This is a genomic window from Streptomyces sp. NPDC056169 (assembly GCF_042268445.1).
Taxonomy (GTDB): domain Bacteria; phylum Actinomycetota; class Actinomycetes; order Streptomycetales; family Streptomycetaceae; genus Streptomyces.
On record NZ_JBHJUO010000016.1, the window covers coordinates 114363 to 169711 of the forward strand.

52 protein-coding genes (2 of these 52 cut by a window edge) are annotated in these 55349 nt (G+C 73.2%); 17 read left to right on the forward strand and 35 right to left on the reverse strand.

Annotated features, from left to right (window positions below; genetic code table 11):
* From ACFC0G_RS26505 to ACFC0G_RS26515, 3 genes are all read left to right on the forward strand, one after another.
* Positions 1–675, forward strand: the end of a protein-coding gene (locus ACFC0G_RS26505; RefSeq protein WP_376407407.1) for a CitMHS family transporter. It extends 735 nt beyond the left edge of the window; only the last 675 of its 1410 coding nucleotides appear in the window; its start codon lies off the left edge, out of view; the stop codon is at positions 673–675.
* A 173-nt stretch (positions 676–848) separates the two neighbouring features.
* Positions 849–1553, forward strand: a complete 705-nt coding sequence (locus ACFC0G_RS26510) for a hypothetical protein (protein ID WP_376407409.1) — start codon at positions 849–851, stop codon at positions 1551–1553.
* On the forward strand, positions 1540–2307 hold the full coding sequence (locus ACFC0G_RS26515) for a class F sortase (RefSeq protein WP_376407411.1): 768 nt from the start codon (positions 1540–1542) through the stop codon (positions 2305–2307). Before ACFC0G_RS26510 ends, ACFC0G_RS26515 begins: the two co-directional genes overlap by 14 nt.
* A 36-nt stretch (positions 2308–2343) precedes the next feature.
* Here the strand turns inward: ACFC0G_RS26515 and ACFC0G_RS26520 are convergent, their stop codons facing one another.
* From ACFC0G_RS26520 to ACFC0G_RS26530, 3 genes are all read right to left on the reverse strand, one after another.
* Positions 2344–5736, reverse strand: coding sequence for an AAA family ATPase (locus ACFC0G_RS26520; RefSeq protein WP_376407413.1), 3393 nt, complete (start codon positions 5734–5736; stop codon positions 2344–2346).
* A gap of 108 nt (positions 5737–5844) precedes the next feature.
* Positions 5845–8763, reverse strand: a complete 2919-nt coding sequence (locus tag ACFC0G_RS26525) for a VCBS repeat-containing protein (RefSeq protein ID WP_376407415.1) — start codon at positions 8761–8763, stop codon at positions 5845–5847.
* Positions 8763–11357 (reverse strand): S8 family serine peptidase, encoded by a 2595-nt coding sequence (locus tag ACFC0G_RS26530; RefSeq protein WP_376407417.1) that lies wholly within the window; start codon positions 11355–11357, stop codon positions 8763–8765. Before ACFC0G_RS26530 ends, ACFC0G_RS26525 begins: the two co-directional genes overlap by 1 nt.
* A 426-nt stretch (positions 11358–11783) precedes the next feature.
* On the opposite strand from ACFC0G_RS26530, the gene ACFC0G_RS26535 reads away from it, so the two are divergent.
* Together ACFC0G_RS26535 and ACFC0G_RS26540 are read left to right on the forward strand one after the other, a co-directional pair.
* Positions 11784–13175 carry an aldehyde dehydrogenase family protein gene (locus ACFC0G_RS26535; RefSeq protein WP_376407419.1) on the forward strand — a complete coding sequence of 464 codons (1392 nt, stop codon included), beginning with the start codon at positions 11784–11786 and terminating at the stop codon, positions 13173–13175.
* 68 nt (positions 13176–13243) lie between these two features.
* Positions 13244–14326, forward strand: coding sequence for a Zn-dependent alcohol dehydrogenase (locus ACFC0G_RS26540; RefSeq protein ID WP_376407621.1), 1083 nt, complete (start codon positions 13244–13246; stop codon positions 14324–14326).
* 49 nt (positions 14327–14375) lie between these two features.
* Here ACFC0G_RS26540 and ACFC0G_RS26545 read toward each other — a convergent pair whose 3' ends face one another.
* From ACFC0G_RS26545 to ACFC0G_RS26590, 10 genes are all read right to left on the reverse strand, one after another.
* Complete coding sequence (locus tag ACFC0G_RS26545; protein ID WP_376407421.1) at positions 14376–15311, reverse strand: PDR/VanB family oxidoreductase; 936 nt, start codon at positions 15309–15311, stop codon at positions 14376–14378.
* Entirely contained in the window at positions 15308–16807 is a 1500-nt protein-coding gene (locus tag ACFC0G_RS26550; RefSeq protein WP_376407423.1) for a purine-cytosine permease family protein, read from the reverse strand. Before ACFC0G_RS26550 ends, ACFC0G_RS26545 begins: the two co-directional genes overlap by 4 nt.
* Positions 16804–17166, reverse strand: coding sequence for a Rieske (2Fe-2S) protein (locus tag ACFC0G_RS26555; protein WP_376407425.1), 363 nt, complete (start codon positions 17164–17166; stop codon positions 16804–16806). The genes ACFC0G_RS26550 and ACFC0G_RS26555 overlap by 4 nt, the downstream gene beginning before the upstream one ends.
* Positions 17163–18059 (reverse strand): iron-containing redox enzyme family protein, encoded by an 897-nt coding sequence (locus ACFC0G_RS26560; protein WP_376407427.1) that lies wholly within the window; start codon positions 18057–18059, stop codon positions 17163–17165. The genes ACFC0G_RS26555 and ACFC0G_RS26560 overlap by 4 nt, the downstream gene beginning before the upstream one ends.
* Positions 18056–18859 (reverse strand): dihydrodipicolinate synthase family protein, encoded by an 804-nt coding sequence (locus ACFC0G_RS26565; RefSeq protein ID WP_376407429.1) that lies wholly within the window; start codon positions 18857–18859, stop codon positions 18056–18058. Before ACFC0G_RS26565 ends, ACFC0G_RS26560 begins: the two co-directional genes overlap by 4 nt.
* 26 nt (positions 18860–18885) lie before the next feature.
* Entirely contained in the window at positions 18886–19419 is a 534-nt protein-coding gene (locus ACFC0G_RS26570) for a DUF6190 family protein (protein WP_376407431.1), read from the reverse strand.
* Positions 19409–20587 carry a pyridoxal phosphate-dependent aminotransferase gene (locus tag ACFC0G_RS26575; RefSeq protein ID WP_376407433.1) on the reverse strand — a complete coding sequence of 393 codons (1179 nt, stop codon included), beginning with the start codon at positions 20585–20587 and terminating at the stop codon, positions 19409–19411. The genes ACFC0G_RS26570 and ACFC0G_RS26575 overlap by 11 nt, the downstream gene beginning before the upstream one ends.
* 219 nt (positions 20588–20806) lie before the next feature.
* Complete coding sequence (locus ACFC0G_RS26580; protein WP_376407434.1) at positions 20807–21523, reverse strand: DsbA family protein; 717 nt, start codon at positions 21521–21523, stop codon at positions 20807–20809.
* A gap of 35 nt (positions 21524–21558) precedes the next feature.
* A complete protein-coding gene (locus tag ACFC0G_RS26585; RefSeq protein ID WP_376407436.1) occupies positions 21559–22359 on the reverse strand; it encodes an MBL fold metallo-hydrolase in 801 nt (266 codons plus the stop codon).
* 22 nt (positions 22360–22381) lie between these two features.
* Complete coding sequence (locus tag ACFC0G_RS26590; protein WP_376407438.1) at positions 22382–23320, reverse strand: DMT family transporter; 939 nt, start codon at positions 23318–23320, stop codon at positions 22382–22384.
* A 121-nt stretch (positions 23321–23441) separates the two neighbouring features.
* Here ACFC0G_RS26590 and ACFC0G_RS26595 point away from each other — a divergent pair, with 121 nt between their 5' ends.
* On the forward strand, positions 23442–24110 hold the full coding sequence (locus tag ACFC0G_RS26595; protein ID WP_376407440.1) for a TetR/AcrR family transcriptional regulator: 669 nt from the start codon (positions 23442–23444) through the stop codon (positions 24108–24110).
* A gap of 28 nt (positions 24111–24138) precedes the next feature.
* Here the strand turns inward: ACFC0G_RS26595 and ACFC0G_RS26600 are convergent, their stop codons facing one another.
* The 4 genes from ACFC0G_RS26600 to ACFC0G_RS26615 all read right to left on the reverse strand — a co-directional run bounded on the left by ACFC0G_RS26600 (position 24139) and on the right by ACFC0G_RS26615 (position 27870).
* Positions 24139–25125, reverse strand: coding sequence for a TetR family transcriptional regulator (locus ACFC0G_RS26600; protein WP_376407442.1), 987 nt, complete (start codon positions 25123–25125; stop codon positions 24139–24141).
* Between the two features lie 213 nt (positions 25126–25338).
* Positions 25339–26259 carry a DMT family transporter gene (locus ACFC0G_RS26605; protein WP_376407444.1) on the reverse strand — a complete coding sequence of 307 codons (921 nt, stop codon included), beginning with the start codon at positions 26257–26259 and terminating at the stop codon, positions 25339–25341.
* A gap of 216 nt (positions 26260–26475) precedes the next feature.
* Positions 26476–27171 (reverse strand): ArsR/SmtB family transcription factor, encoded by a 696-nt coding sequence (locus tag ACFC0G_RS26610; RefSeq protein WP_376407446.1) that lies wholly within the window; start codon positions 27169–27171, stop codon positions 26476–26478.
* A gap of 18 nt (positions 27172–27189) precedes the next feature.
* On the reverse strand, positions 27190–27870 hold the full coding sequence (locus ACFC0G_RS26615) for a TetR/AcrR family transcriptional regulator (RefSeq protein ID WP_376407448.1): 681 nt from the start codon (positions 27868–27870) through the stop codon (positions 27190–27192).
* 70 nt (positions 27871–27940) lie between these two features.
* On the opposite strand from ACFC0G_RS26615, the gene ACFC0G_RS26620 reads away from it, so the two are divergent.
* From ACFC0G_RS26620 to ACFC0G_RS26630, 3 genes are all read left to right on the forward strand, one after another.
* Positions 27941–29092: an acyl-CoA dehydrogenase family protein gene (locus ACFC0G_RS26620; RefSeq protein WP_376407450.1), complete on the forward strand. Its 1152-nt coding sequence runs from the start codon at positions 27941–27943 to the stop codon at positions 29090–29092.
* A 113-nt stretch (positions 29093–29205) separates the two neighbouring features.
* The gene (locus tag ACFC0G_RS26625) at positions 29206–29493 is read left to right on the forward strand and encodes a YiaA/YiaB family inner membrane protein (RefSeq protein ID WP_376407451.1); all 288 of its coding nucleotides are present in this window, start codon (positions 29206–29208) and stop codon (positions 29491–29493) included.
* 90 nt (positions 29494–29583) lie between these two features.
* Positions 29584–30210: a TetR/AcrR family transcriptional regulator gene (locus ACFC0G_RS26630; protein WP_125749469.1), complete on the forward strand. Its 627-nt coding sequence runs from the start codon at positions 29584–29586 to the stop codon at positions 30208–30210.
* Here ACFC0G_RS26630 and ACFC0G_RS26635 read toward each other — a convergent pair.
* Entirely contained in the window at positions 30201–30662 is a 462-nt protein-coding gene (locus tag ACFC0G_RS26635; protein ID WP_376407454.1) for a MaoC family dehydratase, read from the reverse strand. The two genes, ACFC0G_RS26630 and ACFC0G_RS26635, sit on opposite strands and share 10 nt — an antisense overlap.
* Positions 30663–30776: 114 nt before the next feature.
* On the opposite strand from ACFC0G_RS26635, the gene soxR reads away from it, so the two are divergent.
* Positions 30777–31250 (forward strand): redox-sensitive transcriptional activator SoxR, encoded by a 474-nt coding sequence (gene soxR, locus ACFC0G_RS26640; RefSeq protein WP_376407456.1) that lies wholly within the window; start codon positions 30777–30779, stop codon positions 31248–31250.
* Here soxR and ACFC0G_RS26645 read toward each other — a convergent pair.
* From ACFC0G_RS26645 to ACFC0G_RS26665, 5 genes are all read right to left on the reverse strand, one after another.
* On the reverse strand, positions 31247–31921 hold the full coding sequence (locus tag ACFC0G_RS26645; RefSeq protein WP_376407623.1) for a 3-keto-5-aminohexanoate cleavage protein: 675 nt from the start codon (positions 31919–31921) through the stop codon (positions 31247–31249). The genes soxR and ACFC0G_RS26645 overlap by 4 nt on opposite strands.
* Before the next feature lie 71 nt (positions 31922–31992).
* Positions 31993–32610, reverse strand: coding sequence for a hypothetical protein (locus tag ACFC0G_RS26650; protein WP_376407458.1), 618 nt, complete (start codon positions 32608–32610; stop codon positions 31993–31995).
* 209 nt (positions 32611–32819) lie between these two features.
* A complete protein-coding gene (locus tag ACFC0G_RS26655; protein WP_376407625.1) occupies positions 32820–34112 on the reverse strand; it encodes a serine-threonine protein kinase in 1293 nt (430 codons plus the stop codon).
* A 204-nt stretch (positions 34113–34316) separates the two neighbouring features.
* Entirely contained in the window at positions 34317–35681 is a 1365-nt protein-coding gene (locus ACFC0G_RS26660; protein WP_376407460.1) for an erythromycin esterase family protein, read from the reverse strand.
* A gap of 96 nt (positions 35682–35777) precedes the next feature.
* The gene (locus ACFC0G_RS26665) at positions 35778–37067 is read right to left on the reverse strand and encodes an exo-beta-N-acetylmuramidase NamZ domain-containing protein (protein WP_376407462.1); all 1290 of its coding nucleotides are present in this window, start codon (positions 37065–37067) and stop codon (positions 35778–35780) included.
* 148 nt (positions 37068–37215) lie between these two features.
* Between ACFC0G_RS26665 and ACFC0G_RS26670 the strand changes: the two genes are divergently transcribed.
* Together ACFC0G_RS26670 and ACFC0G_RS26675 are read left to right on the forward strand one after the other, a co-directional pair.
* Positions 37216–37992 (forward strand): SDR family oxidoreductase, encoded by a 777-nt coding sequence (locus tag ACFC0G_RS26670; RefSeq protein ID WP_376407464.1) that lies wholly within the window; start codon positions 37216–37218, stop codon positions 37990–37992.
* Between the two features lie 84 nt (positions 37993–38076).
* On the forward strand, positions 38077–38670 hold the full coding sequence (locus ACFC0G_RS26675; RefSeq protein ID WP_376407466.1) for a TetR/AcrR family transcriptional regulator: 594 nt from the start codon (positions 38077–38079) through the stop codon (positions 38668–38670).
* A 60-nt stretch (positions 38671–38730) separates the two neighbouring features.
* Here ACFC0G_RS26675 and ACFC0G_RS26680 read toward each other — a convergent pair whose 3' ends face one another.
* Together ACFC0G_RS26680 and ACFC0G_RS26685 are read right to left on the reverse strand one after the other, a co-directional pair.
* Complete coding sequence (locus tag ACFC0G_RS26680; protein ID WP_376407467.1) at positions 38731–39945, reverse strand: acyl-CoA dehydrogenase family protein; 1215 nt, start codon at positions 39943–39945, stop codon at positions 38731–38733.
* A 6-nt stretch (positions 39946–39951) separates the two neighbouring features.
* Complete coding sequence (locus tag ACFC0G_RS26685) at positions 39952–40974, reverse strand: phosphotransferase family protein (protein WP_376407469.1); 1023 nt, start codon at positions 40972–40974, stop codon at positions 39952–39954.
* Between the two features lie 131 nt (positions 40975–41105).
* Between ACFC0G_RS26685 and ACFC0G_RS26690 the strand changes: the two genes are divergently transcribed.
* A complete protein-coding gene (locus ACFC0G_RS26690; RefSeq protein ID WP_376407471.1) occupies positions 41106–42443 on the forward strand; it encodes an enolase C-terminal domain-like protein in 1338 nt (445 codons plus the stop codon).
* Between the two features lie 36 nt (positions 42444–42479).
* Here the strand turns inward: ACFC0G_RS26690 and ACFC0G_RS26695 are convergent, their stop codons facing one another.
* The 7 genes from ACFC0G_RS26695 to ACFC0G_RS26725 form a co-directional block, all read right to left on the reverse strand.
* Positions 42480–43391 (reverse strand): MBL fold metallo-hydrolase, encoded by a 912-nt coding sequence (locus tag ACFC0G_RS26695; protein ID WP_376407473.1) that lies wholly within the window; start codon positions 43389–43391, stop codon positions 42480–42482.
* Positions 43392–43502: 111 nt separating this feature from the next.
* Positions 43503–43799 carry a hypothetical protein gene (locus ACFC0G_RS26700; protein WP_376407475.1) on the reverse strand — a complete coding sequence of 99 codons (297 nt, stop codon included), beginning with the start codon at positions 43797–43799 and terminating at the stop codon, positions 43503–43505.
* Between the two features lie 116 nt (positions 43800–43915).
* A complete protein-coding gene (locus tag ACFC0G_RS26705) occupies positions 43916–44227 on the reverse strand; it encodes a DUF202 domain-containing protein (RefSeq protein WP_376407477.1) in 312 nt (103 codons plus the stop codon).
* Between the two features lie 7 nt (positions 44228–44234).
* Entirely contained in the window at positions 44235–44630 is a 396-nt protein-coding gene (locus ACFC0G_RS26710; RefSeq protein ID WP_376407479.1) for a YidH family protein, read from the reverse strand.
* A 53-nt stretch (positions 44631–44683) separates the two neighbouring features.
* Positions 44684–45199, reverse strand: a complete 516-nt coding sequence (locus ACFC0G_RS26715; RefSeq protein WP_376407481.1) for an NUDIX domain-containing protein — start codon at positions 45197–45199, stop codon at positions 44684–44686.
* A gap of 27 nt (positions 45200–45226) precedes the next feature.
* Positions 45227–45991, reverse strand: a complete 765-nt coding sequence (locus ACFC0G_RS26720) for a glucose 1-dehydrogenase (RefSeq protein WP_376407483.1) — start codon at positions 45989–45991, stop codon at positions 45227–45229.
* 60 nt (positions 45992–46051) lie between these two features.
* Positions 46052–46681: a TetR/AcrR family transcriptional regulator gene (locus ACFC0G_RS26725; protein ID WP_376407485.1), complete on the reverse strand. Its 630-nt coding sequence runs from the start codon at positions 46679–46681 to the stop codon at positions 46052–46054.
* A gap of 106 nt (positions 46682–46787) precedes the next feature.
* Here ACFC0G_RS26725 and ACFC0G_RS26730 point away from each other — a divergent pair, with 106 nt between their 5' ends.
* The 3 genes from ACFC0G_RS26730 to ACFC0G_RS26740 are packed head-to-tail and all read left to right on the forward strand — an operon-like array spanning position 46788 to position 52263.
* Positions 46788–48443, forward strand: coding sequence for an FAD-binding dehydrogenase (locus ACFC0G_RS26730; protein WP_376407487.1), 1656 nt, complete (start codon positions 46788–46790; stop codon positions 48441–48443).
* Positions 48444–48475: 32 nt separating this feature from the next.
* Positions 48476–48895, forward strand: a complete 420-nt coding sequence (locus ACFC0G_RS26735) for a hypothetical protein (protein WP_376407489.1) — start codon at positions 48476–48478, stop codon at positions 48893–48895.
* A complete protein-coding gene (locus ACFC0G_RS26740) occupies positions 48892–52263 on the forward strand; it encodes a HEAT repeat domain-containing protein (RefSeq protein WP_376407491.1) in 3372 nt (1123 codons plus the stop codon). Before ACFC0G_RS26735 ends, ACFC0G_RS26740 begins: the two co-directional genes overlap by 4 nt.
* Here ACFC0G_RS26740 and ACFC0G_RS26745 read toward each other — a convergent pair.
* The 3 genes from ACFC0G_RS26745 to ACFC0G_RS26755 all read right to left on the reverse strand — a co-directional run bounded on the left by ACFC0G_RS26745 (position 52251) and on the right by ACFC0G_RS26755 (position 54759).
* Positions 52251–52682 (reverse strand): ASCH domain-containing protein, encoded by a 432-nt coding sequence (locus tag ACFC0G_RS26745; protein WP_376407493.1) that lies wholly within the window; start codon positions 52680–52682, stop codon positions 52251–52253. The genes ACFC0G_RS26740 and ACFC0G_RS26745 overlap by 13 nt on opposite strands.
* A 52-nt stretch (positions 52683–52734) precedes the next feature.
* Entirely contained in the window at positions 52735–54132 is a 1398-nt protein-coding gene (locus ACFC0G_RS26750; protein ID WP_376407495.1) for a GntP family permease, read from the reverse strand.
* Between the two features lie 99 nt (positions 54133–54231).
* Positions 54232–54759 carry a gluconokinase gene (locus ACFC0G_RS26755; RefSeq protein WP_376407497.1) on the reverse strand — a complete coding sequence of 176 codons (528 nt, stop codon included), beginning with the start codon at positions 54757–54759 and terminating at the stop codon, positions 54232–54234.
* 147 nt (positions 54760–54906) lie between these two features.
* Here ACFC0G_RS26755 and ACFC0G_RS26760 point away from each other — a divergent pair, with 147 nt between their 5' ends.
* Positions 54907–55349 carry the 5' portion of a FadR/GntR family transcriptional regulator gene (locus ACFC0G_RS26760; protein WP_376407499.1) on the forward strand. 259 nt of this gene lie beyond the right edge of the window, so only the first 443 of its 702 coding nucleotides appear in the window; it begins with the start codon at positions 54907–54909; the stop codon falls past the right edge of the window.

Genomic DNA, 55349 nt, shown 5'->3' on the forward strand with positions numbered 1-55349 from the left:
GACGCGGGTACGGGCGCGGGCGACGGTGACGGTTTCCAGGGGCTCGACCCGAACCGCGCGACCCTCCGCCCCAAGCTGTACTGGTTCAACGCCGGCCTCACCGTCGTGCTGCTCGCCGCGATGATCCTGGAGTTGCTGCCGATCCCGGTCCTGTTCCTCCTCGGCGCCGCTCTCGCGCTCACCGTGAACTACCCGAACATGGCCGAGCAGAGGGCCCGGATCGCCGCTCACGCGGACAACGTCCTCAACGTCTCGGGCATGGTCTTCGCCGCCGCCGTCTTCACGGGCGTGCTCACCGGCACCGGCATGGTCAAGCACATGGCCGACTGGCTGGTCGGCGCCATTCCCGAGGGCATGGGCCCGCACATGGCCGTGGTCACCGGCGTCCTGAGCCTCCCGCTCACCTACTTCATGTCGAACGACGGCTTCTACTTCGGTGTGCTGCCCGTCCTCGCGGAGGCCGGCGCGGCCCACGGCGTGTCGTCCCTGGAGATCGCCCGGGCGTCGCTGGTCGGCCAGGCCCTGCACATGTCCAGCCCGCTGGTGCCCGCCGTGTACGTCCTCGTCGGCATGGCGAAGGTGGAGTTCGGCGACCACACCCGGTTCACGGTGAAGTGGGCCGCGCTGACCTCGCTGGTCGTGCTGGCGGCGGGGATCCTCTTCGGGATCATCTGAGCCGGGCGGCCCCGGCCCGGCCCCTCCCGTGTGGCGCCGGGGCGTGGGCCGGACGGGTGGAGACGGAGGCCGGTGCGGTCGAGTCGTCACCTTCTGTGTCCATGTCGTGACAGATAGTCGGATTATCGCAATGCGCGTCCGCTCTGCTCACTCACGACTGGAGGACCTCCCTCATGACGACTCCCCCCACCCGCACTCTGCTCCGCGCGGCACTCGCCACCCTGGCGCTCGGCGGCGTGACCCTCGCCGGCGCCCCGGCGGCCTTCGCCGCGCCCGGCGACAACGGTGACGTCAAGGTCCACCGACAGGGCACCCCCGACACCAGCCAGGAGAACGAGCCTCTGGTCGGATGCACCTTCCGCTTCGCGGCCTTCAACTTCGACGGCCTGCAGAGCGTCCAGTGGAACATCTACGAGCAGCCCGGCCAGCCAGGCAACCAGGACCCGTCGCTGAAGAACGGCAGCATCGCCGTCGACAGCAACGGTGACGGACACACGGACGACATCACCGGCCTGTCGTCCGGCATGTACAAGGTCGAATGGACGTGGGTGGGCCAGAACGGCGCGGCGAAGTCGAAGGTCTTCCGGGTCAACTGCGGCGTGGTCACCAACCCGACGCCCACGCCGACCGCCACCAACGGGACCGGCGGCCCCGGCGGAGGCCCGGGCGGAGGTCCCGGCGGTGACGGCCACGGCAAGCCCCCGCACCACAAGCCCCCGCACGGCCCGGTCGGCGCGGGCGGCGGCGGCAGCGCGCCGATCGCCGCCGAGGACTCCTCGACCTTCGGCATCGGGGCGGCCGTCGCGGCGGGCCTCGCCGGCACGGCCGGACTGGTCCTGATCCGTCGCTCGCGCCGCCGCGACAATGGCGCCGCGTAGGTCCGGCCTCACGCGCCGGTCCCGCCTCACGCGGAGGCGGAGGCGACTGCTCCGGCTCACCAGGACGGTCACGGTGACGTGCGTCCTGGTGACCGGGGTCGCCTGGTGGGCCGGGGACGGGGAACCGGCCGACCCGCCGCTCGCCGCGGGACCGGCCGCCGCGGGACCTCCCGCCGCGCGACCGGCCGCGGCGGCCGGCGCCCCGGCCGCCCTCGACCACAAGGCGAAGCCCCGGGCGCTCCCCAGGGCCACGCCCCCGCCCCGGCCGGCACCGGCGCCCCGGCCGCTCGCCCGCTCGCGTCCCACGGTGCTCGCCGTCCCGGCGATCACCATCGAGGCCCCGGTGATCGAACTCGGCCTCGACGGGGCGGGGCGACTCGCCACCCCGCCGGTCGACGACCCCCGGGTCGTCGGCTGGTACGCGAAGGGCGCCACCCCGGGCGAGCGCGGTACCGCCGTCGTCGTCGGCCACCGCGACACCCGCAGCGGGCCCGCCGTCTTCCTCAACCTCGACTCGCTCAGCCCCGGCAACACGATCCGGGTCGCCCGCGCAGACGGAAAGGTCGCCGTCTTCACGGTCGACCGCGTCCGGACGTACCCCAAGGCCGACTTCCCCGACAAGGAGGTGTACGGCGCCACGGGGCGGCCCGAACTGCGGCTGCTCACCTGTGGCGGAGCATTCGACCGCGGTACGGGCTACGAGGCGAACATCGTCGTCTTCGCCCACCTCACCGACATCGACCGCACGATCTGACGCTCCGACCGACGGGCCCCAGCCGCGCCCGTCGCTCTACCCGCGCCGGTCGTTCGACCCGCGTCCGCCACTCTCCGAGGGTCGGTCACTCTCCGAGCGTCCGCCGCTCTCCCCGCTCCGGCGGGCTCCCGCCAGCCGGCGTGCGCCCGCCGGGTACGGCAGTTCCTCCGCCAGGGCCGCCGCACGGCCGAAGCCCTCCGCCGCCTCCCGCTCCCGGCCCAGCGCCGCGAGTGCGGCGGCCCGCGTCGTACGGGCCTCGGTCTCCGCGAGCCGTTCACCGGCCCGCTCCGCCCGCCCGACCTCGGCGCCCGCCACCTCCGCGGCCTCCGCGGCCCGCCCGCACGCCAGCAGCGCCCAGGCCGTCAGATGCGCCGTGCCCGCCTCCCGGTACCCCGCGAGGAGCCGCAGCGCCTCCTCCGGCCGGCCCTCCCGCACCGCCAGCTCGGCCCGCGCCGACCGCACCTCGTACGCGGCCTGATGGTCGCCCTGCGCCACCGCCGTCCGCTCGGCCGGGTCGAGCAGCGCCCCCGCGCCGGGCGCCGCCTCCCGCATGTGGACGCGGGCGAGCGCGACCAGCGCGTACGGAGCGCACCACACCGCGTGCGACTCCGTGTCCCGCACCGCCGTCTCGGCGAGCTCCCGGGCCTCCTCCACCTCCTCCACCAGGAGGTGGAGCTCCGCCAGGTTGGCCCGCTCGAAGACCGTCGCCGTCGGATCGCCCGAGCGCTCCGCGAGCGCGAGCGCCCGGCGGCCCGTCGCGATCGCCTCCCGCAGCCGCCCCGCCCGCCGCGCCGTCTCGCGCAGCACCGAGAGCACCGAGGCCAGCAGCTGCGGATCGCCGAACGCCTCCGCGTGCGGAAGCGCCCGGTCCGCGACCGGTCCCGCCTGGCCGAAGCGGCCCGCGAGGCCCAGCGAGGTTGCCCGCGCGGCCAGCGCCCTGGCGAGCAGCCCGCGTCGCTCCGGCCCCGTCACCGCCTGCGCCGCGTCCTCCGCGGCGCGCGCGGCGGCCACCCCCTCGTCGTACCGGCCCGCGACGAAACACAGCACCGCGCGCGCCAGATGGTGGGCGCTCGCCGCGGCGGCCGGCGTCCCGGGCCCGGGCGGGCAGGAGTCGAGCAGCCGGAAACCGTCCTCCGTCCCGCGGGTCTTCGGCATCAGCTCCGCGAGCCGCGCCGCCGCCAGGACCCGGCCGTCCGCGTCCCCGCGCCTCCCCAGCTCCTCCAGGGCCTCGCCGAGCAGCCGGGCCGCCTCGTCGAAGCGGCCCATGCGGCGCAGCACGGCGCTCCGGTCGATCCGTGCCCGTGCGGACTCGGCCGCGAGCGCGTCGAGGCGGCCGGTGAGTTCGGCGTAGTAACGGTCGGCGGTGTCGTTCGCGTAGAGCGCCGCCGCCCGCTCGGCGGCCTGCCGGAGATAGCCGGTGGCGCGCGGGTCGTCCGCCCGGGCCAGATGGGCGGCGAGGGTGTCCACGGCATCGGGCCGGCGGCGCAGCACCGCCTCCGCGTACGCCGAGTGCAGGAGCCGGCGGCGGGCCGCCGAGAGCCCTTCGTAGCAGGTCAGCCGGACCAGCGGATGCCGGAAGGCGAGCCCGGCCACGGGCCGGCCCTCGCTGACCACCCGCCGCTCCTCGACCACCGACGCGGCGACGGCCGCCTCCACGCCCTCCGTGGCCTCGGCGGCCGAGAGCCGCGGATGGCCGCCGCGCCGGGCCACGTCGAGGACCTCGGTGAGGGCCGCGTCCTGCCCGGCGACCGCTACCGCGTCGACCACCCGGCGGGCCGCGGGACCCAGCCGGCCCAGGCGCTCCGCCACCAACTGCCGTACGCCCTCCGGGGCACGGGGCCGTCCGTCGCCGTCCCGCACGGCCCGGGCCAGTTCGAGCGCGAACAGCGGATTGCCGAGCGACAGCTCCCACACCCGTTCCGGTACGGCTCCGTCGGCGCCCAGCGCGTCCGCCGTCAGCGCCAGACACGCCTCGCGGGACAGCCGGGGCAGCTCGACCGCGGCGGCGAGGGACTGGCGCAGCAGCAGGTCCAGGACCTGGCGGCGAGGGTCGGACGCCGGAAGTTCCTCAGGACGGACAATGGCGAGAAATCGCCAGGTACTTCCCACCTCGCGGGCCCGGCGGGCAAGATGGCTGAGGAGCTGGAACGAGCCCGCGTCCCCCGCGTGGAGGTCGTCCAGCACCACCATCACGGGCCGCTCGGCCGCCAGTTCGCCGAGCAGCCCCGCCGTCGCCCGGAACAGCCGGTCCCGCTCCTCCTCGGGACTGCGCCCGCTCTCCGGACGCACCCGCCCCAAGGACGGCAGGAGCGCCGCCAGTTCGGGATACTCCGCACCCGTCCTGGCCCGCTCCGCGGTCGGCCGGTCCGCCAGCCAGCCGTCCAGGGCCTCGGCGAACGGGCCGTACGGCGTGTGCCCCTCCGCGTCGTGGCCCGCACCCCACAGCACGGCCGTCCCCCCGGCGGCCGCCCGCCGGGCCGCCTCCCCGGCCAGCCGCGTCTTGCCGAGCCCCGCCTCCCCGGTGAGCACGAGCACGGGCGGGGAACCGGCGGCGAGCAGCCGGGCGAGCAGGTCGTCCCGGCCGCGCAGGGGAGCGGTGGGCGGCTGTCGCACCACGGCCGGGAGCGCGGGCCCCACCGAGCGGGGGGCCGGCACGGGTGCGGCGAGCGCCGCCCGGTGCAGCCGCTCGGTCTCCGGGCCCGGGCGCACGCCGAACTCCGCGTCCAGCGCCTCCCGGCAGAGGTGGTACTGGGCCACCGCGCGGCGCCGCAGCCCCTGCCGCACGTACGCCTCGATCAGGACCCGGTGCGCCTCCTCCTCCGCCGGGGCCACCGCGAGGACCTGCTCGGCCGCGGGGACCGCCTCCTCGGGGGCGCCCGCGGCCAGGTGGGCGGCGGCGAGGGCGAGCAGGGCGCGCTCCCGCAGCGCGGACAGCCGCTCGCGGCGGGTCTCGGCCCAGGGCGCGTATCGGTCCTCGGGCAGCAGCTCGCCCGTGAACGCCGCCAGCGCGGTGGCGAGTTCGGCGCGCCCGCCGTGCGCGAGCGCCGCCTCCGCCAGGGCCTCGGCCTCGTCGGCGTCGATCCGTACCGTCCGCGGATCGAGCCGCAGCAAGGAGCCCTCGCCGGTCAGATAGGAGGAGACGGACCGGGGAGCCAGCTCGGGTTCGATCGCCCGGCGGGCCGCGTGCAGCGCCACCCGCAGACTGCCCAGCGCGGCCTGCGGATCCGCGTCCGGCCAGCAGATCTCCATCGCCTGCTCGCGGTGGAGGCTGTGCCCGGGGGAGACCGCGAGCAGTTTCACCAGCGTGCGCGCGCTCGGCCGGGGCCACCGCTCGGAGAGCGGCGGCCCGCCGTCCCGGTCGACCCGGAACCCGCCGAAGAGGCGCACTCGAAGCACCGGAGGTGCGCCCGCTGGTATGTCTGCGCTCATGAGGGCGCCCACTGTAATGGGTGCCCCGTGCACCGGAATGGCGTGGTCCGGAGAAGGCCGGAGACCCCCGCCCGGTGGCGCGGGCGGGGGTCCGTGATCCGTGGCGGGTTACTGGGCGGTCAGCCTGCCCGTCACCATGCCGTGGATCGCGCTGTCCTGGAGCAGGTAGCGCCCGCCGGACAGCTCGATCGTGCGGTCGTAGCCCGTGTCGTCCTTGCCGAGGCCGACGACCTCGTCCACGCCGTCGCCGTCGAGGTCCGCGACGACCAGGTTCTGTGTCGCGTAGCCGTTCAGCTTGGCAAGGTGGTTCGGGTAGTTGTCGTCCGCGGTGAGCACCGACGGGTCCCACAGGTAGGCCCCGCCCTCGGTGCCGCCGAAGATCAGCCGCCGCCCGCCGGGGCCCGTGCCGAAGCGCGCGTTGTGCAGGGTCGGCAGCGTGAAGATCCCGTACTCCTGGCCGTCCTTGCCGAAGGTGCGCAGCGCGGCCGTCCCGGCGAGGACCAGGCCCTCGTCGCCGGTGAACCAGTTGCCGAGCGTCCAGGCGCCGCCGCCCGTCGAGGTGTGCACGACCTTGCCCGTGCGGACGTCACGGAACTCGAAGTACGTGACCCACTGGCCGCCCTCCTTCACGATCCAGGAGTAGACGACCGCGTGGCCGTCCGCGTACGGAATGCCGGGCGAGGCGTACACGCCGTGGAAGAGCTGCGCCGCGTAGACCGTGGTGTCGGCGTCGCCGGTCCAGGTCGGGTCCGCCGACCAGAGAGCCTTGCCGGTACGGGCGTCCAGGGCCGTGCCGCCGACGACGGCCGTCCCGTCGTTCACCCCGCGCGTCTGGTACGAGCCGAGGACCTTGCCCTCGGCGACGGCGAGGTCGGAGAAGACCAGGCCGGGCGCGGGCGCGTACGTCCAGAGGGCCCGCCCGCCGCCGCCGTAGGCGCGGATCGCGTCGGTCGGCACGAGGATCTCCTCGTCGCCGTCCCGGTCCAGGTCCGCCACCGTGACGGAGCGGACGAACTGCCCCTTCCCGTCGATGGTCTCGCGGACCCGGCCGGTACGGGCGTCCACGACGACCGCCGCCGAGTCGGCCGCGACGACGAGGTCGTCGCGCCGGCCGTCGCCGTCGGTGTCGCCGATCCGGATGTCCCCCTGCACGGAGCCCGGCAGCGTGGCCTGCCACAGCACCTTCGGCTTCCCGGAGACCAGCGAGGGCCCGTCGTAGGCCCACAGCCCGTGGGACTGGCCGCCGACGATCACGTCCTCGCGCCCGTCGCCGTTGACGTCGGCGGCGAGGCCCGTGCTCAGGTCGCCCTGGAGCGGGGTGATCGCGGCCTGCCGGCCGCTGCCGAGCCGGTACGAGCGGATGTTCTGCTCGTTGTCCACGGTCCGCACGCGCCACTCGTCGTCCTCGCGGTACGGCTGGGCGTAGATCGGCGAGGCGGTGGCGCCCGTGTGCTGCCAGCGGACCTCCCCGTCCCGGCCGTTCAGCGCGGTCAGGATGCCGAAGCGGCCGCCGCCCGGGTTGGCGGCGGTCTCCATGCCCTCGGTGGAGATGTACGAGGCGAGCACCTTGCCGTCGGCGATCCGCAGGCCGAGCGCGGAGTCGCCGTCCTTGAAGTTGTCCTCGGCGCGCTTGACGGTGTGGGACCACAGCTCGGCGGCGTCGCCGCCGTCCACGGCGCGCACGGTGGCGGTGTTGACGTAGAGGTACTCGTCGAGCGTCGACTCGCTGATCGCGTACTCGGGGGCGGAGTCGCCGCGCAGCTGGCCGATCCGCAGCCCGATGCCGAGGGCGTTGACCCGGGTGTCGAGGGTGGTGCGGGTCCCGTCGGCCGGGTCGTAGGCGGCCAGCTCGTACCGCACACCGTCCCGGTAGTCGGCCTGCTCCAGGGCGACCAGGCGCTTCCGCGTCGCGTCGTAGGCCAGCTGGCGGGAGTAGAGGTCGTCGTCCGTCTGCCAGGTGACCGAGCCGTCGGCCGTGTCGAGGACCAGGGTGTGGCCCGCGGCGGGGGCCGTGGCTGTCTTCTTCACGTACCAGGACACGGCGACGCGCCCGTCGCCGAGCGGGAGGGTGGACCCCCACCGGCCGTTGCGCTGCCCCGTCTCGTACGTCCAGGTCGCCGACGGCGTGAGCTTCGTGCCGTCGTACGCGAAGCGGAAGGCCCGCAGTGCGGCGGTGGCGTCCTTCGGGGAGTTGAGGCTCGTCGACGGCTGGTCGCCGACGAGCAAGGTGTCGCCGACGAGCGTGACCTGCTGGGCGTCGGCGAAGAGCTTCGACCACAGCGTGCGGCCCGTGGCGCCGTCGAGGACGGTGACGAAGGTGCCGGTGGTCAGTGTGGAGCCGGGGGAGGTGAACGGACGGTACGGGCTGGTGCCGACGTCGGCCGTGAAGACGACGTCCGCGACCCCGTCGCCGGTCAGGTCGCCCTGCGTCCAGCCCCGGTCGGAGCTGTCGGCGAACGGGCTGTTGGCGTGGTAGCCGGTGGTGATCCGGGCCGGGTACGGCTCGGTCTGCCACGGACGGATGTTCGTGACCTGCCAGTCCGCGTACAGCGAGGCGTTGTCCCGCTTCCAGACCGTGCGGCCGTCCTCGGCGAGCCGGGTGACGGTGCCGAGGCTGTGCACGGCGAGGAAGTCGCCGCGCCCGCCGCCGAGCTGGGCGGTGTCGGCCTGTCCCTGGTACGTCTCCAGACCGGAGGTCTTGGTGACGGCCAGGCCACCGGCCGTGGTGTCGGTGGTGTCGGTGGTGTCGGTGGTGTCGGTGGTGTCGGTGGTGTCGGCGGTGTCGGCGGTGTCGGCGGTTTCGGAGGTGCCCTGGAGCTTGGTCCGCGTCGGGTCCTGCGGGGTGACGTCGAGGGGCGCGGCCGGTTCGGCACGCCGCTCCAGGGCGTCGGCCTGGGCGTCGGTGAGGACCCGGCCGAGGGGCTCGTCGTCGGCGTACGCGGTGGTGGCGGGCAGTGCGGTGAGCGCGAGGCCGGCCGCGACGAGGGCGGAGGCGAGGCGCACGCCGCGCCGGGAACGGTGGGTCATCACGCCGCCTTCGGGAAGATACGGATGGCCGAACGGTCCGCGAGGACCGACTGGTCGAAGGAGTACTGCAGGGCGTCCGTGCCGGCCTGGTTCTCGATGCCGACGGTCGCGCCGCCACCGGTCTCCAGGGCGTTCGCGCCGATCGACTGGTACTGGAGGACGACCGCGCCGGTCGCCTCCTCGAAGACGGCCTCGAAGGTGACGCGCTTGGCGGTGTCGGCGGCGAAGGCCGCGTTCTCCCAGACGATCGCGAACCGGCGCTGACCGGCGGTGCCGCTCACGGCGGTCTTCACGGCCGACTTGGAGTCCAGGGTCAGGTCGTCCCAGAAGGCGGCGAGGATGCCGTTGGGCTGGCCGGGGGACGGCAGGGCGGTGTTCTTGTAGTCGCCGAGCCGCGGCGCCAGGAAGTTCACCAGGCCGTTGGTGGTGACGCTCGCCTGGCTGTACGGCACGCCGTAGAACGAGACGGGGAACGGCAGGGCGATCGTCTTCGCGTTCTCGTCGCCGGACAGCGCGACCTTGGAGCTGCCGCCGACCCAGGAGTACGTGGTGGGGAGGCAGCCGTTGCCCGCGGCGTCGGTACGGGCCGGCAGGGCGGCCGTCACGGTCTCGGCGGCGTCCACGGCGAGCGCGGCGCTGTAGGTGCCGTTGCAGAGGACGGGCGCGGCCGGGGCGGCGGTGAGGGTGAACGAACCCTCGGCGACGGCCGGGAAGCGGAAGGCGCCGGCGGCGTCGGTGACGACGGGGGTGAGCGGGGCGTCCGTGAAGCGGACGGTGGCGCCCTTCAGGGGCTTTCCGGTGACGTCCAGGACGGTGCCGGTGACGGCGTGCGCGGGGACGGCGTCCAGGCCCAGGTCGTGGGCGAGGGACTGGCCGGTGGTGACGGTGAGCGCGTCCTCGACGAGGTCCCGGTAGCCGTAGCCGCCGACCGTGAGGGAGTACGTGCCGGCCGCCAGCGTCAGCCGGTAGGCGCCGGAGGCGTCCGTGGTCACCGAGCGGCGGGCCTCGCCCGCGGTGGCGGTCACGGTGACTCCGGCGAGCGGGGAGCCGGTGGCCCGGTCGGTGACCGTGCCGGTGACGGTGGCCGCGGAGTGCGGCGCGCGGTCCACGGCGGCGAGGATGTCGAGCTTGCCCTCGCCCCAGACGTTGTTGGCGGCGGCGGTGCCGCCGCAGTGGGTGTCGTCGACGTCGCGGGCGGAGCCGTTCAGAGCCGCGCGGGTGCCGTCGATGTCCCCGATGAGGGAGGGGGCCGAGGACCAGAGGAGGGCGACGGCGCCGGCGACGTGCGGGGTGGCCATCGACGTACCGGAGATGGCGCGGTAGGCGTTGCCCGGCCAGGCGGAGCGGACGTCGACGCCCGGGGCGGAGATGTTCGGCTTCATCGATCCGTCGACGAGCGACGGGCCGAAGCCGGAGAACGAGGCGATCCTGCCGTTCACGTCGTAGGCGCCGACGCCGTAGGCCGGGGCCTGGGCGCCCGGAGCCTCGGTGGTGGAGCAGCTCGTGCCGTTGCCGGCGTTGCCCGCCGCGAAGGCCTCGAAGATCCCCGCGGCGTTCCAGGACTCGATGATGTCCTGGTAGAAGGTGGTGTTCCCGCCGCCCCAGGAGTTGTTGACGATGTCGGGGGCGAGGTCGGGGCGCGGGTTCTCGCCGTTGTGGTCGGTCGGCGCCAGGATCCACTGGCCCGACTTCAGCAGCGACGAGTCCGAGCAGCTGCGCGCCTCGCAGCCCTTGGCGGCGATCCACGTGGTGCCGGGGGCGACACCGACGCCGCCCGCGCCGGCGATCGTGCCCATGGTGTGGGTGCCGTGGCCGTTGTTGTCGCAGGGCGTGCCGCCGGCGCACTGGCCGGTCGGGTCGTACCAGTTGTAGTCGTGGCTGAAGGTGCCGTCGCCGAGGTTGCCCCGGTAGTTGCCCTTCAGGGCCGGGTGGTCGTACTGCACGCCCGAGTCGACGTTCGCGACGACGATGCCCTCGCCGCGGTTGTCGTACCGGGACCAGACCTGGTCGGCGCCGATGTCCTTGACGCCCCACTCGGGGGTCACCGCTTCCTCCGCGGTCGCGGAGGACCGCGCGGCGGTCGCCGCGGACTGCCCGACCGCCATGGAGGACTGCTCGACCGTGTCGAGGGCGTAGTGCCGCTCCTGGCGGAGGGAGGCCACGTCGGGGCGGGCGGCGAGCTTCCGCACGAGGGCCTTGTCGCCGGTGACCTTGACGGCGTTGGCGATCCAGAACGCCTCGTAGCCGACCTTGGACCGGTCGAGGAAGCGCGTCAGGGAGAGCTGGCTGCGGGCGGCCTCGGTGCGCAGGGCGTCGAAGGTGGTCCGGGCCTTCTTCTCGTGGCCGCGCTGCGAGCGGGCCCGGGAGAGGTCGGCGCGGTCGGCGAGGACGACGAAGAAGGTCGCCTCGCCACCGGCTTCGACGGCGGCGGTGACGCCGGGGTCGACGGTGGCCGTGGCGGCCTTGGGGGAGGGCGCGGCGGCCGTGGACGGCGCCGCGGCCACGGCGGGGGCCACGAGCAGAGCCGTGAGGGTGGCGGCGGCCGTGGCCCAGACGGTGGTTCCGCGCCGGATCGGCGAGCGGGGCAGGTGCATGTGGGTGGCTCCTCCAACGCTGGTACGGGGGAAGCCGACGCCCCGCCACCCCGTACGGACCTGGGGGAAGGCCCTGGGGGAGGCGGGGCGGGCTCGGTCGGGGACGCTAGGTCCGGGCCGTTACTGGGGAATTACCGGCCGCCGGGGTGTGGGGGCCCGGGATACGTGGTGGGGATGCGGGGGCCGGGACACGTGGTGGGGACGCGGGGGGCCGGGGTCGCCGCCGGGGCGCAAGGAGGCTTCCGCCAGTTCCGGGCGCGTACGGCTGTGCGGGGTGTCCGTGGACAGGGCTCGCGCCGGGGCGGCACGATCGGTTCCGTCCGGTACTGAGACCGGGGGCACTCCGGGAGACCCTGGCGCCGGAAAACTAACAGCGCTAGTTTGGGTCGGAGCGGCGAACCCGTCGGTAACGTGAGGAGACAGCGGATGAAGGCCCACGACGCGATGTACATCGGCGGGGAGTGGCGTCCCGCCTCCTCGACGGAGACCGTCCCCGTGATCAACCCGGCGGACGAGCAGGTCATCGCCCACGTCCCGGCGGGCACCGCCGAGGACGTCGACGCCGCCGTGCGCGCCGCCCGCGCCGCGCTCCCCGGCTGGGCCGCCACCCCGCCCGCCGAGCGCGCCGCCCGCATCACGGCCCTGCGCGACGCGCTCGCCGCCCGCGCGGAGGAGATCGCCGCCACCGTCACCGCCGAGCTCGGCGCCCCGCCGCAGCTCGCCGCCGCCGTCCACGCGGGCCTGCCGATCGCGGTCGCCGGCACGTACGCCGAGCTGGCCGCCACCCACCCCTTCGAGGAGAAGGTCGGCAACTCCACCGTCTACGCCGAGCCGGTCGGCGTCGTCGCCGCGATCACCCCCTGGAACTACCCGCTCCACCAGATCGTCGCCAAGGTCGCCCCCGCGCTCGCCGCCGGCTGCACGACCGTCCTCAAGCCCGCCGAGGACACCCCGCTCACCGCCCAGCTCTTCGCCGAGGCCGTGCACGAGGCGGGCCTGCCCGCCGGCGTCTTCAACCTGGTCACCGGCCTCGGCCCGGTCGCCGGACAGGCCCTCGCCGAACACCCGGACGTGGACCTCGTCTCCTTCACCGGCTCCACCGCCGTCGGCCGCCGCATCGGCGCCCTCGCGGGCGGCGCCGTCAAGCGCGTCGCCCTCGAACTCGGCGGCAAGTCCGCCAACGTGATCCTGCCGAGCGCCGACCTCCCCAAGGCCGTCGCCGTCGGCATCGCCAACGTCATGTCCAACTCCGGCCAGACGTGCAGCGCCTGGACCCGGATGCTCGTCCCCGCCGAGCGGTACGAGGAGGCGGTGGCACTCGCCGCCGAGGCCGTCGCCAAGTACGTCCCCGGCGAGCGCGTCGGCCCCCTCGTCAACGCCAAGCAGCGGCAGCGCGTCCGCGGCTACATCGAGAAGGGCGTCGAGGAGGGCGCCCGGCTCGTCGCCGGCGGCCCCGAGGCCCCGCGCGAGACCGGCTACTACGTCTCCCCGACCGTCTTCGCGGACGTCACTCCCGACATGACCATCGCCCGGGAGGAGATCTTCGGCCCGGTCGTCTCGATCATCCGGTACGAGGACGAGGCCGACGCCCTGGCCATCGCCAACGGCACCGAGTACGGCCTCGCCGGAGCCGTCTGGGGCGAGCCCGAGGAGGCCGTCGCCTTCGCGCGCCGCATGGAGACCGGCCAGGTCGACATCAACGGCGGCCGGTTCAACCCGCTCGCCCCCTTCGGCGGCTGGAAGCAGTCCGGCGTCGGCCGGGAGCTCGGCGCGCACGGCCTCGCCGAGTACCTCCAGACGAAGTCCCTCCAGTTCTGACAGCTGACAGCCATGACAGCCATGACAGCCATGACAGTTCCGAGTCCCGAGGAGCACCGCACGTGAGCGTGATCCGCGCCGCCGTCCTGCCCGCCGTCGGCTCTCCCCTGGAGATCACCGGCATCGAACTCCCCGAACCCGGCCCCGGCCAGGTCCGGGTCCGGCTCGCCGCCGCCGGGGTCTGCCACTCCGACCTGTCCCTCTCCAACGGCACCATGCGCGTACCCGTCCCGGCCGTCCTCGGCCACGAGGGCGCCGGCACCGTCGTCTCGGTCGGCGAGGGCGTCACCCACGTCGCCCCCGGCGACGGCGTCGTCCTCAACTGGGCGCCGTCCTGCGGCAGCTGCCACCCCTGCTCGCTCGGCGAGGTGTGGCTCTGCGCGAACGCCCTCAACGGCGTCGCGAACATCCACGCCCGCACCGAGGACGGCACCGAGCTCCACCCCGGACTCAACGTCGCCGCCTTCGCCGAGGAGACGGTGGTCGCCGCGAACTGCGTCCTGCCCGTCCCCGACGGCGTTCCGCTCACCGACGCCGCCCTGCTCGGCTGCGCCGTCCTCACCGGCTGGGGCGCGGTCCACCACTCCGCGCGGGTCAGGGAGGGCGAGACCGTCGCGGTGTTCGGCGTCGGCGGGGTCGGCCTCGCCACGCTCCAGGCCGCCCGGATCGCGGGCGCGTCCACGATCGTCGCGGTCGACGTCTCCCCGGAGAAGGAGGCCCTGGCGAGGGCGGCCGGCGCCACCGAGTACGTCGTCGCCTCCGAGACCACCGCGAAGGACATCCGGAAGCTGACGGGCGGCCAGGGCGTCGACGTGGCCGTCGAGTGCGTCGGCCGCGCCGTCACCATCCGGACCGCCTGGGACTCCACGCGCCGCGGCGGCCGCACCACGGTCGTCGGCATCGGCGGCAAGGACCAGCAGGTCACCTTCCACGCCCTGGAGCTCTTCCACTGGGGCCGCACCCTGAGCGGCTGCGTCTACGGCAACTCGAACCCGGCCGAGGACCTGCCGGTCCTCGCCGAGCACATCAGGGCGGGCCGGTTCGACCTCGGCGCCCTCGTCACCGAGCGGATCACCCTGGACGGCATCCCTGCGGCCTTCGACAACATGCTCGCGGGCAAGGGCGGCCGCGCCCTGGTGATCTTCCCCTGACATCCCGGCCCGCACCGCCCGACGACGGCGGCGGTGCGGGCCGCGTCCGTCACAGATCCAGGGTGAGGCGCGCGCCGCGCGAGCGGCCCACGCAGATCATCATCGTCGTCCCCGAGGCCTTCTCCTCCTCGCCCAGGACCGAGTCGTGGTGTTCCGGCGTGCCCGCGAGGACCTTCGTCTCGCAGGTGCCGCACCAGCCCTCCTCGCAGGAGTACGCGACACCCGGCAGCACCTCGCGCACGGCGTCGAGCAGCGTCCGGCCGGGCTCGACCCGCAGGGTCCGCCCGCTCCGGCGCAGCTCGACGTCGAAGCCGTCGAAGCCCTCCGCGCCGCCGGACGACTCCTGTCCGGCGGGCGGCGCGCCGAACCGCTCCGTGTGGAGCGGCCCCGGCCACCGTTCCTCCACCGCCCTGAGGAGCCCTTCCGGGCCGCAGCAGTACACGGCCGTCGAGGCGGGCAGCCCGCCGAGGGCGGCGTCCAGGTCGGGCAGTCCCGCCGTGTCCTGCGGGACGAGCGTGACCCCCGGGAGCGCGGCGAGCTCGTCGCGGTACGCCATCGCCGCGAGGCTCCGGCCCCCGTACAGCAGGGACCACGACCCCGGCGGCAGCGAGCGGACCATCGGCAGCAGCGGGGTGATGCCGATGCCGCCGGCGATGAACAGATGCCGCTCGGCGGGCACGAGCGGGAAGCGGTTGAACGGGCCCCGGACCCCGAGGACCGTGCCCTCGCCGACCGACGTGTGGACCTCCTCGGAGCCGCCCCGCCCGGCGGGCTCGCGCAGCACCCCGAGCCGGTACGTGCTCCGGTCCGCCGGGTCGCCGCACAGCGAGTAGTGCCGGACCGCACCGGACGGCAGCGTCACCTCCAGGTGCGCGCCGGGCTCCCACGGCGGCAGCGCCGCGCCCGCGGGGTCGGCGAGCAGCAGCCCGAGGACGCCCTCGGCCTCGCGGACGACCGAGCGGACCGTGAGCCGGAGCGTGGTCATGAGTCTCCTCGGGTGGGGGCGGTGGCCCTTCCCGGGTCGGGGAAGGGCGGCAGCAGGGGCTCCGGCCACACCCGGCACAACACCCCGTACAGCACGGCGGCGACCGTGAAGGAGGCCGGCAGGCTCAGGTCGACCCCGCTCGTCAGTCCCGTCAACGGACCGGTGTACAGCGGGTTGTTGACCCACAGGATCCCGACGGCCGAACCGGCGGCGAAGGCCGCGGCGGCCCGCGGGTTGATCCCGTGCACGTACCAGTAGCGACCGCCGCCGCCGGTGGTGAAGGTGCGCAGCGCCTCCGCGTCGTACCGGCCGCGGTGGAGCACGTAGCCGACGGAGAGCACCGCCGCCCAGGGCGCGACGACCGTGAGCAGCAGCGTCACGAACGCCGACATCGCGTCCATCGCGTCGTACACCACGGCCCCCAGGTAGAGCACGGCCATGGCGAGGAGGGCGACGGCGGCGGTGACGGTGGCCCGCGAGGCCCGCCAGAACACCGAGTTGGCGGAGAGCCCGGCCGCGTACAGACAGAGTCCCGCCTGCGGCAGGGTGCCCGCGAAGCCGAAGACGACGACCGCCACCGCGAACCAGCCGGGGACCGCGTCCGTCAGGCCCTGGAGCCACGGCTCGTCGGGGACGGGGAAGAGGGTCGTCACGTACGCGCCGGTGAGCAGCGCCGCGAGGCTGCTGAGGAACATGGAGATCCCGCTCGCCCGGACGACCCGCCCGGTGGGCGTGCCGGCGGGCATGAAGCGGGTGTAGTCGCCCTGGAAGGTCGCGTACGACAGCGGCATGGTCGCCGAGGCGGTGGCCGCGAGCAGCCAGGTGTGCAGGACGCTGCCGAGGGCGAGCGACCCGCCGGAGTGCGCCGTGTAGCCGGCGTATCCGGCGTCGAAGCGCGGGGCCAGGACCAGCACGGTGCCGAGCAGGACCGCCCCGCCGGTGACCGCGGTCACCCGGTACGTACGGACGAGCGTCTCGTGGCCGCGCACGGCGACCAGCGCGACCGCCGCCGCCGTCACGGCCATCGCGACCGTCAGCGCGCCCGGGCCCGTCGGGGTGGACAGCAGCCGGTGGCCCGCGACCATGACGGCGGTGCCGCCCGTCCAGACGGCGATCGCGAAGAAGCCGAGCGCCGTCACCACCGTGATGGTGTTGCCGACGATCCTGCCGCGCACGCCGAAGTGCGCCCCGCTCGCCATGGGGTCGTTGGCGCCGGTACGGACGCCGAAGCGGGCGAGGGGCGCGAGCAGCAGTGAACCGACGGCGACGCCCACGGCGATCGCGCTCGCCGAGGCCCACCAGCCGAGGCCGAAGACCACGGGCAGCGCGCCGAGCACGACGGTGCCGAACGAGAACTGTGCGGACGGCCAGATCCAGCCGAAGTCGGCCGGGGACGAGGTGCGTTCGGCCTCGGGCACGGGCGCGATGCCGTCGTGCCCGACCGCCGCACGGGGCGGCGTCACGTAGGACGCCGCCCCGGTCGGTGTGGTGGTCACGGGGCGCCCCCGGGGAGGGCGTCGGGCCCGGTGACGACGCCCCGGTCGGGGGTGTCGTCGCGGCCGGGAACGACGTCCTGGGTGTCGGGCAGGACGTCGACGACCCGGAGGGCGGCGCAGGCGGCGCCCGAGGTCCGCTCGCCGCTCGTCAGATCGAAGGTCGTGTGGTGCAGGGGGCAGGTGATGCGCAGCCTGTCCCCGTCGACCCTGCCGTACTTGAGCCGGCCCCCGCGGTGGGGGCAGACGGCGGCCGCGAGCACCTTGCGGCCGCCGGCCTCGACGAGGACCAGATCCTCGGTCACCTGCCGGACGACGGGCTCGTCGGCCGCGCGCCGGCGCCCGGCGGGCACGGCCGTCATCCGACGGTCTCCCGTGCCCGCGCGACGGCCGCCTCGGTGGCCGTGCCGACGATGTCCGAGGCCAGCCGCACGCCCGCCCAGATCTTCGCGAGGTCCGGCTCGTCGAGCGCCCGGATCGCCGTCTTCATGTGACTGCTGTGGTACGTGTCGATGTAGAGGTGCTCGGTGTAGTAGGCGTCGCGGGCGATGCCGAGCCGCCGGGCCGCCCGGGCGAAGCTCTGGAACGCGTAGAGCACGCTGGTCTCGAAGTAGGCGTACGCCCCCAGGAAGTACTGGGGCGAGGGCGCCCGGCTCGCCAGCCAGTGGAACATGTTGACGTAGGCGTAGCACTCGGCGCTCGTACCGTCGAGGTAGTCGTCGAGCCGGGTGCTCATGCCGAGCTCGGTGAGCAGGTCCCGGTAGAGCTGGGAGTGGGCCTTCTCGTCGTTGCCGCAGCCGAGTTCGTCGATGAGGACCCGGAAGACCGCCATGCCCGAGCGGTACGGCAGCCGGGGCACGACCGGGAGCAGCGACTCGGACTCGGTGAGCCCGTCGAGGGCGAACTGCGCCACCACGGTCTTGAACTGTTCCAGCGTCGCGTGCTCGGCGAGGAAGGTCGCGCTCTCCGGGAGATCCGCCTCCTCCTCGGCGAGGAACTCCGTGAGCGTCCCGAGCAGTTCGCCGGTGTTCGCGAACCGCGGCGCCGAGGCCTCGTATGCGCGGGCCGCCGGCAGGATCCACCGCTCCTCGATCGCGGCCATCGATCCGTAGTCGCCGAGGTTGGGGACCCGCCGGTAGAAGGCGTGCAGGTCGCGCTGGGCGGTCGCGGCGGGGGCCGTGACGGAGTGCGCGACGACCGGGGCGCCGGTGGAAGCGGGTGCGAAGTCGGAGGAGGCTGAGGGCGAGGCGCTCATGCCGCCTTGACCTCCTCGTGCGTGGTGGGGGAGCTGATCACGCCTCGGCTGTGCAGCTCCTTCTTCACCCAGCGGTACCAGTCGTCGAGGAAGACGCCGTACTGCTCGCACACGGTGTTGATCTCCGCCTGCCGTTCGGGCGTCGGGTCGACGAGCATCCGGTTGCAGAGCGCGGGTTCGATGTTGGCCAGCGGGCCGATGAAGCCGTCGATGCCGCGGGCGTCGACGAGGAGGTTCTCCCAGCCCTCGAAGACCGGTATACCGGTCTTCGCCTCGGCCATCCTCCGGGTGAACGCGGCGTCGCCGCTGGACTCCTTGATGCCGACGATCCCGGGGATCTCGCAGATCCGCAGCAGCGTGTCGAACTCGATCCGATTGCCCGACAGCGCCTCCTCGTTGTAGAGGAAGATCGGGATGTCGACGGCGGCGCGGATGGCCCGGTAGTGCTCGACGATCCGGTCCTGCGTCACGTCCGCGCCGAACGGCGTGGTGACGACGACGGCGTCGGCGCCGAGCGCGACGGCCGTGCGGGCCCGGTCGATCACCGAGTCGGTGTCCGGGAGCTGGATCCCGGCGAGGACGGGCAGGCCGTCGGCGTGCTTCACGGTGTACGTGACCACGTCCTGCCACTGCCGCGCGTCGAGCTTCCAGCCCTCGCCGGAGGTCAGGGCCGGCATGAGCGCGGTGACCTCGGTGCGGATGTGGCCGATGAGGCGGGCGACGCTCTGCTCGTCGACGGTGCCGTTCTCGTCGAGGGGGGTGATCAGCGGGACGATGGTCCCGGAGTAGGTGCCAGGCATGACAGGGGTGCCCTTCGGAGGATGTGTCAGAGGTCTTGGGAGGCGACCGTCAGGACCAGCGAGCGCCGGTAGAGGTCCTCCAGGTACGGGGGGAACGTCGGCTCCTCGACCGGCGCGGGCGCGCCGGCCCGGGCGATCGGTACGACGGGGAGTCCGGCGGTCCCGAGGAGCCGGGGGCTCGCGGTGTGCAGCGTGCCCCCTCGGCCGATGACCTGGGCGAGCAGCAGGCGTTCGTGCGTGGGGAGGCCGTCGAGCCCGGGTGCGGTGAAGGCCCGGCGGACGTCCGCCTCGTCGTAGGCGATCCGGTCGATGGCGAGGTCCGTGTGGAGGACGTCCATGAAGGGGTAGTAGTCGTCCTGGACCCCTCGGTCGTACGCCCACACGAGGTCGTCGCAGCGGCCGACCTGCTCCCAGCTCATGACGACCCGGCCGGCGGTTCCCGCGGCGAGGCGGTCCGCGAAGAAGGCCTTCGAGGCGACGCGGACGGCGTCGTCCTCGCTGTGCATGCCCATGAAGAGCGTGGCGTCGATGAACACCACGGCGGTGTCGTCAGCCGGCATAGCGCTCGAGCACCTTCCGCATCCGCTCCATGGCGCCGGCGAACACCTCGGGCTCGCGGGCCAGGGCGAGGCGGACGAACCGCTCGCCCTTCGACTTGGTGTTCCAGTAGAAGAAGGTGCCCGGCAGGACGTACACCTCCTCGTCGAAGAGGACGGCCTGGAGCTGGGTGGCGGTCAGGTGCTCGGCGGTGATCCGGAACCAGGCGACGCTGGTGCCGACGACCGGCTCCTGGAACTCCAGGATCGTGCCGCTGAGGGCGGCGCGGGCGGCGTCGCCGTTGGTCTTGATGATGTCGCGCACGGAGGCGAAGCCGTCGGTGATGGAGTCCTCGACGTACTGCGTGACCATGTTGAGGACGAAGGGCGAGACGTTCAGGAGGACGCTCGTGTGGAGGTTGTAGACCTCCTCCTGGATGTCCCGACTGGCGGTGATCATGGCGCACTTGGCGTCCTGGATCGGCCAGGTCTTCCCGGTGTCCTCCATGACCATGTACGTGACGCCGGACTCCTCCAGGAGCTTGTAGATGTCGACCCGGCCGACGCCCTCGTCGCAGAGCGCGAAGGAGGCGAAGCAGAAGTCCATGACGAGGACCTTGTCGTGGTCCACGCAGTAGCGGACGACCTCCCGGAAGCCCTCCAGCTTCTCGGCGAGCAGCGTGAAGCCGGTGGGGTTGTTCGGGTCGACGAGGTAGAGGGCGTCCGCGTCGACCTGCTCGACGAGCCGCTCGTAGATCGAGTCCTTGTCGTGCAGCGCGGACTCCGCGAGCGGGGAGATCGGCACCTGCATGTTGCGCAGCAGGTCGACGAGGTTGTCGAAGCAGGGCTCCACCAGCTGCACCGACTTGCCGCGCTGCTTGAGGAACATGCCGGCGACCATGGTCGAGACGCTGGCGGAGTACGACAGGAGCGTGCGGTCCATCGCCCGGGCGGTGGGCTGCTGGTGCAGGCGGAAGAAGGCGTCGATGAACTGGCGCTCGAAGTGGGCCTGCTGCTTCGACTCGGACTCGTGCCAGAGGTCGGGCAGCCGCCGCACGATCGCCTCCTGGGAGGCGGACTGCCGCTGGTGCGTGTGCGCGTCGGCAAGGTTGAACCGGGTCTTCAGCGCTTCGATCTCGTGCTGCGTGAGGTCGACGAAGGTGCTGACGTCTGCCTTGTCGGTCAACGACATGAAGAACTCCCGTGTCGATACGGATCTGCTTCCGGAATTCCGGCGGCGGGAACGACTTTAGGAGCTTCGAGCGCCCTTGCGAATAACGGCCGGGTCACGCAATTAATAATCACCGCGATGTTCTACGGACAAAAAAAAGGAACGACGGCCGGGCATTCCGCTAAAGGGAATGCCCGGCCGTCGTTCCGAAGATTAGGCAGCTCTTCGCTGCGAATTCAACTATTCGGTGGCGGCCCGCAGCAGGATGTCCTCGAACACCTTCGGGTCGTCCGAGTTGATGACCGGCCAGCCGATGCCGTAGCCGCCCTCCCAGCCCACGTCGATGCCCGGGTTGGCGTAGTCGGAGCCGTCGGACAGGAACAGGTGCGGGCTGCAGTTCACCCGGTCCGTACGGGACACGGCGGCGTGGTCGGAGAGCGTCCGGCGCGCCCGGCCGTCGTCCAGCGCCTCGGCGAGGGCGTCGACGTCGACCGCGCCGGTGTCCCTGGCCACGTCGAGGATCACCTTGCGGTGGCTGATGGTGCGCGACTCGGCCCAGAAGGCCCGGCGCAGCCCGAGGTCGAGCTGCTCCGAGGCGTGCAGGCTCTGCTCCTTCGCGGCGAGGACGGCCTCCAGGGCCGGCAGCGTCGTCGACGGGTAGGACCAGTCCTTGGCCTGCCACAGCTGCCAGCCGGCGGCCGGCTCCAGGCTGGCCATCCGGGCGACCTCGCTGTCGGTGCCGGGGCGCGGGCTCGGGGCCTCGTTGAGCAGTTCCAGCGGGAAGGCCCGCAGGTCGAAGGAGACCTGCTCCGCCAGGCCGAGCCGGGCGCGGGTGGCGTGCAGCCGGTGGATGGCGATGTGGGCGAAGGAGCACCAGATGTCGGAGAAGACGGTGACGACTCCGCGCGGCGGGGTCAGGTCGACGGTGGTCGGGTCGGGGCGGGTGGGGTCGGACATGGTTCTCCTCGGTTCGGGAAGCGGTCGGGCGGGGCTCAGCCGGCGGGGGACTCGTGGGCGTCGAGCGCCGCCTCGAGGTCGAGGTCGGCGCCGGGGAGCCAGGCGGGCAGGGAGGGGATGCGGGCGATGGCGTCGAAGAGCCGGGGCACCGCGTCCTCGCGGACGGTCGGCCCGTGGGCGCTGAGCAGTCGCGCGGGACGCAGTGCGGCCAGTTCGCGTACGGGCCGGAGGAACTTCTCCTCGTCGACCAGCGCGGTCCACGGGGCGATGGCCCGGTTCAGGACGTCGAACCCCTCGAAGAATTCCGCCTTGCTGAGATCGGCGAAGTCCTGGGTTATTTCCTCGACCACGGTCCCGAAGCTGTCGGAGCTGTAGAGCGTGCCGTCGGAATGGTCGAACACGGCGAGTGTCCCGGGTGAATCGAAGGTGGGCGGCCGGTGAAAACTCAGCTCTCGGTCGCCGATCTTCACGCGACTTCCGGGGTTCGCCGTCACCACCCGTTCCTGGGGAATGGAGAACTCTTCCGATATTCGCGTCAGTGATATCGCGTTGGTCAGCACCTTCGCGCGCGGCGCGGCCTCCAGGATCCGGGCCAGGGCGCCGGTGTGGTCGCGGTCGTCGTGGGTGACGACGATCCAGCGCAGCTCGGCCGGGTCGATCAGCGACCAGAGGGATTCCAGGAAGCCCTCCCGGTCGACGGGCATGCCCGTGTCCACGAGGAACGGCGTGTCGGACCGTACGAGAAAGGCGTTGACCGGCTGGTCGCCGAGGCCGGGTATGGGCAGCGCCGAGGGGAGGACGTGGATGTCCGGCCCGGCGGTGTAGGAGGCTTTCATGGCACATCCCTCGGTCGGGCGGTCAGACGAGCTGGATGGTCAGGGAGCCGGCGATCAGCAGGACGAGGCCCAGGGCGCGCGGCTTCGTCAGGGAGCGCTGCGGGAGCTTGAACAGGCCCTTGTGGTCGATCAGCGCCGAGGTGAGCTGCTGCCCCGTCACGGTGAGGGCGATGGTCACCGCCGCGCCGATGGTGGGCATGAGCAGGAAGGTGCCGGTGACGTAGGCGGCGGCGCACGCGCCACCGAGCCAGCCCCACCAGGGCATCTTCTTCAGCGGGGCGATCTTCGGCTTCGGCGTGCGACGGGTCACGTAGAGCACCAGCAGGACGACGGCGATCGTGAAGGTCGCCACCGCGAAGCTGATCACGGCGACGGTGATGGGCTCCTTCAGCTGGGCGCGGAGCTGGGCGTTGACCGCGCCCTGCACCGGCAGGACGGCTCCGGCGAGGACACCGAGCGCGAGCCAGCCGGCGCGACCGGCGCTCGACATCTTGGGGGCGCCGGGAGGGGCCGCCGCCTTCATGCCCCGGATGATCACGACGATGCCCGCGAGCACGGCGAGGGCGCCGATGACGATCCCGGGGTTGAGGTCCTGCTGTTCGAGGCCCAGGAGCCCGAAGAGGTCGAGGGCGAGCGAGGAGAACATCTGGCCGGTGACGAAGAGCCCGACGGCGGCGAGGGCGCCGAGCCGGGGGAACAGCAGGATGCCGCTGGTGATGTAGAGCGGACTGGCCAGCCCGCCGAGCAGCTGCCAGGGCTCCACGTCGGGCAGTTTGCCGAGCGCGCCGAGCGCTCCGGCCGCCACCGCGAGCACGGTGAGGAGCCCGGTCGCGACGCCGAGCTGGATGGTCGAGGCGCCGTACGGGGTGCCGACGGCGGAGTTGAGCTGGAGGTTCACCGAGGCCTGGACGGCCAGGAGGCAGCCGACCAGCAGGGCCGCGGCGAGGAGCGCGGTGTGCATCTGGATCTCCCTGGGGCGGGATGGGGAGCGGTAAGTGGACACTGAGTCCGTTTAGCATGCCACGGGAGAGTCCAAGCGGACAAGGTGTCCACTTATTCCTCGGGGAAGTAAGGTCTGGTCCATGAGCGACGACGAGCAGCGAGGTCGTGGAGCCTCCTCCGTGCACCGGGTCGGCGGGCTCCTCGGCGATCTGCAGGCGGCGGACGAACAGCCGGTCGCGCCGCGCAGACGCGCGGACGCGGAGCGGAACCGTGCCCAGATCCTGGCCGCCGCCGAGCAGCTCTTCGCCGAGCAGGACCCCCGGTCGGTCACCATGGACCGGATCGCCAAGGCGGCCGGCGTGGGCCGCGCCACGCTCTACCGGAGCTTCCCCGACCCGGCCTCCGTCGCCGTCGCGCTCCTCGACGAGCACGAGCGCCGGCTCCAGGGCCAGCTGATCTACGGACCGCCGCCGCTCGGCCCCGGGGCGCCCGCGGGGGAGCGGCTCGCGGCGTTCTACCTCGCCATGCTCGACCTGCTGGAACGTCATCTGCCGTTGGCGCTGGGGGCGGAGACCGGGGCCGCGCGCTTCAGGACGGGCGCGTACGGATTCTGGCGCGTGCACGTCCGTACGCTGCTCGTCGACCACGGGGTCGAGGACCCGGACCCGATGATCGACATCGCGCTCAGCCCGCTCGCGCCGGAGCTCTTCCAGTTCCAGCGGCACGAACTCGGCCTGTCCACCGAACGGATCGGCCGCTCGCTGACGGCCTTCGCCCGCCAGCTGCTGCGCTCGGGGCACGGGAACTGACGGTGTGACGTCCTCCGCCGGACAGGCCCTAGGGCATCGCGGTCGAGGTGCCGGGCTCCTGGGCCGAACGCGCGGCGGGTGCGGAGGCCGAGGCCGGGGCGGAAGCCGCGGCGGGGGCGGCGGCCGGGGCCGGCGCGGCTGCGGTGAGCGGCGCGGACGTCGTGGCCGGGACGGAAGCGGTGAGCGGCGCGGACGTCATGGCCGGCGCGGCGGCCGTGAGCGGTGCTGATGTCGTGGCCGGTACGGAAGCCGTGAGCGGCGCGGAAGCCGTGACCTGGGCGGCGGCCGTGGACGGGAACGCCGTCGGCGCCGGGAACGTCGTCGTGGCGATCGTCTTGACGGTCGCCTTCGTGGGCCGGGGCCGCCGGGTGGCCGGGTGGACCAGGCCCGGCAGGATCAACTCCCAGATGCGGCGCAGGCGTTCCTCCGCCGGTCCGAGGATGGCGCCGGTCCCGGTCGGCGGCCAGGTCTCGTCGTCGGCCGCCGCGCTCGGCGAGCGCATCTCCAGCTCCACGCCGGTGATCACGTAACCGATCAGGGCCGCCACCGCCGTCGCGTCCACCCCGGGGCGTAACGCCTGCTCCGCGGCGGCGTACCGGGCGAGGCGGGCGACCTCACGCCGCCAGGGACAGTCCCCGGACGACGGTAAGGGGCCGGTGGCGTCCAGCTCGCGGGCCAGCCGCTCGCCCGCCCGCGCCGCGTGGTCGGTCTCGAAGAGCCGGATCAGCGCGTGCGTGGTGAGCACCAGCTTGTCGATCGCGGTGCCGCCCACGCCCTCCGTGGACAGGCAGGCCGACTCGACCGTGGTCCGGGTGACCGCCCGGGCCCGGCCCCGTACGGCGGTCGCCAGGTCCGCCTTGGTCGCGAAGTGGAAGACGAGGGCTCCGGTGGTCACCCGGGCCTCGCCGGCGATCCTGGCGAGCGACGCACGTTCGTAGCCGAGTCCGTCGAAGACTCGCGCGGCGGCCGACAGGATCTCCTGTCTCGTCCGTTCCGCCCGCTGTTGAATCGCCATGTGCTCCCCCTGGGCTTGCGAGAAGGCGCCGGAGCGTAATGTTCCGGCTCGCGCCTGTGACCGTTTCGAAACTATCCGGCCGGGCGGCGGCGAAACGTGCCGTCCGGCGCCTCAGGCCGGAAACGGAGCTTGACGGGCACCTCCTCCCCAGGTCGCGGGCGGGCGAGGAGCGGAACCCGCCCGCGAAGTGACCGGAACCATGGCCATGACCTGTCAGGTGGATTCGGCCGTTCCGGGAGCGGTGGCCGCGCGCGACCGGGAACGCGACACGGCCACGCCCGCCAGGCAGAGCGCGCCCCCGGCGAGCGTGAGCGGCCCCGGCAGCTCGCCGAGGAGGGCCCAGGCGAGGAGGACGACGAGGGCGGGTACGGCGTACGTCGTCGCGCCCATCCGGCCCGCGGTCGTACGGGCCAGGGCGTACGCCCAGGTCGTGAAGGCGAGCGCGGTCGGGAACACCCCCAGGTAGAGCATGTTCAGGGTCGCCGACAGCGGGGCCCGGCCCGCCTCCTCGACGAGCTGCCCGGCGAACGGCAGACAGGCCACCGCGCCCACCAGACAGCCGAAGGTCGTCACCTGGAGCGCGCTGCCGTGCGCGAGCGCCGGCTTCTGGGCCACGACCCCGCCCGCGTACGCCGCCGCCGCGACCAGGCAGAGCAGCACGCCCAGCACCGAGGCGTGCGAGCCGGACCCGGAAGACCCGGCTGACATGGAGAGGCCCACGGCCACCGCGCCGGCGAAGGAGACGGCCATGCCCGCGATCAGCCGGGGCGGCAGCGACTCCTTCAGGAACCGCGCGCCGAGCAGCGCGATCAGGATCGGCCCGATGTTCACCACCATCGCCGCCGTACCCGCGTCGACCTCCTGCTCGCCCCAGTTGAGGACCACCATGTAGACGCCGAACCAGAGCAGCCCCGAGATCAGGATCCCGCGCCAGGCCGCCCGTGGAGGCAGCCCCTCCCGCCGGATCAGGAGGACGCAGCCGAGGACGAGGGCCCCGGCGAGGAGCCGCCCGAGGGCGAGCGCGCCGGGGGAGTAGGCCGCCCCGGCACTGCGGATGGAGACGAAGGCGGAGGCCCAGAGGACGACGGTGACACCGGCGGCGGCGAGCGCGAGGCGCGAGGTTCGGTTCTGCATGGCTCGACCGTAGGGCGCGGACGGTTCGGCGCTCACCGCAATATCGGAGGGTGGGCGACGGCCGGGCCCGCCCGGCCCGACGCAGGGCCGTGGGAGCCGGGCGGGCAGGGCAAGGCGCAGGGCCGTGGGAGCCGGGCGGGCAGGGCAAGGCGCAGGGCCGTGGGAGCCGGGCGGGCAGGGCAAGGCGCAGGGCCGCCGGAGCCGGGCCCGCCCGGCTCAGCGCAGGGTCGTCGGGGCGATGCCCAGCGACTCGTACAGCGCGGACTCGCCCTCCGCCGTCACCTTCACGGCCCGCTCGGACCCGATCCGCACGCACCACCCGGTGTCCAGCGCGTGGCGGCAGAGCGCGGCGCCCGCGGTCCCCGCGAGGTGCGGCCGGCGCTCGGTCCAGTCGAGGCAGCCGCGCGCGACGGGCCGCCGCCCCGTGCGGACGAGGGGGACGCCCAGCTCCTCGAACCACGCCACGCCCCGGTCCGTGAGCGCGAACCCGGTGTCCTGGCGCAGTAGTCCGCGCGCGGTCATCGCCTCGGTGATCGTGATCCCGAGCCGCCCGGCGAGGTGGTCGTAGCAGGTCCGCCCCCTGGCCATGGCCTGCCCGGCGCTCGCGGCCCGCAGTGAGCGGGCCGGCGCCGCCACCCGGGGCTCCGACCGGGCGGCCAGGTCCTCGACGAGGTGCGCGATCCCCGGGTCGGCCAGGCGGACGTACCGGTGCCTGCCCTGCCGTTCCTCCGTGAGCACCCCGCCCGCGACGAGCTTGCCGAGGTGCTCGCTGGCGGTGGACGGGGCCACGCCCGCGTGACGGGCGAGCTCCCCGGCCGTCCAGGCCCGTCCGTCGAGCAGGGCGAGCAGGAACGCGGCGCGGCTCTCGTCCGCGAAGAGCGCCGCGAGCGCGGCGAGATCACTGGCTGCCATGGCCCCAGGGTCCCGCACTCACCGTTCGGCGGTCGCCGAAACGTCGCCTGCCGTCCCGGACCGCACCAGGGACTCGTACTGGATCCGCAGCCCGTCGAGCAGGGCGCGCAGGCCCGTCTCGAAGGCGCGCTCGTCGACCTTCTGGCGGTGCTCGGCAAGGAGGTGGGCCTGACCGAGGTGCGGGTAGTCGGCCGGGTCGTAGGCCGTCTCGTCGTCGACGAAGCCGCGGGCGAAGGAGCCGAGGGCGGAGCCGGTGACGAAGTACCGCATCAGCGCGCCGATGGAGGTGGCCTGGGCCGGCGGCCAGCCCGCCCGGACCATCGCGCCGAAGACCGCGTCGGCGACGCGCAGGCCCGCCGGGCGGCGGCCGGGGCCCTGGGCGAGGACCGGGACGATGTGCGGGTGGTCGGCGAGGGCCGCGCGGTAGGAGACCGCCCAGTCGTGCAGCGCCGTGCGCCAGTCGCGGCCGTCGGTCTCCTCGAACATCGACAGGTCGATCTTCGCGCTCACCGCGTCCGCGATCGCGTCGAGGATCTCGTCCTTCGTGCGGAAGTGGTTGTAGAGCGAGGGGCCGCTCACCCCGAGTTCGGCCGCGAGCCGCCGGGTGGAGAGCGCGGCGAGCCCCTCCGCGTCCACGAGCGCACCCGCCGTCTCCACGATGCGGTCTCGGCTGAGCAGGGGCTTGCGCGGTCGGGCCATGGCGCACATAGTAGGCCCGCACCGCAAAAACTAGCAGTGGTAATTAAATGGCCGAGTGGGGTGGCACCGCATGAATCTGGAACTGAGCGAGGAGCAGGAAGCCGTACGGCGGCTCGCCGAGGACTTCGTCGCGCGCGAGGTCACCCCGCACGCCGTCGCGTGGGACCGCGCCGAGGAGGTGGACCGGGCGATCGTGAAGAAGCTCGGCGCCGTCGGCTTCCTCGGGCTCACCCTCCCGGAGGAGTACGGAGGTTCGGGCGGCGACCACCTCGCGTACTGCCTCGTCACCGAGGAGCTCGGCCGCGGCGACTCCTCCGTGCGCGGCATCGTCTCCGTCTCCCTCGGCCTGGTCGCCAAGACCCTCGCCGCCTGGGGCACCGAGGAGCAGAAGCGGGCCTGGCTGCCCCGGCTCGCCGCCGGCGAGGCGCTCGGCTGCTTCGGCCTCACCGAGCCGGGCACCGGATCCGACGCCGGGAACCTCACCACCCGCGCGGTCCGCGACGGCGACGACTACGTCGTGAACGGCACCAAGATGTTCATCACCAACGGCACCTGGGCCGATGTCGTCCTGCTCTTCGCCCGCACCAATGACACCCCGGGACACAAGGGCGTCTCCGCCTTCCTCGTCCCCACGGACACCCCCGGCCTCACCCGCCGCGCCGTCCACGGCAAGCTCGGCCTGCGCGGCCAGGCCACCGCCGAACTGGTCCTGGAGGACGTCCGCGTCCCGGCCGCCGCGATGCTCGGCCCCGAGGGCAAGGGCTTCACCGTCGCCATGTCCGCCCTCGCCAAGGGCCGCATGTCCGTCGCGGCCGGCTGCGTCGGCATCGCGCAGGCCGCGCTCGACGCCGCCGTGCGCTACGCGGGGGAGCGCGAGCAGTTCGGCAAGCCCATCGCCTCGTACCAGCTCGTCCAGGAGCTGATCACCGACATCGCCGTGGACGTCGACGCCGCCCGGCTGCTCACCTGGCGGGTCGCCGACCTGATCGACCGGGGCCGGGACTTCGCCACCGCCGCCTCCAAGGCGAAGCTGTACGCCTCCGAGGCCGCCGTGCGTGCGGCGAACAACGCCCTCCAGGTCTTCGGCGGTTACGGCTACATCGACGAGTACCCGGTCGGCAAGCTGCTCCGCGACGCGCGCGTCATGACCCTGTACGAGGGCACCAGCCAGATCCAGAAGCTCATCATCGGACGGGCGCTGACGGGGGTCTCGGCCTTCTGACGACTGAACGGACGACGGAAGCGGCATGCGAACCGACATCTGAGTACCTCGCGGTACCCCGCTGAGTACGCGGACGGATGTGGCGCCCGCCACATCCGTCGGATGCTGTCGGCATGAGCGACACACCGGTCAAGCAGCAGAACACCGCGGCCTACTACGCGCAGGCCGTCCTCTCCTTCGGGATCGCCCTCGCGGCCGTGGCCATCGGGATCTTCCAGCTGGAGGCCAGCGCCTGGGTGCGGGCCTTCCTCGCCGTCGCGGTCCTCTACCTCACGACCTCGGCCTTCACGCTCGCCAAGGTCGTCCGCGACCGCCAGGAGGCCGGCCAGATCGTCAGCCGCGTCGACCAGGCCCGCCTGGAGAAGCTCCTCGCCGAGCACGACCCCTTCCAGAAGCTCTGAGCGATCGATCTCCGAGCCGCCGATCTCTAAGCGCTTGCTCACCCTCGTTGTATGGTGTTCGTCCTGACGGGGTCCGAGAGGGAGTGTGGGATGAGCGCGGCGGAGGAGACGCCCGGGGGCGAGGACATGCCCTGGGGCGAGGTCACGCCCGAGGCGGCCCGGCGACTGCTGGTGGCCGCCGTCGAGGCGTTCGCCGAGCGCGGCTACCACGCCACCACCACCCGGGACATCGCGGGCCGCGCCGGCATGAGCCCGGCCGCGCTCTACATCCACTACAAGACCAAGGAAGAGCTGCTCCACCGGATCAGCCGCATCGGCCACGACAAGGCCCTGGAGATCCTCCGGGCCGCGGCCGACGGCGACGGCACGGCCGCCGAGCGGCTCGCCGACGCCGTGCACTCCTTCGTCCGCTGGCACGCCGAGCGCCACACGACCGCGCGGGTCGTGCAGTACGAGCTCGACGCCCTGGGCCCCGAGCACCGCGCCGAGATCGTGGAGCTGCGCAGGCAGTCCGACGCCGCGGTGCGGCGGATCATCGACGAGGGCGTCGCGGCGGGCGAGTTCGTGGTGCCGGACGTGCCCGGCACCACGGTCGCGGTGCTCTCCCTCTGCATCGACGTCTCGCGCTGGTTCAACACCCAGGGCCGCCGGACGCCCGACGAGGTCGGCGCGCTCTACGCCGACCTCGTGCTGAGGATGGTCGGGGTTCAGAAGTAGTAGCGGGAGACCGACTCGGCGAAGCAGACCGGCTTGTCGGCGCCCTCGCGCTCCACGGTCACCGCCGCCGTCACCTGCACGCCGCCGCCGGCCTCCTCGACCTTCGTGAGGACGGCCGTGGCGCGCAGCCGCGAGCCGACCGGTACGGGGGACGGGAACCGCACCTTCTCGGTGCCGTAGTTGAGGCCCATCTTCATGCCCTCGACCCGCAGGACCTGCGGGACGAACAGCGGCAGCAGCGACAGCGTCAGATAGCCGTGCGCGATCGTCGCGCCGAACGGGCCGTCGGCGGCGCGCTCCGGGTCGACGTGGATCCACTGGTGGTCGCCGGTGGCCTCGGCGAAGAGGTCGATGCGCTTCTGGTCGATCTCCAGCCAGTCGCTGTACCCCAACTGCTCGCCGACCCCCGCGCGCAGCTCCTCGGCGGAGGTGAAGATCCTCGGCTCGGCCATGTTCCTCGTCCCTTCTCGTACGACATACCGCTTGGTATCTAAGCGCTTGCTCAGCATGTGGGGTACGACGGCCGGTGTCAACGGCCGCCCCTGAAGGGCCAGTAGGGTCGCGGAGTGCCGCAGATTCCAGAGAAGATCCACGAGCTCACCGTCGGCCAGCTCTCCGCCCGTAGCGGGGCCGCCGTCTCCGCCCTGCACTTCTACGAGGCCAAAGGGCTCATCAACAGCCGCCGCACCACGGGCAACCAGCGCCGCTACGGCCGCGACACCCTGCGCCGGGTCGCCTTCGTCCGGGCCGCGCAGCGCGTCGGCATCCCCCTCGCCACGATCCGCGACGCGCTCGCCCGGCTCCCCGAGGAGCGCACCCCCACGAACGAGGACTGGGCGCAGCTCTCGGCGGCCTGGCGCACGGAACTCGACGCGCGCATCACACAGCTGGGCCGGCTGCGCGACCACCTGACGGACTGCATCGGCTGCGGCTGCCTGTCCCTGGAGACCTGCGTCCTCTCCAACCCCGACGACGTCTTCGGCGAGCGGATGTCCGGCTCCCGACTCCTCCCGGTCCGCCGGCCCGCCGACGAGACCTAGGGGGTGTCCGGGGCGAGTGCCGCCGTGACCAGTTCGGCGGGGGAGCGGGCGCGGGTGCCGTCCGGCAGGAGCAGGGTGTCGGACAGTCCGATCCGGGTGCCGAGCCCGAGGCGGCGGGCCAGGCGCAGCACCGGCCACGTACCGCCGTCCACGCCGTGGAGCAGGACCGGCGGCCCGGACGGGACGCCGAGGCCGTCGAGCAGGGCCCGGGCCGTGGCCACGGCCGTCGCCGGGTCCGGGTCGGCGACCTCCGCGCGGACCCGCAGCACGCGGGCCGCCAGGGGCGAGCGCGCGAACCGCGCCGGGCCGTCCGTGCCCGACCGCACTCCGGCCTCGACGCCGACTCCGCGCTCCAGGAGCGCCGCCGCCACCTCCTCCGCGCCCGGCTCGTGCCAGTCGACCGAGGCGTGGTCCGGCGGTTCCGGGAGGACGGCCCAGGAACGCACCCGCTCGACCCGGCGCCCGGGATCGGGCTCGGCGGACGCACTCGCCGTCACCCCCACGGGCACGGCGACGGCCGCCCTGACCGCCGTCAGGACCGGCGCGAGCACCCGCGGCGAGAGGGACTCCGCACCGCAGGGCGTCCGCGGGTGCACCCGCACGTCCCGCGCGCCCGCCGCCACCGCCAGGGCCGCGGCCTCGGCCATCGACTCCGGCGACATCGGCCACATCGGCACCCCGGCCGCGGCCCCCGGCCCCCGTGACCCGTTGAGGCACACCTGAAGCGCGGCCTCTTCCGTGCTCACGCCGCCGGAGCCAGCGGCCGGCGCCGCTCCCCGCGGGCGCGGGCCAGCGCGCCCGACGTCAGCACCGCGCGCGGGACGCCCACGCCGCAGTCCCCGCACACCGGACCGAGCCACGGCTCGTACGTGTCCCCCGGCCCCGCCCGCCACTCGATCCGCGGCCCCGCGCACACCGGACAGCGCTCGCCCGGGCCGTCCTCCAGGGCGGCGATCAGCCGGCGCAGCACCTCCGGCAGCGGGTCCGACGGGTGCACCGCCGGGTCGCCGCACCGCACCACCCCGTTGCCGCCCCAGACGCGCCGGTGCCAGTCGTCGACCGCGCCGAGCCCGCGCAGCCCGTCGTGCTTCTCGCGCCGCCGCCGGGCGGCGAACTGCTCCTCGTACGCGAGCCACACGGCCCGCGCCTCCTCCAGCTCGTCGAGAGCGGCCACGAGCCGCCCCGGATCGAGCTCCCGGTCCTCGGGACCGAACCTGTGCCTGCGGCACAGATGGTCCCAGGTCGCCCTGTGCCCGTAGGGCGCGAAGCGCTCCAGACACTTGCGCAGCGAGTACCTGCGCAGCGCCGTGTCGCACCCGGGATCACGCACCTGTCTCGCGAGACTCCGGAAACCGGCCATCTCTCGCCACCTCCGTCGCTGGTCCTACCGCGGTATCAGAGGGACGAACGAGTGGCCCGCCGTGTTCCATCGAAATTCGGATGGCACCCATCAACGGGGCGGAAGGGATCATCGAAACCCAGCGGAACGCGCGCGTCCGATGAGGTCGACGTGCGCGTCCGACGGGGTCGCGTGCGCGTGCGAAGGGATCGCGTGCGCGTTCGACGGGGCTACGGGCGGCCCGCCCGGGCCGCCGACACCACCACCCGGGCCAGCTCGGGACGGCGGATGTCGGTGTGCGAGCGGACCACCTCCGCCGCGTCCACGTTCACGCACCCCGAGCCGGGCACGCCCTCGTACGGCACGTCCGCCACGGTCCGCCGCGCCGTCCCCGGCACCGCCTGGACGCCGTCGTGCCCGATCGCGCCCCAGCGCGGGTCGTCCGAGCCGAGCAGGCCGACCGACGGACCGCCTGCCGGACTCCCCGATGCACCGCCTGCCGGAACGGCCGCCGGACCACCCGCCGGACCGGCCGTACGACCGCCCGCCGGACCGGCCAGCGACTCGGAGTCGCCCGCGAGGCGGGACGCCAGCGGGTACATCACCCCGAGCGCCGTGTCGTGCCGCGAGTAGCAGGCCACCACCGGACCGCGCACCCGGCGCTGCATGTCCCGCAGCGCACCGGACCGCCGGGGGTCGTGCGGCAGCCGGGCGGCGAAGGCGTAGTGCGAGAAGGCGCCCTGAAGCAGGGTCACGGAGGCCACCGGCCGCGCCCCCTCCGGAAGGCCCCGCAGCGCGTACGCCACGAGCCGGGCGCCCATGCTGTGCCCCACGAGGTGGACGCGCAGACCGGGGGCCGTGCGGGCGACCTCGCCGAGCAGCGGCCCGAGCCCGAACTCGCCGACCCGGCCCGCCCGCCGCTTCATCACGTAGTACGTGGCCTGCCGCAGCGCCTCCCTGGCCCCCTTCCAGTACCGCTTGAGCCCCTCCCCGAAGCCCTCCTCCGCACCGCGGCCCTCCAGGGCCTCGGTGAACAGGGCGCACACCGCCACCGGATCCGCCACCAGGAACTCCGGCACGGGCTCCGCGACCCCGGAGACGCCCTCCGCGCCCCCGGACACGCCGGTCAGCTCCCTCAGGAGCTCCCCGAACTCGGCGAACGCGGCCTCGTCCGCCGGAGCGAGCGCCAGCAGCTCGGCGAGCCGCCCGAGGACCGGCTCCTTCTCCGGGAGGACCGTCACGAGCGCCCGGTAGTCGGGCACCGGCTCGTCCGTGAACATCATCGAGGGCCAGATCACCCCCGCGTACCCGGCCTCGACCCCGGGCCCGAAAAGCCCGGGGAAGGGGGCGAAGAAGTCCGAGCAGAGGCGGGTGGCTCCGGACGGGGAGCTGTTCCACCCGTGCGCGAGCAGCACCAGGTCCGTCACCCCCTGCCGGGCCAGTGCCGCGAGGGCCGCGGACTGTCCCGCCGGCCCGTCGCCGTCCTTGTCGAAGGTGATCTCCCGGTACGGTTCCACACTCATCCCGGTCACGGCCCGACCGTCCCTCCACGTCGAGGTGGCCGCCGCGCCGAGGGCGCGCGGGTGCGCGGGCAGCGGCTCCACGGCCAGCATGCCCGCGCGGGGACCCGTCCAGACGTGCCGGGGCCGCCCTCCTGGCGCGCCGTCAGCGCCGGCCGCGTGGTCACGCAGCCGGCGTGTGGTCACGCGGCCGGCGCACCCGCGCCGTCAGCGCAGCCGCGCCGCCGAGACCCGCGGGAAGTGGATCAGCAGGTCGTACGAGGCGGGGAGCCGAAGGGTCACGACATCGCCCGGCCAGGGGTACGCCGTCCCGATGTGCCGGACCGGCCGGGGCACGGCGAGCCAGTTGCGTGCCGCCGGGGTCGTCCGGCGCAGGTCCAGGTAGAAGGCGCCGGGGGAGACCCGGTCCAGGGTGGCGGAGTGGCTGTCGGGGCCGAGGGGGCCGACGGTGAAGGCCCGCAGCGGCTCGCCCGGAGCCTCGGTGTCGTGCGCGTTGAACGAGCCCTGCCCGAAGGTCGCGCCGACGCTCACGTAGTCCTTGCCGAGGAGGTCCCGCAGGAAGGCGCCCTGGAGCCGCGGGTACTGGTCCGGCTTCGGTGTCACGTACCCGACGTGCCCGTTGTGCGCCGAGAGCACGATCCGGTCGCCGGTCTGCCGCTGCCACCACACGGTGTTCTCCGCCATGACGCGGTCCCGGTAGAGCATCGCCTCGGCGACGCCCGTCTCCGACAGGATGTCGTACGAGAACTCGGTGCCGACCTGGGCGATGGCACGCGCGTGCTGCACCGCCCAGACGTGCGCCTCCCGCGCCCCCGGGCCCGTGCCGGGCGCCTGCTCCTCCAGGAGCGCGAGCGCCCGGTTCACGTCGGCGGACATCCGCTGCCGCTCGGGGCGCGGCTTGACCAGGTACGCCTTCATCCAGGGCTCGACCCCGCCGGAGGGCCGCGACGCCCGGTACAGCTCCCGGAAGCGGGGGAGGAGCGCGGGACGCGTGCGGGCCACGTACGAGGTGACGGCGTCGAAGAGGTTCGGCCCGGCGTAGCCGAGGTCGTTGCCCATGAAGCGGACCTGGTGCCCGGGGTGGAGCCGGTTGTACTTCCGCATCCACTGGAACAGGTCGAGGTACTCCTCGGTGTTCCAGAGGCGGTACGACTCCTGGAACTCGTCCCGCATGATCGCGCGGATGTCGCCCCGCCCGGTGCGGACCCACTCGTCGACGAGGAGCCCGGTCGACCAGTTGGCCTCCAGGGCGAAGGTGGTGAAGCCCCGCTCCTCCACGAGGTGCTCGAAGATCCGGTGCTTGGTCTCGAAGAACTCGCCCGAGCTGTGGGTGGCCTCGCCGATGCCGACGACCTTGGCCGAGCCGATCATCCGGTCGAGCGGGCGCAGGTCGGTCAGGGGGTGGGCGGAGCGGGCGAGTTCCCGGGCGGGGTCGGGGGCGGGCCGGCCGGCCGCACCGGCGGCGGGCGTCAGGGCGCCGAGGCAGGCGGCGACCAGCACCCCGACGAGGACCGGGCCGCCGCGGGAGGAGCGGCGCCGTAAGGAGAGCTTCCTGAGGTTCCTGAGGTTCATGGGGCAAGCCTCGTCGGCGGGACGCCCCGGGGGACATCCCGCCCGCCCCCGTGCCGACAGGGGGGTTGACCCCCGTGAACCGGGGGTCAACCCCCGTCAGCGGTAGAGCAGATGCTCCCGCCGCACCGCCCGGAAGGCCGCCAGGTCCGCCTCCCACGCTCCGACGACCTCGTCGGTGTCCGCGCCCGCGTCGATCAGGGTCCGTACCCGGGTCGAGCCGGTCAGCTTGTCGATCCAGTTGTCCGGGCGCCAGGCGAAGCCCGGCCACGAGCTCCGGGCGGTGACCAGGAGCCCGACCCCGGTCCGTACCGGGTCGAAGGAGTCCCGGTCGTCGACGTGCAGCTGCACCCCGCCCACGGTCTTCCCCTGGAACTTGGAGAAGGTCGGGGCGAAGTACGCCTCGCGGAAGCGGACTCCGGGCAGGCCGAGGGCGTTCGCCGCCTCCGCCCACCGCCGGTCGACCCCTTCCGCGCCGAGCAGCTCGAAGGGGCGGGTCGTGCCCCGGCCCTCGGACAGGTTCGTCCCCTCGAAGAGGCACGTGCCGGAGTAGACGAGCGCGGTGTCCGGCGTCGGCATGTTCGGGCTCGGCGGCACCCAGGGCAGCCCGGTCGCGTCGAAGAACGCGCCGCGCCGCCACCCCGTCATGCGGACGGTCTCCAGGGCCACGGGCGTCGCCAGGAACTCCGCGTTGAAGAGCAGGGCCAGCTCGGCCACCGTCATGCCGTGCGCCTGCGCGATCGGCTCGCGCCCGACGAACGTCGCGAACGCCCGGTCGAGGACGGGGCCGAGCGCCGCCCGCCCGGTGACCGGGTTCGGCCGGTCGAGGACCACGAACCGCTTCCCGGCGAGCGCGGCGGCCACCATGCAGTCGTACAGCGTCCAGATGTACGTGTAGAAGCGCGCGCCGACGTCCTGGATGTCGAAGACGACCGTGTCCACCCCGGACGCCGTGAAGACGTCCGCCAGCGGCTGTCCGCTCTTCAGGTACGTGTCGTAGACCGGCAGCCCGGTCGCCGGGTCGTCGTACCGGCCCTCGGATCCGCCGGCCTGGGCGGTGCCCCGGAAGCCGTGCTCGGGGCCGAAGACGGCGACCAGGTCGACCCGTTCGTCGGCGTGCATCACGTCCACGACGTGCCGGGCGTCGGCGGTGATGCCGGTCGGGTTGGTGACGACGCCGACCCGCTCGCCGGCCAGCAGGGCGTACCCGTCCGCCGCGAGCCGCTCGAAGCCGGTCCGCACGCGGCCGTGGCCGGAGGCGGGGGAGTGGCCGGGGGCGGAGGCGGACGCGGAGGTGGGGGCGGCTGCGGCCGCGGCGGTGGACGCGGTGGCCGCCACCGCCCCGACGGCCCCTCCGGCGGCCAGCAGACTCCGTCGCGACAGGCTCATGGAACCCCCTCGGGGTGATCGGGATGACATGGGCACGCACGCTAGCGCTCCTGACCGCCCCGGGGAACGAGGCGTGCGGAACGGGTCTTCCGCCACTCCATACCGACTGGTTAGTCTGTCCGGGTCGTCACAGCCGAGAGGTGGGTCCATGAACGCGGACACGAACGAGCTCCGGGGCGCCGGTGTGGTGGTCACGGGAGCGGGCGGCGGGATCGGCGCGGCCCTCGCCCGCCGCTTCGCCGCCGAAGGGGCCCGGGTCGTCGTCAACGACCTCGACCCCGTCCGTACCAAGGCCGTCGCCGAGGAGATCGGCGCGCTCGCCGTCCCGGGCGACGCCTCCGCCGTCGTCGACGAGGCCCGCGAGGCCCTCGGCGGCACCATCGACGTCTGGTGCGCCAACGCCGGCCTCTCCTCGCCCGGCGACGCCTTCGCCGACGAGGACGTCTGGGCCGCCGCCTGGGACGTCAACGTGATGGCCCACGTCCGCGCGGCCCGCGCCCTGCTCCCCGGCTGGCTGGAACGCGGCAGCGGCCGCTTCGTCTCCACCGTCTCCGCCGCCGGACTGCTCACCATGATCGGCGCGGCCCCGTACAGCGTCTCCAAGCACGGCGCGTACGCCTTCGCCGAGTGGCTCTCCCTGACCTACCGCCACCGCGGCCTCAAGGTCCACGCGATCTGCCCCCAGGGCGTCCGTACGGACATGCTCACCGCCGCCGGATCGGCCGGCGATCTCGTCCTCGCCCCCACCGCCATCGAGCCCGAGGACGTGGCCGACGCCCTCCTCGACGCCATCGCCGCCGACCGGTTCCTCGTCCTGCCCCACCCCGAGGTCGCCGCCTACTACCGCAACCGCGCCACCGACCCCGAGCGCTGGCTCGGCACCATGAACCACGTCCAGCGCACATGGGAGACGGGCGCCCGCTAGCCGGGGCCGCGGCGGATGGGAAGATCTACGGACGGGAACGGTGTTCCCCCGACCAGGAACGATCACGACGGAAGGCGGCGGAGCATGGCCAGGACGACGGACGAGAGCGGGGCACCGGTCCCCCAGAGGCTCCTCGCCGCCGCCACCCGGCTCTTCGCGGAGCAGGGTTACGACCGCACTTCCGTCCAGGAGATCGTCGAGGCAGCCGGGGTCACGAAGGGCGCCCTCTACCACTACTTCGGCTCCAAGGAGGACCTCCTCCAGGAGGTCTACTCCCGGGTCCTGCGCCTCCAGCAGGAGCGGCTCGACGCCTACGCGAAGGCCGACGCGCCCGTCGCGGACCGGCTGCGCGGCGCCGCCGCCGACGTCGTCGTCACCACGATCGAGAACCTCGACGACGCCGCCATCTTCTTCCGCTCCATGCACCACCTCAGCCCCGAGAAGAACAAGCAGGTCAGGGCCGAGCGGCGGCGCTACCACGAGCGGTTCAGGGCGCTGATCGAGGAGGGCCAGCAGTCCGGGGTGTTCTCCTCGGCGACCCCCGCCGACCTGGTCGTCGACTACCACTTCGGCTCGGTGCACCACCTGTCGACCTGGTACCGCCCGGACGGCCCGCTCACCCCCGCGCAGGTGGCCGACCACCTGGCCGACCTCCTGCTGCGGGCCCTGCGCCCGTGACCGGCGCGTAGCCGTCGGCCCCTCGCCGCCCGTGACCGGCGGGAGCCGCCCGGCTCCTCGCTACAGGTACTTCTTCAGCTCCCGGCGGGCCAGCGACCGCTGGTGCACCTCGTCCGGCCCGTCCGCGAGCTTCAGCGTCCGCGCCGCCGCCCACAGCTCGGCCAGCGGGAAGTCCTGCGAGACCCCGCCCGCCCCGTGCGCCTGCACGGCCTTGTCGATGATGTCGACCACCGCGCGCGGGGTCGCGATCTTGATGGCCTGGATCTCGGTGTGCGCGCCCCGGTTGCCGACGGTGTCCATGAGCCAGGCCGTCTTGAGGACGAGCAGCCGCAGCTGCTCGATCGTCACCCGGGCGTCCGCGATCCAGTTCTGCACGACGCCCTGCTGGGCGAGCGGCTTCCCGAACGCGGTCCGGGTGACCGCACGCCGGCACATCAGCTCGACGGCACGCTCGGCCATCCCGATGAGCCGCATGCAGTGGTGGATGCGGCCGGGGCCGAGGCGGGCCTGCGCGATGGCGAAGCCGCCGCCCTCCTCGCCGACCAGGTGCGACGCGGGGACGCGGACGCCGTCGAACACCACCTCGGCGTGACCGCCGTGGTAGTGGTCCTCGTACCCGTACACCCGCATGGCGCGCCGCACCTCGACACCGGGGGTGTCGCGCGGCACGAGGATCATCGACTGCTGGCGGCGGAGGTCCGTCCCGTCCGGGTCGGTCTTGCCCATGACGATGAAGACCTTGCAGTCGGGGTTCATCGCCCCGGAGATGTACCACTTGCGTCCGTCGACGACGTACGTGTCGCCGTCCCGCCGGATCCGGGTCTCGATGTTCGTCGCGTCGGAGGAGGCGACCTCGGGCTCGGTCATCGCGAAGGCCGAGCGGATCTCGCCCGAGAGGAGCGGCTCCAGCCACTGCTTCTTCTGCGCCTCGTCGCCGAACTGGGCGAGCAGCTCCATGTTCCCGGTGTCCGGGGCCGCGCAGTTGAGGGCGGTCGGGGCGAGGTGCGGGCTGCGGCCGGTGATCTCGGCGAGCGGCGCGTACTGGAGGTTGGTCAGCCCGGCCCCGTACTCGGCGTCGGGAAGGAAGAGGTTCCACAGGCCCTGCCGCTTGGCCTCGGCCTTGAGGTCCTCGACGACCTGCGGGGTGTCCCAGGGCGAGGCGAGCAGCGCCCGCTGCTCCTCGGCGACGGCCTCGGCGGGGTACACGTGCTCGTCCATGAAGGCGAGGAGTTTCGCCCGCAGTTCCTCGGTGCGGGCGTCGTACGCGAAGTCCATGGCGGATCAGCCTTCCTGGAGGGTGGTGAGGCCGTGCTCGATGAAGACGGGGACGAGTTCGCCGATGCGGTCGAAGCCGGCACCGACCGTCTGTCCGAGGGTCCAGCGGTAGTGGATGCCCTCCAGGATCACGGCGAGCTTGAACCAGGCGAAGGCCGTGTACCAGGCGAGGGCGGAGGTGTCGCGGCCCGAGCGGGCGGCGTAGCGCTCGACCAGCTCGGCGGCGCTCGGGTGTCCGGGGGCCGTGGCGGTCGTGGAGACGGGGGAGTCCGGCAGATCGAGCGGCGTGCTGTACATGACGAGCAGGCCGAGGTCGGTGAGCGGGTCGCCGAGCGTGGACATCTCCCAGTCGAGGACGGCCCGGATGCGGTCGTCCTCGCCGATGAGGACGTTGTCGAGGCGGTAGTCGCCGTGGATCACGGTGGGCGGCGGCGAGCCGGGCAGCGCGCGGCCGAGGGCGGCGTGCAACTCGTCGATCCCCGCGAGGTCCCGGCCGCGCGAGGCGTCGAGCTGCTTGCCCCAGCGGCGCAGCTGCCGGTCGAGGAAGCCCTCGGGGCGGCCGAAGTCGCCGAGCCCGACGGCCGCGGGGTCGACGGCGTGCAGGTCGACGAGCGTGTCGACCAGGCCGAGGACGGCGGCGCGGGTGCGCTCGGGGCCGAGCGGCGCGAGCTCCCGGGCCGAGCGGTACGGCGTCCCGTCGACGAACTCCATGACGTAGAACGGCGACCCGAGGACGGACTCGTCCTCGCAGAGCAGCAGTGAGCGCGGGACCGGCACGTCCGTCGTGTGCAGGGCGCTGATGACGCGGTGCTCGCGCCGCATGTCGTGCGCGGTGGCGAGGACGTGCCCGAGCGGCGGCCGGCGGACGACCCAGCGACCGGTGCCGTCGGTCACGACGTACGTCAGGTTCGACCGGCCGCCCTCGATCAGCCGGGCTTCGAGGGGGCCGGACACCAGGCCGGGCCGCTCGCGATCGAGGAACCGGCGCAGCCGCTCGGGATCGAGACCTGGTGGCGGGGCGGAACTCATGGGGCGTACCTCCGGTTCGGCTTCGGTCGGCGTTCATGATGACCGACCAGTCGGTATGTCGTCCAGAGGGGGGCCGGGAAACCCCGTACCGCACTCTGGCCCTGGATCGCATCCCTGAATAGGGTTCACATATGGATGCGCTGAAGCTGCTCGTCGACGAAGTCCGGCTGACCCCGATCCTCATCTCCGACCCGCCCCTCCTCAACGTCCAGGGTGTCCACCAGCCCTTTACGCCCCGGCTCGTGGTGGAGGTGATCACCAGGGGTGGGGTGATCGGCCTCGGGGAGACGTACGGCGACGGCGTGTACCTCGACCTCGCCCGCTCCCTGGCCGAGGCCCTGCCCGGCCATCCGGTCACGGACGTGAACTCCCTCTTCGGTCTGGCGGCAACCGCCGATCCGGTGGGCCCGGAGGCCGAGCGCGATGCCGCGGACGTCGACGCCGGCGGGCTGCGCGGCGTCAGGACCGCCGACAAACTCCGCCTCTCCGTCGTCTCCGCCTTCGAGACCGCCTGTCTCGACGCCCTCGGCAAGACCCTCGGCCTGCCCGTCCACGCCCTGCTCGGCGGGAAGGTCCGCGACACCGTCGAGTACAGCGCCTATCTCTTCTACCGCTGGGCCGCCCACCCGGGCGCGGGCCCGTCGGGCGGCCCGTCGGGCGCCCCGACGGGCCACCCGGCGGACGACTGGGGCGCGGCCCTCGACCCCGCCGGGATCGTCGCCCAGGCCCGCCGCTTCGACCGGCTGTACGGCTTCCGCTCCTTCAAGCTCAAAGGCGGGGTGTTCGAGCCGGAGCGGGAGATCGCCGCGATCCGCGCGCTCGCCGAGGAGTTCCCCGGCCGCCCGCTCCGCCTCGACCCCAACGGCGCCTGGTCCGTGGAGACCTCCCTCGCCGTCGCGCGCGAGCTCAAGGACGTCCTGGAGTACCTGGAGGACCCCGCGAGCGGCACCGGCGCGATGGCCGAGATCGCCGCCCGTACGGACGTGCCGCTCGCCACCAACATGTGCGTGACCACCTTCGAGGAGGTCCCGGAGGCCTTCGCGAAGGGAGCGGTACGGATCGTCCTCTGCGACCACCACTACTGGGGCGGGCTCCACCGCACCCGCGAACTGGCCGCGCTCTGCCGCACGTACGGCGTCGGGCTCTCCATGCACTCCAACACCCATCTGGGCATCAGCCTCGCCGCCATGACACAGGTCGCCGCCACGCTGCCCGAGCTCGACCACGCCTGCGACACCCACTACCCCTGGCAGACCGAGGACGTCGTCACCACCCGGCCCGTCTTCCGCGCCGGCCGGCTCGCGGTCTCCGACGCGCCCGGCCTCGGCGTCGAGCTCGACCGGACCGCGCTGGCCGCCCTGCACCGCCGCTGGCTCGACGACGACGGCACGTTGCGGGAGCGCGACGACGCGGCGGCGATGAGGGTCGCGGACCCGGGCTGGCGCACGCCCCGGGTCCCGCGCTGGTGAGACGCCCTCGGGGCAGGGCCCGGGGGAGCAGGGCGCTCACGCGTGGCAGGCCACCGGCACCCCGCCGTTCATGGCGGCCATGTCGCCGAACACCGCCGCCGGGTCCAGCGGCGACCCCTCCGGCAGGCCGTCCAGCTCCGCGTACGCCCGGTGCAGGTTCGCGACGAGCCGCTCGCTCTCCTGCCACGCGGCGAACTCCCCGAGCTCCGCGCCCCGCGCCGTCTCCAGCGGCGTCGCCCCCTTCGCGTATCCCTCGGCGGCCAGCTCCCGCACCCAGAGCAGGTACCGCTCCGTCGTGTCGTACGCCGAGGGGTCGGTCACGCGCCCGTGCCCCGGCACCACCGTCGGCGCGTCGAGCGAGCGCAGCAGGTCGAGCGCGCGCAGCGACCCGGCGAGCGACCCCATGGGCAGGAAGGGCGTACCGCCGTGGAAGACCAGGTCGCCGGTGAAGACCACGCCCTGCTCCGGGAGGTGCACGATCGAGTCGCCCGTGGTGTGCGCCGGGCCGGGGTGGATCACCCGCACCTCGATGTCGGCGACGTACAGCGTCAGCAGCTCGCGGTACGTGACGGACGGCGGCAGGATGTCGACCTGCCCGAAGTCGGTCTGCGGCCACAGCAGATGGAGCTGGTGCCCGGCGGCGAGCTGTTCGGTCCGGCAGTTCTCGTGCCCGACGATCCGGGCCTCGGGCCGGAAGACGCCGTTGCCGTACGTGTGGTCGCCGTGGTGGTGCGTGGTCACGATGGTCCGGGGCAGCGGCAGCCCCTCCGCGAGGACCGCCTCGCGCAGCAGTCGCGCCCGGCGCTCGGTGGCGGCGGTGTCGACGAGGAGGGACTCGCCCGCGTCGCCGAGGAAGCCGGCGTTGTTCAGGCACCAGCCGCCGTCGGGCTGGACGAAGGCGTGGACGTTCGGCGCGAGCGCGACGACGTAGGGATCGGTGGCAGACAAAAGGGGTTCCCCCGGCTGAGAGCTCAACTGGACAGGGGAAGAGTGCCAGTTGGCCGCAGCCAGGGAAAGCCGGGGGAAGCCGGGGGAAGGCAGCCCGGGTCGAGGGCGGTGTCAGTGGTCGTCCCAGTGGTTGCCGTGCGGCGCGTGCCGGTGTCCGTCGTGTACGTAGTCGAGGTGGTCGCCGTGCGCGACGGCGGTGTGTCCGCACTCCGGCCCGTGCGTGTGGTCCGGGTGGGTGTGCGCGACGTGCGCGGTGGTCTCGCACTCGTCCCAGTGTCCGGCGTGCTCGCGGTGCAGATGCCCGTTGTGGGCGTAGTCGACGTGGTCCCCGTGGGTGACGGCGGTGTGCCCGCACGCCGGGCTGTGGGAGTGCGCGTGCGTGGGGTGCTCGTGGTGGAGAACGGTCATGGCGTGGCCTCCGTGACGGGGGCGGCTGACCCTCTCAGGCTAGTCCCGTACGCGCCTCTCGTCCCGATTCACCCGCTTCACCCGCCTCACCGCTCACGGACCGCCGCCGCCCCGGTTCACCAGATCAGTGCCGCCCCGAAGACGGCCAGCGCGATCGTGCAGCCCGCCGCGAGCAGCGCGCCCCGGTGGGAGAGCGAGCGCGGCCGGGCGGTGCTCAGGGAGTGGATCCGGCGGTGGGCGACGGCCAGGAAACCGATCCAGACGAGCGCCGACAGCGCGAGCGCGGCCAGCCCCCTCGTCGTCGTGGTGTCGTCATGGAGCGCCAGTTTCACGGCCAGGACCGCCACCACCGTCCACGACAGGGTCGTACGCCGCCAGGCGAGGCGCGTCCGCTCCGGCTGGAGCCCGGGGTCGCGGGCCTCCGTCACCGCCCGGTCACCGCCCCGTCCAGCCGAAGACCACGACCACCACCATCGCGAGCGCCACCACGGCCACCGCGATGCTCAGCACCGCGGGGAACCGGGACGCCGGCAGGTCCTCGCCGCGCCGCATCGCCCGCTCGCAGCGCACCCAGTGGTTGACCGCCCGCAGCGCGCACAGCACCCCGGCCGCGAGCAGCGAGAGCGCGAGCCCGACCCGGATGCCCCAGCGCAGGTCCGGCAGGAACTGGTCGACGGCGAAACCACCGCCGACCAGGGCGAGAGCGGTCCGGATCCAGGCCAGGAAGGTCCGCTCGTTGGCCAGGGAGAAGCGGTAGTCCGGCGTCTCCCCCTCGTCCCGGATCCGCTGCGGCGCGAACCACAGCCGCAGGCTCTGCACAAAATCGCTCACACGTGCACCCTAACGGCCGGGTGTTCGGCCCGCCCGGCCCGCCCGGTGCCCCGTCACCAGCTCCCGTGCGCCCTCAGCCGCTCGTACGCGGCCGTGCCGTCGGGCACCCACTCCCAGGAGCCGAGCCGCGCGGCCAGCTCCCCGTCCGTCAGGAAGGCGTGCCAGGCGACCTCCTCCACCTGCGGATCCACCGGCAGCTCGCACCGGACCTCGTACACCGCCGACCACCACTTCCCGGCGACGCCCCCGGAGTCGTACAGGAACTTCAGCACCGGCTCGGGCCGGGGCAGCCCGGTGACCCCCAGCTCCTCCTCGGCCTCGCGGAGCGCGGCCTCGTCGTAGGACTCGCCCGCCCCGACGACCCCGCCGACGAACATGTCGTACTGGGAGGGGAAGAGCAGCTTGGTCGGCGTCCTGCGGTGGACGAAGGTCCGGCCCTCGGCGTCCCGGACCCGGACGAAGACGCAGCGATGGATCAGGCCCCGCGCGTACACCTCACCGCGCGAGGCCTGCCCGATCACCCGGTCGTGCTCGTCGACGACGTCGTGGATCTCTTCAGCGGCACTCATGACGCCATCCAAGCAGGACGGCCGCGGTCACTGCCCCATGACGTACTTGACCGTCGGACCGGTGGTCCAGCCGCCGTCCACCGCCAGCTCCGCGCCCGTCACGTACGAGGCGGAGTCCGACAGCAGGAAGACGACGGCGCCCGCGATCTCGTCGGCCTCGCCGACCCGGCCCATCGGCGTGTTCGGGTACTTGCCCTCGCCGCGCTCGATGCCGACCGAGGCCGTCATCGGGGTGTACGTCATGCCCGGGTGGACGGAGTTGACGCGGATCTTCGCCGTGCCGAGCTCCACCGCGCCGATCTTCGTCAGCCCGCGGACGCCCCACTTGGAGGCGCCGTAGCCCGCGGTCAGGGCCAGGCCCATCAGGCCGGCGGCCGAGGAGATGTTGACGATCGAACCGCCGCCCGCCTCCTTCATCGCGGGGATGGCGGCCTTCATGCCGATGAAGACACCGGTCAGGTTGATGTCGAGGACCCTGCGGAAGTGCTCGACGGACTCGGTCTCCAGGAAGGCGCCGGTGGAGATGCCCGCGTTGTTCACCAGGCCGTGCAGCCCGCCGAACTCCGCCACGGCGAACGCGACGGCCGCCGCCCACTCCTCCTCGGAGGTCACGTCGTGGTGGAAGAAGCGCGCCCGGTCGCCGAGCGCTTCGGCGGTCGCCTTGCCGTCCTCGTCCAGGACGTCGGTGACGACGACGTTGGCGCCGGCGGCCACGGCCTGCCGGGCGGCCTCGGCGCCCAGGCCGCGAGCGCCGCCGGTGATGAGCACGGTCTTGCCGGTGAGGTCGTTCATGAGGGGATCCCTTCGGGGTCTGCGAGTGTGTTGCTGTCGCGTTGCTGTCGCTGTCGCTGTTCAGACGCTCCGGGGCTGTGCGGCCCGGAGAAGCGCGGTGGTCGTCTCGACCAGATCGGCGAGGAAGAGCGCCTCGCCCGTGAGGGGCTCGGTGCCGTCGAGGTACTGCCGGGCCCGGTCGGCCATGGCCGCGCCCACCACGGTCAGCGCCAGGTCGAGGCGCTCCAGGAGTAGAGGCTCGGGCAGTCCGGAGGCGGCGAGCCCGTCCGCCATCCGCTCGATGAGCTGCCAGTAGACGGTGCCGTCGAGCGTGGGGTGCGGGGTACGGGTGCGGATCCCGCTCTCGTGGCTGAGCTGCGCGGAGATCCGCAGGCAGCGGCGGCCCCTGTCGGTGCGCAGCTCGCTCGCCTCGGCGGTGACGAGGGCGGCGACGAGGCCCTTCAGGTCGTCGCCGGCCGCGTCGAGCAGCGGCGCGAGCACCTGGCGCGTACGGGCCTGGCGACCGGCCATGACCGCGTCGAGCAGCCCGCCGCGCGAGCCGAAGTGGTACTGCACCGCGGAGGGATTCGCCTGCCCGGCCAGGGCCACGACGTCCCGCAGCTGCGCGCCGTCGACGCCTCGGGCGGCGAAGAGCTCCTCCGCCGCGCGGATCAGTTTGTCCCGGGTCTCGGGTCCCGACGTCCTCGCCATACGAGCATATTAATGCTCGACATTAGAAAACGGAAAGAGCGGGGACGAGGAGACGGGAGCGGCGAAACGGTTGACTCGATACATCCGTGTATCCAAGATGCGATCCATGTCCTACGACGCTGATGTGATCGTGATCGGGGCCGGCCTCGCCGGGCTCGTCGCCACCGCCGAGCTGGTCGAAGCCGGCCGCACCGTGATCCTCCTCGACCAGGAACCCGAGCAGTCCCTCGGCGGCCAGGCCCACTGGTCCTTCGGCGGCCTCTTCCTCGTCGACTCGCCCGAGCAGCGCCGGATGCGCGTCAAGGACAGCCACGCCCTCGCCCTCCAGGACTGGTTCGGCACCGCCGGCTTCGACCGGTCCGAGGACCACTGGCCGAGGAAGTGGGCCGAGGCGTACGTGGACTTCGCCGCCGGCGAGAAGCGCTCCTGGCTCCACGCGCGCGGCGTGCGGTTCTTCCCGGTCGTCGGCTGGGCCGAGCGCGGCGGCTACGACGCCAACGGCCACGGCAACTCCGTACCCCGCTTCCACATCACCTGGGGCACGGGCCCCGGCCTCGTCGCCCCCTTCGAGCAGCGGGTCCGTGAGGGCGTCGCCCGCGGCCTCGTCCAGCTCCGCTTCCGCCACCGCGTCACCGCGCTCGGCCGCACCGCCGGCGCGGTCGACACCGTCACCGGCGAGATCCTGGAACCCTCCACCGCCGCCCGGGGCACGGCCAGCACCCGCGAGGCCACCGGCACCTTCGAGCTCCGCGCCCAGGCCGTGATCGTCACCTCCGGCGGCATCGGCGGCAACCACGACCTCGTCCGCGAACAGTGGCCCGCCCGCCTCGGCACCCCGCCCGCCAGGATGCTCTCCGGCGTCCCCGCTCACGTCGACGGCCTCATGCTCGGCGTCGCCGAGAAGGCCGGCGCCCACCACATCAACCGCGACCGGATGTGGCACTACACCGAGGGCATCGAGAACTGGAACCCGATCTGGGCCCGGCACGGCATCCGCATCCTGCCCGGACCGTCCTCCCTCTGGCTGGACGCGACCGGCAAGCGGCTGCCCGTCCCCCTCTTCCCCGGCTTCGACACCCTCGGCACGCTCGAACACATCATGCGGACCGGCCACGACCACACCTGGTTCGTCCTCGACAAGCGGATCATCGGCAAGGAGTTCGCCCTCTCCGGCTCCGAACAGAACCCCGACCTCACCGGCAAGTCGATCCGTGACGTCATCGGCCGAGCCCGCGCCGACGTCCCGGGACCCGTCCAGGCCTTCATGGACAAGGGCGCCGACTTCGTCGTCGAGAACGACCTCTCCGCCCTCGTCCGCGGCATGAACGCCCTCACCGACGAGCCGCTCATCGACGAGGACGCCCTCCGCCGGGAGATCACCGCCCGCGACCGCGAGATCGCCAACCCCTTCACGAAGGACCTCCAGGTCACGGCGATCCGCGGCGCCCGCAAGTACCTCGGCGACAAGCTCATCCGTACGGCCGCCCCGCACCGCATCCTCGACCCCAAGGCCGGCCCCCTGATCGCCGTCCGCCTCAACATCCTCACGCGCAAGTCCCTCGGCGGCCTGGAGACGGACCTCTCCTCCCGCGTCCTGACGGAGAGCGGCGAACCCCTGGAGGGCGTGTACGCGGCGGGCGAGGCGGCCGGCTTCGGCGGCGGCGGAGTCCACGGCTACCGCTCCCTCGAAGGCACGTTCCTCGGCGGCTGCATCTTCTCGGGACGGGCGGCGGGAAGGGCGGCGGCACAAGCGGTCGGCTGACGACGGGCCCGCCGCCGGGGCAAGATGACGGAGTGACAAAACGCTTACTGTGCACTGTCATTGGCGGAATCACGGCCCTCGGCGGCCTGGCGGCCTTCCTCGTCCTCCAGGGCTTGGACGAGGCCGACAAGTGGAGCAGCGTCCTCAGCCTCTTCTTCACGGTGGCGGGCTTCGCCCTGGCCCTCGCGGGCTTCGTTCCCCGCGGCTCCACCCAGTCGGCGGACCACGCGGTGACGGGCGGCGCCCTGCACCAGATCCGGAACGTCACGGGGGACGTGGTCATCACGGGAGGCGGCGCCACGGGGAGCACCCCGCCCGCCACCCCACCGGCTGAGGGCCAGGGGAGCGGCTCCACCCAGTCGGCCCACGGCGCCCGTGCGGCGGGGGACGTGCACCAGATCGACGGGGTGGACGGCTCGGTCCGCATCGAGCCGCCGAGGCCGACGCCGTGAGGTGGTTCTTCGGGCGCGGGAAGCCGTCCGGGCCGGCGGCTCAGTCGGCGTCGGGTGCGACGGCCGGGGGCGACGTCACGCTCATCAGCCACGTCGGGGGAGACGTCACCGTCATCTCGGCCGGCGGGCGGCTGCCGACTCAACCGGGGCCGCCGGAGATCGAGACGGCCCGAGCGCAGTACGCGACCCGCGTCCGTCAGCGCTACGGCCGTCTGGACCTCGAAGTCCTCACCCCCCTCCGGGAACAGGGCGAGCACCCCGCCGTCCACCTCCGCGACGTCTTCGTCCCCCAGTCCGTACGGGCCGACCCGCCACCCGTCGAACTGCCCCAGGAACTCCTGCGCCGCCTGATGGACCCGACCGAGGCGGAGCTCCTGGACCTGCCGCCCGGCATCGACCGGGAAACGGTCGAACGCGTCCGCCGCGCCTACCAGGAGCGCCCGCCGCAGGACGTCCTCGACGTCCTGACCGCCCCGGAACACGACCGCGTCGTCATCCTCGGCCACCCGGGCGCGGGCAAGTCGACCTTGGCCCGCTATCTGACCCTGGCCCTCACGGCCCCCGAACCGCAGCAGGGCCTGGAAGCGCTGCACGGCAGGCTGCCGCTGATCGTCGAACTCCGGGAGTATGCGCAGGCGGCGTGGCGCGAGAGCACCTTCGAGGCGTACCTCGCGCACCAGTACACGACGGAAGGGCTCGGACTGCCGCCCGAGGTGCTGGCGGCCACCCTCGACGGCGCAGGCCCGTACACCTCCCTCGTGATCTTCGACGGTCTCGACGAACTCTTCGAGAAGGACATCAGGGACGCGGTCAGCCGCCGCATCGCGGGCTTCGCCGCCCGCCACCCCCGGGCCCGCATCGTCGTCACCTCACGCGAGTACGGCTACCAGCGGGCCGTCCTCGACGGCGCGGGCTTCACGAACTTCATGCTCCAGGACCTGGACCGGGAGCAGATCGGCGCCTTCACGGAGCAGTGGTTCGCCCTGGCGTATCCCGAAAGCCCCGAGCAGGCCCGGAAACTGATCGAGCGCGTCACCACGGCCGTGGACTCCTCCACCTCCGTACGCGAACTCGCCGGCAATCCGCTCATCCTCACGATCCTCGCGATCATCGGCCGCCGCCGCGAACTCCCGCGCGACCGGCGCACGGTGTACGAGCACGCCGTCGACGTCCTGGTCGAGCACTGGGACCCGAGCAAGTACCTCAAGGACCGCCAGGTCGAGGAACACCTCCCGTACCTGGCGGCCGAGGACAAACGCGAACTCCTCCGGCTCATCGCCCGCCAGATGCAGGAGGGCCACGGAGGCATCTCCGGCAACCACATCGCGGGCCCGGACCTCATCAAGAGTTTCGAGGAGTACCTCAAGGACCGCTACGCCCTGCCCCCGGACCGCGCGGCCACGGCGGCCCGGGTGATGCTGGACCAGTTCCGCCACCGCAACTTCATCCTCAGCCGCTTCGGCGGCGAGATCTACGGCTTCGTCCACCGCACGTTCCTGGAGTACCTGACGGCGACGGACCTGGCCCACCGCTTCAACCACCAGCGGGCCCTGTCGGAGGAAGACCTCCAGAACCTCTTCGCGACGAAGGTCCACGACCTGACCTGGCACGAGACCCTGCTCCTGCTAGTGGGCTCGCTCGACGAACGCTTCGTGGCGGGCGTGATCGACCGGCTCCTGGCACGGCGCGCGCCCGCCGCCCAGACGAGCGGATTCGACGACACGGCGTTCGTCGAGGTCGCGTTCGTGGCCCGCTGCCTGGGAGAGGTCCGCCGACCGGGCGTACTCGCGCCCCAGAGCACGGCGATGGTGAGAGAGGTGATCAGGCTCTTCGAGGTCGCCACGCGGCTGGGCGTGAGCTTCTTCAACCCGTACGAGACCATCGCGTCCCTCGGGCCGGCGCTGCTGGCGCTCGGCGACACCTGGGCGGGCCGGGACGAGTTCCCGCGGTGGCACGAACGATGGAGCCGCGACGAGAGGCATGACGGCGGAATCATGTCGGTCAACTCCACCGAGCAGCTCGCCGTGGACGTCCTCGCGTCCCTCTGGGCCGCGGAGGAGCCGCCGGCGGCCCTGCGCATCGCGGCATCGGCCGTCACGAGCGGCAGCGTCGTGGTGAGGATCGCCGCGGCCCGGCTGCTCCAGCGCCACGCGGACAGTGCTCCGGAGGCACTGGACTCGATCGAGCGATGCCTGCGAGAGGACGAGAACCCCGTGGCGCGATCGACGATCCTGCGAGTCCTGAGGAACGACTTCGGCGCGGCTCCCGGTCTGTCGAAGCGCCTCGCGCTCGAACGGCTGAGCCGCGACACCGACGCGAACGTGCGCCTGACGGCGCTGGGTTGCCTGCCTCGTGAGCGGCCCGCCGACGGCGAGGTTCGCGCGGCGCTCGAACAAGCCCTGAACGACACGGACTCCGGCGTTCGTAAGGGCGCCCTGTACCGTCTCATCGTTCATTCCGAGGGCACCAGGCGTACGGCGCTGATCGAGGCCGGTCTGCGGGACGCCGATCCCCAGATGCGTCTCGGAGCCCTGTCCGCCGTGGAGGAGACCGCGGGCGACGACCCGGACGTCCGTGTACTCGTGCAGGACCGGCTGAGGAACGACGGGGACGCCCAGGTCGTGGCCGCGGCGATCACCGTCGTCCGGTCGATCGGATCGGACGACCCCCGTACCCACGCGCTCCTCCACGACCTCACCGGCCACGAGGACCCCACAGTCAGGAAGGCCGCGCTGCGGTGTCTCGTGGAAGCGGGGGACGGCAGCCACTCCGCCCTGCTCTCCGATCGCCTCGTGCACGACGAGAACGATGGCGTCCGGGATACGGCGCTGAGTCTCTTGGTACGGAATGAGGGGGACGACGCGACGGTGCGGGACGTCCTTCTGGCTCGGGTACGGAACGACCCGAGCCAGGCCTTCCAGATCTACGCCCTCGGCAGACTGGCGGACTTGGACGTCGACGAGGCGCGGGAGCTCGCCATCGAGCAGGCACGGAACCATCCCGCCGGGCCGGTCAGGGCCCGGGCGATCCACCGCCTGCTGACGAAGCACGCCGACGACGCCGACGCGGTCCGCACCGTTTTCGACCTCGCCGCCGGTGACGAGAGCCCCGCCGTACGGATCACGGCACTCCGTCGGCTCGTCGACCGATGCGGCGGTACGCCGGAGGTGGGGGACCTCGCCCGGAACCGCTTCGACGAGGACCCCGACCCGGGCGTACGGGTCGCAGCCCTCCGGTTCATCGCCGACATCCGCCGCGACGACCCCGGGCTCATCCCGCTCCTCCGAGAGGCCGCCGTGGACGACGCCCCCGAGATCCGCGCCCTCGCCGAACGCCTCCTGACCGTCCTCGCCCCTCACCCCACCTGAAGCGACTCCACCACCCGGAACCGCTCCGCCACCACCATCGTCCCGTCGTCCACCAGGAACCCGGGGTCGCCCAGCCCCTCCCGCATCTCCTCGCTGTGCCAGAAGCGCTCGTGGGCCGACCGCCATTCCGGTACCGAGAGATACCCCTCGCCCTCGTCCAGCGCGTGCTGGAGGTCGATCTCGCCGAGCGGCAGGACCCGGACCTCCGTCACCTCCACGACCGCGACCTCGCGGCCGTCCGAGTCGATGAGGGCCGAGCGCTCGCCCACCTCCGGAAGTTCCTCGTTCTCGATCTGCCACTCCACGAGGAGGCCCGTCGTGGAGACCTTCTCGCCGGCCAGCACCGCCGCGACGAGCTGGTCCCGCAGGGGGCCGGGGTAGGCGAGCAGGAAGGGCTTGAGCGCGTGAGGGCCGGTCATGGCCGACAGTCTGTCAGCCACGACCGGCCCGTACGGCCGATTTCGCCCGGGGCTACAACACCAGCGACAGCAGCAGCACGACCACGATGCCCACGACCGAGATGATCGTCTCCATCACCGACCAGGTCTTGATCGTCTGGCCGACGGTCATGCCGAAGTACTCCTTCACGAGCCAGAACCCGGCGTCGTTCACGTGGCTGAAGAAGAGCGACCCCGCACCGATCGCGAGCACGAGCAGCGCCGTCTCGCTCGTCGACATGCCCTCCGCCAGCGGAGCCACGAGCCCCGCCGCCGAGATCGTCGCCACCGTCGCGGAACCGGTCGCGAGCCGGATCGCGACCGCGATCAGCCAGGCGAGCAGCAGCGCAGGGATGGACCAGCTCTTGGAGAAGTCCAGGATCATCTGGCCGACGCCGATGTCGATGAGGGTCTGCTTGAAGCCGCCGCCCGCGCCGACGATCAGCAGCACGCCCGCGATCGGGGCGAGGGACTTCTCGACGGTCGAGGAGATCCGCTCCTTGGTGAAGCCGGCCGCCCGGCCCAGGGTGAACATGCCGACTATGACGGCGGCGAGCAGCGCGATGAGCGGCGAGCCGATGACGTCGGTGACCTTCTGCACGCCGTTGTCCGGGTCGTCGACGACGATGTCGACGAGCGCCTTGACCAGCATCAGGACGACGGGCAGCAGGACGGTCGCCACAGTGGCGCCGAAGCCGGGGCGCTTCTCCAGGTCCTCGGAGGGGCGGACCGGGATCATGTTCTCGGGGGCCTTGATGTCGACCCAGCGGGCGGCGTACCGGGAGAACACCGGTCCGGCGATGATCACGGTCGGGACGGCGACGACGAGACCGAGGGCGAGCGTGACGCCGAGGTTGGCGCCGAGCGCGTCGATCGCGACGAGCGGGCCCGGGTGCGGCGGGATCAGGCCGTGCATCACGGAGAGGCCGGCGAGGGCCGGGATGCCGATCCGCATCAGGGAGTAGTTGCCGCGCTTGGCGACGAGCAGCACGACCGGGATCAGCAGCACGATGCCGACCTCGAAGAAGAGCGGCAGGCCGATCACGGAGGCGATGAGGACCATCGCCCAGGGCATGGCCCGGCCGCTCGTCCTGGCCAGGATCGTGTCGACGATCTGGTCGGCGCCGCCCGAGTCGGCGAGGAGCTTGCCGAGGATCGCGCCGAGCGCGATCAGCACGCCCACGCCGGCGACGGTGTTGCCGAGGCCGGTGGTGAAGGACTTGATGGTGTCGGCGAGCGGCGCACCCGCGAACGCGCCGAGCGCGAGCGACCCGATGGTCAGCGCCAGGAACGCGTGCAGCTTGAACTTGGTGATGAGCAGGACGATGAGGGCGATGCCTGCGAGCACGGCGATACCGAGCTGGGCGTTGCCTGCCGAGGTGATGGGTTCGGCGGCGTCCGCTGCCAGGATCTCGACGCTGAGACTGGTCACGCTGGGTCCTTGGAGGTCAGGGCCGGGGGGCGGTGTCGGGGGCGGATTCGGAAGCGATGCCGGAGATGTCGCGAGCGGTGTCGGGAGCCGCGTCGGGGATCAGCTGGTGAGCCGGCGCAGCGCGGCGACGGCCCGGGCGGCGATCTCCTCGGGGGTGCCGGTGACGTCGACGGCGACACCGGCCTCGTCGTCCTGCAAGGGCTGCAGGGTGCCGAACTGGGAGTCGAGGAGCGCCGTCGGCATGAAGTGCCCCTTGCGCGCGGCCATCCGCCCCTCGATGAGCTCCCGGTCGCCGGTCAGGTGGAGGAAGACGATGCCGGGCGCCGCGGCACGCAGCCGGTCCCGGTACGCCCGCTTCAGCGCGGAGCTGCTGACCACGCCGCCGAGCCCGGCCCGGTCGTGCGCCCACGCCCCGATGGCGTCGAGCCACGGTTCGCGGTCGGTGTCGTCCAGGGGGGTGCCGGCCGACATCTTGGCGACGTTCGCCGCCGGGTGGAAGTCGTCGCCCTCCGCGTAGGGGAGGGCCAGCGCCTCGGCGACCAGCGGACCGATCGTGGTCTTGCCGGTCCCGGCGACGCCCATCACGACGACGACTGTCCTTGTGCCGGGCTGGGGGGTGGTGCTCATGGGTGGTGCCTCGCTGTCTTCTTCGACATCGATCCGTCGCGCCCATGAAACCCATTGGGTACGACGTATTCAAGAGGCTGTGACATAAAAGTAGTACTTTTAATTCCCGGCGTGATCATCCACGCCCGCCCGCATAGGCTGGCCACCATGACGACACCGGCCCAGGGGCTTCATTCGCACGTCCTCGCCACCCTGGGTCTCGCGATCACCGCGGGGGAGTACCCGCCGGGCACCGTGCTGCGCACCGACGAGCTCGCCCAGCGCTTCGACGTCTCCCGGACGGTGGTCCGCGAGGTCGTGCGCGTCCTGGAGTCCATGCACCTCGTCGAGTCCCGCCGCCGCGTCGGCGTGACCGTGCTCCCCACCGCGAGCTGGAACGTCTACGACCCCCAGGTCATCCGCTGGCGGCTCGCCGGCGCCGACCGCCCCCGCCAGCTCCGCTCCCTCACCGTGCTCCGCTCGGCCGTCGAGCCCGTCGCCGCCGGCCTGGCCGCGCTCCACGCCACCCCCGAGCAGTGCCGTGAGCTCACCGAACAGGCCCTCGGCATGGTCGCCACCTCGCGCGGCCGGCGCCTGGAGGAGTACCTCGT

Coding starts and splice junctions, on each gene's coding strand:
- ACFC0G_RS26725 (WP_376407485.1), bottom strand. CDS start 46,681: ATGGCGAGGACGTCGGGACCCGAGACCCGGGACAAACTGATCCGCGCG.
- ACFC0G_RS26720 (WP_376407483.1), bottom strand. CDS start 45,991: ATGAACGACCTCACCGGCAAGACCGTGCTCATCACCGGCGGCGCTCGC.
- ACFC0G_RS26650 (WP_376407458.1), bottom strand. CDS start 32,610: ATGGCCGGTTTCCGGAGTCTCGCGAGACAGGTGCGTGATCCCGGGTGC.
- ACFC0G_RS26675 (WP_376407466.1), top strand. CDS start 38,077: ATGGCCAGGACGACGGACGAGAGCGGGGCACCGGTCCCCCAGAGGCTC.
- ACFC0G_RS26645 (WP_376407623.1), bottom strand. CDS start 31,921: ATGTGGCCGATGTCGCCGGAGTCGATGGCCGAGGCCGCGGCCCTGGCG.
- ACFC0G_RS26585 (WP_376407436.1), bottom strand. CDS start 22,359: ATGAAAGCCTCCTACACCGCCGGGCCGGACATCCACGTCCTCCCCTCG.
- ACFC0G_RS26530 (WP_376407417.1), bottom strand. CDS start 11,357: ATGCACCTGCCCCGCTCGCCGATCCGGCGCGGAACCACCGTCTGGGCC.
- ACFC0G_RS26600 (WP_376407442.1), bottom strand. CDS start 25,125: ATGGCGATTCAACAGCGGGCGGAACGGACGAGACAGGAGATCCTGTCG.
- ACFC0G_RS26730 (WP_376407487.1), top strand. CDS start 46,788: ATGTCCTACGACGCTGATGTGATCGTGATCGGGGCCGGCCTCGCCGGG.
- ACFC0G_RS26570 (WP_376407431.1), bottom strand. CDS start 19,419: ATGCCGGCTGACGACACCGCCGTGGTGTTCATCGACGCCACGCTCTTC.
- ACFC0G_RS26630 (WP_125749469.1), top strand. CDS start 29,584: ATGAGCGCGGCGGAGGAGACGCCCGGGGGCGAGGACATGCCCTGGGGC.
- ACFC0G_RS26535 (WP_376407419.1), top strand. CDS start 11,784: ATGAAGGCCCACGACGCGATGTACATCGGCGGGGAGTGGCGTCCCGCC.
- ACFC0G_RS26685 (WP_376407469.1), bottom strand. CDS start 40,974: ATGAGTTCCGCCCCGCCACCAGGTCTCGATCCCGAGCGGCTGCGCCGG.
- ACFC0G_RS26605 (WP_376407444.1), bottom strand. CDS start 26,259: ATGCAGAACCGAACCTCGCGCCTCGCGCTCGCCGCCGCCGGTGTCACC.
- ACFC0G_RS26515 (WP_376407411.1), top strand. CDS start 1,540: ATGGCGCCGCGTAGGTCCGGCCTCACGCGCCGGTCCCGCCTCACGCGG.
- ACFC0G_RS26665 (WP_376407462.1), bottom strand. CDS start 37,067: ATGAGCCTGTCGCGACGGAGTCTGCTGGCCGCCGGAGGGGCCGTCGGG.
- ACFC0G_RS26575 (WP_376407433.1), bottom strand. CDS start 20,587: ATGTCGTTGACCGACAAGGCAGACGTCAGCACCTTCGTCGACCTCACG.
- ACFC0G_RS26625 (WP_376407451.1), top strand. CDS start 29,206: ATGAGCGACACACCGGTCAAGCAGCAGAACACCGCGGCCTACTACGCG.
- ACFC0G_RS26520 (WP_376407413.1), bottom strand. CDS start 5,736: ATGAGCGCAGACATACCAGCGGGCGCACCTCCGGTGCTTCGAGTGCGC.
- ACFC0G_RS26660 (WP_376407460.1), bottom strand. CDS start 35,681: ATGAACCTCAGGAACCTCAGGAAGCTCTCCTTACGGCGCCGCTCCTCC.
- ACFC0G_RS26525 (WP_376407415.1), bottom strand. CDS start 8,763: ATGACCCACCGTTCCCGGCGCGGCGTGCGCCTCGCCTCCGCCCTCGTC.
- ACFC0G_RS26615 (WP_376407448.1), bottom strand. CDS start 27,870: ATGGCCCGACCGCGCAAGCCCCTGCTCAGCCGAGACCGCATCGTGGAG.
- ACFC0G_RS26635 (WP_376407454.1), bottom strand. CDS start 30,662: ATGGCCGAGCCGAGGATCTTCACCTCCGCCGAGGAGCTGCGCGCGGGG.
- ACFC0G_RS26745 (WP_376407493.1), bottom strand. CDS start 52,682: ATGACCGGCCCTCACGCGCTCAAGCCCTTCCTGCTCGCCTACCCCGGC.
- ACFC0G_RS26560 (WP_376407427.1), bottom strand. CDS start 18,059: ATGAGCGCCTCGCCCTCAGCCTCCTCCGACTTCGCACCCGCTTCCACC.
- ACFC0G_RS26590 (WP_376407438.1), bottom strand. CDS start 23,320: ATGCACACCGCGCTCCTCGCCGCGGCCCTGCTGGTCGGCTGCCTCCTG.
- ACFC0G_RS26545 (WP_376407421.1), bottom strand. CDS start 15,311: ATGACCACGCTCCGGCTCACGGTCCGCTCGGTCGTCCGCGAGGCCGAG.
- ACFC0G_RS26555 (WP_376407425.1), bottom strand. CDS start 17,166: ATGACGGCCGTGCCCGCCGGGCGCCGGCGCGCGGCCGACGAGCCCGTC.
- ACFC0G_RS26670 (WP_376407464.1), top strand. CDS start 37,216: ATGAACGCGGACACGAACGAGCTCCGGGGCGCCGGTGTGGTGGTCACG.
- ACFC0G_RS26565 (WP_376407429.1), bottom strand. CDS start 18,859: ATGCCTGGCACCTACTCCGGGACCATCGTCCCGCTGATCACCCCCCTC.
- ACFC0G_RS26510 (WP_376407409.1), top strand. CDS start 849: ATGACGACTCCCCCCACCCGCACTCTGCTCCGCGCGGCACTCGCCACC.
- ACFC0G_RS26690 (WP_376407471.1), top strand. CDS start 41,106: ATGGATGCGCTGAAGCTGCTCGTCGACGAAGTCCGGCTGACCCCGATC.
- ACFC0G_RS26620 (WP_376407450.1), top strand. CDS start 27,941: ATGAATCTGGAACTGAGCGAGGAGCAGGAAGCCGTACGGCGGCTCGCC.
- ACFC0G_RS26580 (WP_376407434.1), bottom strand. CDS start 21,523: ATGTCCGACCCCACCCGCCCCGACCCGACCACCGTCGACCTGACCCCG.
- ACFC0G_RS26610 (WP_376407446.1), bottom strand. CDS start 27,171: ATGGCAGCCAGTGATCTCGCCGCGCTCGCGGCGCTCTTCGCGGACGAG.
- ACFC0G_RS26700 (WP_376407475.1), bottom strand. CDS start 43,799: ATGACCGTTCTCCACCACGAGCACCCCACGCACGCGCACTCCCACAGC.
- ACFC0G_RS26755 (WP_376407497.1), bottom strand. CDS start 54,759: ATGAGCACCACCCCCCAGCCCGGCACAAGGACAGTCGTCGTCGTGATG.
- ACFC0G_RS26715 (WP_376407481.1), bottom strand. CDS start 45,199: ATGAGTGCCGCTGAAGAGATCCACGACGTCGTCGACGAGCACGACCGG.
- ACFC0G_RS26680 (WP_376407467.1), bottom strand. CDS start 39,945: ATGGACTTCGCGTACGACGCCCGCACCGAGGAACTGCGGGCGAAACTC.
- ACFC0G_RS26595 (WP_376407440.1), top strand. CDS start 23,442: ATGAGCGACGACGAGCAGCGAGGTCGTGGAGCCTCCTCCGTGCACCGG.
- ACFC0G_RS26655 (WP_376407625.1), bottom strand. CDS start 34,112: ATGAGTGTGGAACCGTACCGGGAGATCACCTTCGACAAGGACGGCGAC.